This is a genomic window from Mesomycoplasma sp. (assembly GCF_056854695.1).
This window is the reverse complement of the sequence record NZ_JBXGGF010000007.1, coordinates 1-57,671: the sequence shown is the minus strand read 5'-3', so window position 1 is coordinate 57,671 and position 57,671 is coordinate 1. Positions and strand designations below refer to the sequence as shown.

The 57,671-nt window shown below is 28.0% G+C and carries 34 protein-coding genes (1 of these 34 running past the window's edge); 15 read left to right on the top strand and 19 right to left on the bottom strand.

Annotated elements, in window-relative coordinates:
* From ACJHWB_RS01835 to lpdA, 10 genes are all read left to right on the top strand, one after another.
* Positions 1–4,141, top strand: the 3' portion of a protein-coding gene (locus ACJHWB_RS01835) for an MGA_1079 family surface serine endopeptidase (RefSeq protein ID WP_483132807.1). The gene continues 1,328 nt to the left of window position 1, outside the view; 4,141 of the gene's 5,469 nt are visible here — the last part of the coding sequence; the start codon falls outside the window, past its left edge; it ends in the stop codon at positions 4,139–4,141.
* Between the two features lie 521 nt (positions 4,142–4,662).
* Positions 4,663–10,314, top strand: coding sequence for an SGNH/GDSL hydrolase family protein (locus tag ACJHWB_RS01830; protein WP_483132806.1), 5,652 nt, complete (start codon positions 4,663–4,665; stop codon positions 10,312–10,314).
* Positions 10,315–10,755: 441 nt separating this feature from the next.
* Complete coding sequence (locus tag ACJHWB_RS01825; RefSeq protein ID WP_483132805.1) at positions 10,756–16,431, top strand: SGNH/GDSL hydrolase family protein; 5,676 nt, start codon at positions 10,756–10,758, stop codon at positions 16,429–16,431.
* A 103-nt stretch (positions 16,432–16,534) separates the two neighbouring features.
* Positions 16,535–19,255, top strand: a complete 2,721-nt coding sequence (secA, locus tag ACJHWB_RS01820; protein WP_483132804.1) for a preprotein translocase subunit SecA — start codon at positions 16,535–16,537, stop codon at positions 19,253–19,255.
* A gap of 570 nt (positions 19,256–19,825) precedes the next feature.
* Entirely contained in the window at positions 19,826–21,058 is a 1,233-nt protein-coding gene (locus ACJHWB_RS01815; RefSeq protein WP_483132803.1) for a hypothetical protein, read from the top strand.
* 207 nt (positions 21,059–21,265) lie between these two features.
* A complete protein-coding gene (locus ACJHWB_RS01810; RefSeq protein ID WP_483132802.1) occupies positions 21,266–23,164 on the top strand; it encodes a hypothetical protein in 1,899 nt (632 codons plus the stop codon).
* Positions 23,165–23,408: 244 nt separating this feature from the next.
* On the top strand, positions 23,409–24,536 hold the full coding sequence (gene pdhA, locus ACJHWB_RS01805) for a pyruvate dehydrogenase (acetyl-transferring) E1 component subunit alpha (RefSeq protein WP_483132801.1): 1,128 nt from the start codon (positions 23,409–23,411) through the stop codon (positions 24,534–24,536).
* Entirely contained in the window at positions 24,536–25,525 is a 990-nt protein-coding gene (locus tag ACJHWB_RS01800) for an alpha-ketoacid dehydrogenase subunit beta (RefSeq protein ID WP_483132800.1), read from the top strand. The genes pdhA and ACJHWB_RS01800 overlap by 1 nt, the downstream gene beginning before the upstream one ends.
* A 24-nt stretch (positions 25,526–25,549) precedes the next feature.
* Entirely contained in the window at positions 25,550–26,458 is a 909-nt protein-coding gene (locus ACJHWB_RS01795) for a 2-oxo acid dehydrogenase subunit E2 (protein ID WP_483132799.1), read from the top strand.
* On the top strand, positions 26,458–28,311 hold the full coding sequence (gene lpdA, locus ACJHWB_RS01790; protein ID WP_483132798.1) for a dihydrolipoyl dehydrogenase: 1,854 nt from the start codon (positions 26,458–26,460) through the stop codon (positions 28,309–28,311). Before ACJHWB_RS01795 ends, lpdA begins: the two co-directional genes overlap by 1 nt.
* Before the next feature lie 1,370 nt (positions 28,312–29,681).
* Here lpdA and ACJHWB_RS01785 read toward each other — a convergent pair.
* The 3 genes from ACJHWB_RS01785 to pepF all read right to left on the bottom strand — a co-directional run bounded on the left by ACJHWB_RS01785 (position 29,682) and on the right by pepF (position 33,717).
* Positions 29,682–31,052 carry a hypothetical protein gene (locus ACJHWB_RS01785; protein WP_483132797.1) on the bottom strand — a complete coding sequence of 457 codons (1,371 nt, stop codon included), beginning with the start codon at positions 31,050–31,052 and terminating at the stop codon, positions 29,682–29,684.
* Between the two features lie 453 nt (positions 31,053–31,505).
* Entirely contained in the window at positions 31,506–31,646 is a 141-nt protein-coding gene (locus ACJHWB_RS01780) for a hypothetical protein (protein ID WP_483132796.1), read from the bottom strand.
* 238 nt (positions 31,647–31,884) lie between these two features.
* Complete coding sequence (gene pepF, locus ACJHWB_RS01775) at positions 31,885–33,717, bottom strand: oligoendopeptidase F (RefSeq protein ID WP_483132795.1); 1,833 nt, start codon at positions 33,715–33,717, stop codon at positions 31,885–31,887.
* Between the two features lie 177 nt (positions 33,718–33,894).
* Here pepF and ACJHWB_RS01770 point away from each other — a divergent pair, with 177 nt between their 5' ends.
* Complete coding sequence (locus ACJHWB_RS01770; RefSeq protein ID WP_483132794.1) at positions 33,895–35,190, top strand: thymidine phosphorylase; 1,296 nt, start codon at positions 33,895–33,897, stop codon at positions 35,188–35,190.
* 67 nt (positions 35,191–35,257) lie between these two features.
* On the opposite strand, the gene ACJHWB_RS01765 is transcribed toward ACJHWB_RS01770, so the two are convergent.
* Positions 35,258–36,133 carry an ECF transporter S component gene (locus ACJHWB_RS01765; RefSeq protein ID WP_483132793.1) on the bottom strand — a complete coding sequence of 292 codons (876 nt, stop codon included), beginning with the start codon at positions 36,131–36,133 and terminating at the stop codon, positions 35,258–35,260.
* Positions 36,134–36,182: 49 nt separating this feature from the next.
* Here ACJHWB_RS01765 and ACJHWB_RS01760 point away from each other — a divergent pair, with 49 nt between their 5' ends.
* Positions 36,183–36,752 carry a DUF402 domain-containing protein gene (locus ACJHWB_RS01760; RefSeq protein WP_483132792.1) on the top strand — a complete coding sequence of 190 codons (570 nt, stop codon included), beginning with the start codon at positions 36,183–36,185 and terminating at the stop codon, positions 36,750–36,752.
* Here the strand turns inward: ACJHWB_RS01760 and rnc are convergent.
* From rnc to ACJHWB_RS01715, 9 genes are all read right to left on the bottom strand, one after another.
* Entirely contained in the window at positions 36,749–37,429 is a 681-nt protein-coding gene (gene rnc / locus ACJHWB_RS01755; RefSeq protein WP_483132791.1) for a ribonuclease III, read from the bottom strand. The genes ACJHWB_RS01760 and rnc overlap by 4 nt on opposite strands.
* Positions 37,416–38,417: a phosphate acyltransferase PlsX gene (plsX, locus tag ACJHWB_RS01750; RefSeq protein WP_483132790.1), complete on the bottom strand. Its 1,002-nt coding sequence runs from the start codon at positions 38,415–38,417 to the stop codon at positions 37,416–37,418. Before plsX ends, rnc begins: the two co-directional genes overlap by 14 nt.
* Positions 38,410–40,029: a DAK2 domain-containing protein gene (locus tag ACJHWB_RS01745; protein ID WP_483132789.1), complete on the bottom strand. Its 1,620-nt coding sequence runs from the start codon at positions 40,027–40,029 to the stop codon at positions 38,410–38,412. Before ACJHWB_RS01745 ends, plsX begins: the two co-directional genes overlap by 8 nt.
* Before the next feature lie 61 nt (positions 40,030–40,090).
* Positions 40,091–40,606 carry a hypothetical protein gene (locus tag ACJHWB_RS01740; RefSeq protein WP_483132788.1) on the bottom strand — a complete coding sequence of 172 codons (516 nt, stop codon included), beginning with the start codon at positions 40,604–40,606 and terminating at the stop codon, positions 40,091–40,093.
* A gap of 19 nt (positions 40,607–40,625) precedes the next feature.
* Positions 40,626–43,460: a P110/LppT family adhesin N-terminal domain gene (locus ACJHWB_RS01735; RefSeq protein WP_483132787.1), complete on the bottom strand. Its 2,835-nt coding sequence runs from the start codon at positions 43,458–43,460 to the stop codon at positions 40,626–40,628.
* A complete protein-coding gene (locus ACJHWB_RS01730) occupies positions 43,435–46,071 on the bottom strand; it encodes a hypothetical protein (protein WP_483132786.1) in 2,637 nt (878 codons plus the stop codon). Before ACJHWB_RS01730 ends, ACJHWB_RS01735 begins: the two co-directional genes overlap by 26 nt.
* A gap of 39 nt (positions 46,072–46,110) precedes the next feature.
* Positions 46,111–47,640, bottom strand: coding sequence for a methionine--tRNA ligase (gene metG, locus ACJHWB_RS01725; protein ID WP_483132785.1), 1,530 nt, complete (start codon positions 47,638–47,640; stop codon positions 46,111–46,113).
* Positions 47,633–48,397: a tRNA1(Val) (adenine(37)-N6)-methyltransferase gene (locus ACJHWB_RS01720; RefSeq protein ID WP_483132784.1), complete on the bottom strand. Its 765-nt coding sequence runs from the start codon at positions 48,395–48,397 to the stop codon at positions 47,633–47,635. Before ACJHWB_RS01720 ends, metG begins: the two co-directional genes overlap by 8 nt.
* Complete coding sequence (locus ACJHWB_RS01715; protein ID WP_483132783.1) at positions 48,378–49,394, bottom strand: nicotinate phosphoribosyltransferase; 1,017 nt, start codon at positions 49,392–49,394, stop codon at positions 48,378–48,380. Before ACJHWB_RS01715 ends, ACJHWB_RS01720 begins: the two co-directional genes overlap by 20 nt.
* Positions 49,395–49,750: 356 nt before the next feature.
* Between ACJHWB_RS01715 and ACJHWB_RS01710 the strand changes: the two genes are divergently transcribed.
* Genes ACJHWB_RS01710 through ACJHWB_RS01700 form a run of 3 tightly spaced genes read left to right on the top strand, consistent with a single transcriptional unit; the run spans position 49,751 to position 52,113 of the window.
* Entirely contained in the window at positions 49,751–50,191 is a 441-nt protein-coding gene (locus tag ACJHWB_RS01710) for a division/cell wall cluster transcriptional repressor MraZ (protein ID WP_483132782.1), read from the top strand.
* A 1-nt stretch (position 50,192) separates the two neighbouring features.
* On the top strand, positions 50,193–51,104 hold the full coding sequence (gene rsmH, locus ACJHWB_RS01705; protein WP_483132781.1) for a 16S rRNA (cytosine(1402)-N(4))-methyltransferase RsmH: 912 nt from the start codon (positions 50,193–50,195) through the stop codon (positions 51,102–51,104).
* Positions 51,088–52,113: an FtsZ/tubulin family protein gene (locus tag ACJHWB_RS01700; RefSeq protein ID WP_483132780.1), complete on the top strand. Its 1,026-nt coding sequence runs from the start codon at positions 51,088–51,090 to the stop codon at positions 52,111–52,113. The genes rsmH and ACJHWB_RS01700 overlap by 17 nt, the downstream gene beginning before the upstream one ends.
* A 98-nt stretch (positions 52,114–52,211) precedes the next feature.
* Here the strand turns inward: ACJHWB_RS01700 and ACJHWB_RS01695 are convergent, their stop codons facing one another.
* The 6 genes from ACJHWB_RS01695 to ACJHWB_RS01670 are packed head-to-tail and all read right to left on the bottom strand — an operon-like array spanning position 52,212 to position 57,467.
* Positions 52,212–53,408, bottom strand: coding sequence for an oxidoreductase (locus tag ACJHWB_RS01695; RefSeq protein WP_483132779.1), 1,197 nt, complete (start codon positions 53,406–53,408; stop codon positions 52,212–52,214).
* Between the two features lie 6 nt (positions 53,409–53,414).
* Positions 53,415–54,446, bottom strand: a complete 1,032-nt coding sequence (lplA, locus tag ACJHWB_RS01690; RefSeq protein WP_483132778.1) for a lipoate--protein ligase — start codon at positions 54,444–54,446, stop codon at positions 53,415–53,417.
* A gap of 1 nt (position 54,447) precedes the next feature.
* Positions 54,448–55,323, bottom strand: a complete 876-nt coding sequence (locus ACJHWB_RS01685) for an SIR2 family NAD-dependent protein deacylase (protein WP_483132816.1) — start codon at positions 55,321–55,323, stop codon at positions 54,448–54,450.
* A complete protein-coding gene (locus ACJHWB_RS01680; protein WP_483132777.1) occupies positions 55,295–55,627 on the bottom strand; it encodes a glycine cleavage system H family protein in 333 nt (110 codons plus the stop codon). Before ACJHWB_RS01680 ends, ACJHWB_RS01685 begins: the two co-directional genes overlap by 29 nt.
* Before the next feature lie 14 nt (positions 55,628–55,641).
* Positions 55,642–56,628, bottom strand: coding sequence for an MsnO8 family LLM class oxidoreductase (locus ACJHWB_RS01675; RefSeq protein WP_483132776.1), 987 nt, complete (start codon positions 56,626–56,628; stop codon positions 55,642–55,644).
* Between the two features lie 56 nt (positions 56,629–56,684).
* On the bottom strand, positions 56,685–57,467 hold the full coding sequence (locus ACJHWB_RS01670; protein ID WP_483132775.1) for an alpha/beta fold hydrolase: 783 nt from the start codon (positions 57,465–57,467) through the stop codon (positions 56,685–56,687).
* Between the last annotated feature and the right edge of the window lie 204 nt (positions 57,468–57,671).

The window sequence follows — 57,671 nt, the reverse complement described above, 5'->3', positions numbered from 1 at the left end:
CAGTGCCAATGTCGATACTGAAACAAAACCATTTTTGCTTACAGAAAATGATATCGATGGTGTTAAATTAGTATTTTTAAATTCTAAATTAGATGATAACAATATTAATCAAATACATTTGATTTATCAAGCTACTAAAATTTCAAATCCCAAAATTACTGCTCAAATTGATAAAACAATGACTTTTGATAATGACTTTAACGATGTTATAGCAAAAATTCAATTTAGTACTCTAGACAAACTATTTGAAATCGACTATGATAGACTAGCTAGTTATAGCTCATCTCAATTCGAACTTAAAAAAGCAGAAATCGAATCATCATTTGTTAATAAATTAAATAATGTAGATGGTTTTTTTACTTATAAAATTAAAAAAGGTTCTCTAACTAAAACTAATGACAAAAAAATTAGTTTATCAGTTGATTTTTTTGTCAACCAAAAACAGGTTAAAGAATTAACATTAGAAAGTGCTAAAAGTATTAGTTTTAAAACAAGCGAACCAGAAGCAGATTATTTTCGTGTTTCAATTGAACCAAGCGAACAATTTAAAAACTCGTTATATTACAAAGAACCAGATAAGTGACTTAGAGAGAATCGCAATTCATTTAGTAATCAAAGTCAAAAAAATTTATTTGATAAATGATTTGTTGCAACTATTTTTAAACCATTAGAAAATCTTGTAAAATCTAATAAATTTGGAAACAAAACTTTAGCTAGTTCTATTTCAAGTTTTTACTCAAATAAAAATGCTAAAAATCTAACTATTAATGAAGTTAAAGATGTTTTTAATCAATTATTAAATGACAATGCTAAAGATATAATTAAAAATTTGTTTGATATTGAAAAACCAGAAGATGTTCAACTTAGTTTTAAAAATTGAAGTCAACAAAATGATAACTCAATTCAATTTTACAATGTAGATTCAAAAGTACCTACTGATGCTCAATTTAAGTTTGAAGTTCAAAAAAATGGACAAACTAAAGAAATGGTTGTTAAAATCCCAACTTGAGCAAATGACAAGCGTGACTTAGATTATGATTTAGCCAAAGCCCTTAGTTACATCGAACATAAAAACACAAACCCTGATCTTGATGCAGAGTTAATTTGAGATCATACAACTTTTAAAGATGGTGCAACTAAATCACATAGTGATTACAAAGCTTCTGATGCTATTGAGGCCCTAACCGATTCTTATAATTTTCCTAAAATTGGAGATTATCAAATTTATCCTAAATCATTAATTTGATATAGAAATTTTGTAAATTCAAATACAGGTGCTTTAGCAAACGTGTTTTTTTGAATTAAAAAAGATGGACAAGACGTTAAGTTTGAAGATATCAAGAGTAATTTAGAAAACTTTGAAGAATATCAAAATAAATTTGCCAAAAAAATAAATTATTTCGAACCTCAGTACTATACAGACATCAAAACTCAAAATCGAAACAAATGATTTGAAGTAGCAGATTTTAGCTCTAACCAAGATCATAAAGATATTGACAATGCAGACAAAGCGATTATTGATAAAATCAATAGCACTAATTTTGAACTTCGCAAGGCAGATGGTGCAATTATAAATAAAAAAGCTACAAAATATTCTTTACTAGATCCAAAAGACATTGTAGACCAACATGCTTTTGCAGCTTTGAATTATTTACTAAAACTCAAATCAAATACTTTAACAAAAAATAGTCCTGATGTAAAATCTAGTGAAGAACAACAAGCTCAAAAAGCAGCTGAAGCTAATCATGATAATGCTGAATTCAAAGACAAAGATCAAGTAAAAGATGGTTTAAAAGATTCCAAAGGTAATATTATTGAACAAAATAGCAATCTTGTTGCAAATAATAATGATTTCTATAAATCTACAGGCAATATTTCTGTAAATGGTGATGTTTCTAATAATATAGATGTAAGTCGAATAACAAAAAAATATTTTATTTATTTTTATGACGTGCAGTTAGTTAACAATAAACCAGATTCTATTTCATTTAAATTAGGATTTATTGACAAAAATAATACTAACAAAAGATATACAAATGCAAGTAAAACAATCACTTTAACTAACTTAAGAAATGATTTTAAATACAACTTATATCCACAAATCATTTTAAATCAAATCAAACTTAGTGATTTTACAATCAATAATCCAACTAATTTGACAACAGCTCAACAAATTCAAAATCAAATTCATTGACTCAAAACAACAATTAATTACAATAATTTTGATTTTTATACAAACAAAATTCAAGTTGCAGATGTTGTTGTTCAAAATAACGAACAAAGACAAGGTCTATATATTAAATTCAAATATACTGATCCAACAACTCACAAAACTGTTATTGGAAATAATTGATATAAAATAGCAGATGCGAGTTCAAATACCTTTTTTAAAAAAGAATTTAGTTTTGAAAACCCAAATCTTCAAACTATTTTCAACTCTAGAGATTCAATTGAAAGAACTAGAAAACTAGAATTTTATTTTAAAGATCAAAGTTGAAGTTACAATTCAAGTGATCAAAGTGCCCATTGAGTTTTAAAAGAAAAATATCTAGATAAAACATTTTTAAAAAATAATTCTGTCAAACGTAAAATTAAGTTAACAATTTTAGGTGATACTTTAATTCAAGATGATTTTAGGCTATCTAGATTTATCAATAGACAAGCAATCATTGGTGATTATTCAAAACCTTATACAGTTGAAATCGATTTTGATAAACTAATGAGTCAAAAAAGTCAAACCGTGAGTTTCACAACACATCCATACTCAATCAACACCAAAAAACAAGCACCAGCACTCAAACTTGATTTAATCGCAACATTATCGGCTCAAAATGATATTGATTTTACACTTAGATTAGAAGAGTCATCTAATAAATTAATAGTTGGTAATCCTTATTTTTATACACTAGCTACTCCAGTAATTTATGCCAACAACTCTGCGCGTTATGGCGAATTTGATAAAAATAAGGCTTTTATACTTAACTACTATGGAGCAAGTGTTGAAATTAGCTATACAAATTCTCTTGAGCATGAAGAGTTTAATACAGGTGCTTTAGAAACTAATCAATTTAACTACAATGAACTTGATTTTAGTCAAGAAAATCAACCAATAAGCTTTTATACTCCAGAATCAATACTCAACTCTGATGAGTATAATCCAAATCAAAATGTTAATTACGAACTTCACAATGGTTACTTAATGGACCAACAATATATTCACAAAGGTTGAAAAACTAATGAATTAGTTCGTGAGGCCAGAGCTAGAGAATTTGCTTTTAGCTTCGGTTCAGGAACAGAACTTGCTAAAGTAAGTAACGATCCAAAAGATTTACGTTTTTATGCCATTTCAAATAGACATATTGTCAAAGTTGATAATTGAAATGATCTAAGAACTCAAGTTGGTTATCAAGGTCGAAATTACTTTACCAAACCTTCAAGCCGATTCCAAAATGATGTGGAAGCTGGATTTTCATATTGAGGCGGAGCAGAAGTTGGCAATAATATGAAGTTACAAGTTATTTGAACCGGTATTAATCAAACTAATAAAGATGGTAAAACTAGTGAAGCTGGCAGAGAAAATATTGATGCAACAGTATTTTCTTTTGATGCCAACATCATGATTGATCAAGCTCGTAAATTAGGAAAAATGGGACTTATTAAGTGGTTTGAAGACTTGGCCAAATTGCCAGATGTAAAATTTAATACTAGTTGAGAAAAGCAAGGCATTAGTCTTAACTCAGATGTGCGCAAATATGCTATTATTGGTTTCCCATATGGTAAACAAGCTGGATATTATCTTAATAGGATTAAAAATGCTCAAGCCACAACTAGTTTATCCCATATTAACAATTATGTGCAAACTTTTTATAATGCAGGTAACTCTGGAACAGGTATACTAGGTGATGGTCATGAGTATATAGCAACTATTAACTCAGGTATACCACTAACTGGTTTGCAAGGTTGAAAATACGATACTCCAGAATATAATTATTTTGGAGTTAACTTCAATGGTCAACACCCACTTGATTTGAAAAACACTTATTCCTTGTCAGCTGAAATCCTTAGACGTCATTTAGAACATCCACTGGATTATAAATTACCGTGATTTTTAAATAATTTTAAAGGTTACACAAAAAAATAAAAAAAATGAAACCTAAGTTATTTTTAGGTTTTGTTTTTTATTTATTAATTGGATTTACGACTAATAAAATTAAAAAATGCAATTATTGTAATTTTTTGGTATAATTTCTTAAAAGTACGTTATGAAGACAAATATTGTGAAAGTTTGAAATGCTTTAAAAACATTTATGCGCCGCATAAGTGATCAAAGCAAACAATTGTATTTTGATGCAATTGAATCTTTCAAAAATGTCTTCGAACCAAAAGTATCTAAGATTTTCAAATATCAGATTAATAAATTTTGTCTTTTTTTAAATTTAAAAATAAAAGAAACTAAACAAGCTTTAGTCTTTTATTTTTTTATTTTTAACAAACATTTTTATTTTCAATTCCGTCACAGTATAACTAAATAATTGTTTAAAAGCAATTATATATAAAATAGACTTTTCAACTCAATTGTTTACAATTAGTTGAGTTTTTACTTATTTGTAGATATTAGTTTAATTATTCAAATAATATGTAGTTATACACAAGGAGCTAATTATGAAAAAAAGCTTTATTTTAAATAAATCAATTAAGAGTTTAGTTGGAACAGCAGCGATATTGGGAACATCAGTTTTTGTCATAACTGCTTGTCAAATTAATCAAAATAATAGAGAACATTTCTCTAGTCAACTTAATTCAACTCGTGAATTACAAAAAAAATTACTTAATAAAGTAAATTATTTAGCAATTGGAGATTCTGTAACTGCTGGTTTTAACTTAGATAGTAGAATTGACTCACGAGGTAATTTAGAAGATGGTCAAGTTAGTGGGTTATCATATCCAGCTTTTTTTGCAAGATTTTTGCAACAAATTAAACCAGATTCTCTAGTTAGTTTTGATAATTTAGCTCTTTCTGGAACCACAGTTAAAAACTGATTGTATTTACTTGAACCTACAAATAAAGAATATGCAAATTATGATAAAACATTTTTAAAATATGCTCACAACATTGATGCTAAGGTAAATTCTCCTTATGGTCAACAAATTAGTGATGTTTTTGGTAACTTTAGTGCAAATGAGTATCCTAAATTTATCAAAAAAATTCAAGATGCTAATTTGTTAACTTTTACTTTAGGTGCTAACGACTTATTTCAATCTTTAAATTTTTCATACTTAACTAGTTTATCAGACAATAATTTAGCTTCTAAAACAGTTATAGCTGAGCAAGTTCAACGTGATGTAGCTAATGCACTCGAACAAATTAAAACTAATTTAACTAAATTAGTTGAAAAAATAAAGAAAATAAACCCTAAACTTAGAATCAATATTTTAGGTTATCAAGATTTAAATAGCAGTGCAATTAAATTTGTTGGTTATTTACTCAAAAATGAATTAGGTTTTTCTTTAGATTTTGGAAATAGTGTTATTACTAAATTAAACAGTTATATTAAACAAGTGGCTTTACAAGAAGAAATTAACTATATAGATCCTTATGATCAAACTGATTGAAAAAATAACAAAATTTTTAGTGTAGACTTTGATATCCACCCTTCTGCCAAAGGATATAAAAAAATGGCACAAGCTTTACTTTATAAGTTGGCTTTGGATCAAAGTGACATTTTTAATTTAAAAGGTGTAGATGTTGATTTTTTACAAAAAAATAAAAATGATTACACTCGTGTTTTAGATATAGCTTCAAATCAAGACATTATCAAAGAAGTTAATGATAAAACTGTACTTGAAACATCAGATTACGAAGCTCAAAATCAACAAAAATTAGCATCTTATCAAGCTAGTGCACAAAATATGTTTGTAGCTTTTTTAGATACAGATAGTGTTATTGAGAAATGAATTGTTAACTTATTGTCTAAAAGTGGTGATTTTCAATCAATTGCTAAAGTATTTTTAAAACAAAATACAACAGATGCTTGAAATAAAACTAAGGAATTTCTAAAAGAATTAGCTCAAAGTCCAATTTTAAATCAAATTCTTCAAGCTTTACAATCTTATATCAAAGAAGTTCAAGATAGTAATACTTGAGATAAAATTACTTTTGAATCTGTTATTGATGGTATTAGTCGTAAATTTTTATTAGAAGGTGGATTACCAGCTCTTATTAATTTTGTACTCAACAATGATATCGTTTCTCAACAACCAGAAGCATTAAAGCAAGCATTATTTAAAACTGTGTTTAGCAGTGCATCTATTCAAAATCGTATTTTATCACTTTTTAGTGATGAAAATTCTGATAATTCTGATTGAAGAGTTATTTTTGAATTTGACTCTACTAGACTTTTGTTTACCAAAGTTTTAAACGAGTTGTTAGACAATGGCAAAAATTATAAATCTTCAACTAATTTTGCTGATTTGGTTACAAACTTTGTTAAAAATGATGCTAACCAAAGTTCGATTATTAGTTTTGTTCAAAACTTTACTACTGATGCACTTAAACAACATGTATTTACTACTTTATTAGTTAATTTAATAGATAGAAAAGCGCACTTAGACTTGAGTGAACAAGACAAAGATGGCATTAGTTTAGCTATGCTTGGTTTAGCAGAGAATATTACTTCTACTAAAACTTTTAAAAATTTAGCAAAATCTATAGCTATTAGTTTAACAAATAGTTTAAAAACAATTAATTCCAAATTTAATAAGGAAAAATTAAGTCAATTATTTATTTCAACTTTAGCAACAAGTTTTAAAAATTTCTTTAGCAACAAAGAAAATCTACTTGTATTAGTTCAAGACTTGCTACAAAGTCAATTAAATGAGAATCAAGTAGAGATTTTATCTAAACTTTTACAACGTTTAACTTCTGTTATTTCAAGTTTAGATTTATCTACCTTTTATAGTTCTGAAGCTAAAAACTATAGTGTTGTAAAAGTTCTTTTTGATAGTGCCAAAGAATTTTTGCAACAAAATAGCTTTGCACAAATTAATGAGTTATTTACTACTGCTTTAAAAGATTTTTTCATTACTCACCGCGACAAATATAGCAGTTCTATCGACTTTGATAGTTTTGTATTCCAATTGGTTGCTAACAATTCCGATAAAATCAAAGACATTATTTATAAATTCTTGATCAGTCAGGGTGAAAAAGATGACTTTAATAATGCAATCTCAACTCTTTTAGCTGGCTTTTTAGACAAATATAATTATTCACAAAACACCAAAAACACTATTTCTAAAATTATTACAGCCATTTTAGAAGATTTTGCAAAACACAGTTCAAGCAATAATAGTCAAGATAACATTATCACTTTATTATTAGATCAATTCACTTTACAAATGAAAGACTATGTTGCTACAAATTACAACAAACAAGATCAAGCAAAAGATGATTATAAAAAAACTGATAATCAACAAGAACAAACTAAATATGCAGATGAATATTTAACTTTACGTAGTAAGTTGAATTTTGATGATTTTTTAGCTAAATTTGCTCAAACAACTATAAAAAATTCAAATTTTTTATATAGCGCACTAAAATCATTTGCTCGTATTTTTGAAAATAATACTAATATTAAAGAGCAAATTACTACAAATGAATTAGCAGATGCTATTTTTGATATTTTAAAATCACAACCAGTATTAGAGTTTTTTAAAAATAGTATTCCAGCAGGTAGTGATTCAACCTTAAGAGAAGAACTTTCAAGTATTATTAGTAAATTCTTGAGCTCTGAACAGTTGCATGAACTTTTAAAAAGCGGTATGGAGTTTATATTTAAAACTTCAAATCTTAATCAATACCAATCCCTATCACAATTGTTACTTGGATTTTTAAAAGAAAAACGTGATTTAGTTGATAAAGCTATTGCTATCTTTATTGGTACTGATGAAGCTTCCGGTGATCTTAATAATATTTTAGATAAATTACTTAAGGCTAATTGAATTACATTAAGCTCAACTGATTTATCAACATTACAACAAATAATCAAAGATTTTGCTCATAAAACACGCCAAGCTATTGAGACCAAAACTGTAGGCGTTTACAAACCATTAACAATTAATGCTGTAATTAATTTTGTGATTACAAATTTATTTAGTGATAATCCACAAGATTTTAATAATGGATTAATTGATTTAGTTTCTAATGTTGTTTATGATATTAGTCATATTTATTTTAAAGATTCACAAACCTCAGATTCTTCAGTTCCAGCAGAATCTAATAAGGTTGATGGACAAAAACTATTATCTTTATTAAAAGGATTTTTAAATAGTGATTTTGCAACTAGAACATTTAATGAAAAGTTTGGTGAAGATCAAGGTAAAAAAATTAAAGATTTAATTACATTTTTCCTTAGTACAAATGGCACAGAGAAATTTGTAACTGACATTTTTAAATTAATTGCAAAACAAGATGTTACTGAAAGCAAATCAGTATTTAATATTTTAAAAGATGTTGTAAATGATTCAGAATTCCCAAATATTCTCGTTACTTTTATTAAATCTATTCCATTAAACGAACTTTCAAGCAAACTAAAACCTATTTTTAGTAAAATATTGGGTGTTGAACTAAGTGATGCTCAAATTAATTCATTTTTAAAATGAGCTAAATTGATTTTGACAGACAATATTGACGGTAAAGTTCACAACTATACTGATACCAATGATTTAATTAAAACATTTGTACAGATCTTTAAAACATTATTTGAACAAAGAGCACAAAATAAAAATTTTGATTTTACAGAATTAAAAAGACATTTTGTTGATGAATCATTTATAGTAAACTTTATAAAACAATTAGCTGCTACTTTTAAAAATGGTGAAGGTGAGGATAGAATTAATGAAGAAGATAAAAGAAATATTGGGAAATTAGTTGTATCTGTTCTAAATTCTTCTTTTATTAAAAACACTATTGATAGTATTGATTTATCTAGCCTTCAGATATATTTGGGAAATGAATTTGAATCAGATTCCCAGCAAATAAAAGAATTTATTAAGACTCTTATTTCTCAACCAGGGAATGCAGATTTTATTGTAAGTGTTTTAAATGAAGTGGGAATAAATATTGATTCTTACAAAGATGTCACAAGTGTTATTGATCTTTTAAAGAAAATTATTTATAAAAATAAGGATGTTATTACAAAGTACTTGTGGCAGATTATTGATTATGCAGTCAATAATAATGATATGAGTAAAATTTTTTCCAAAATTATTGCAAGTCAACTAAAATTAACAAATATGACAGAAGATGATTACAATAAAATTGGTAATTTCTTAAAAGCTTTAGTTGATCGTGGTAATAAATCAGAAATTGTTTTAAAAATTTTAAATTTATTTGTAGATAAACTTGGACAAACTCAGGCACAACAATTTGATGCGAACTTTTTCTCTACAACCTTTAATTCTATTTCAAGTTCTCAGGTTTTTGACTTCGACTTTGTTGTTAAAATAGATAATGATTTAAAAAATAGCACTTCGCAAAGAGAATGACAAAAAATAGACAACAAACAAGAAAATACCTTATTAACTGCCAATATTTTTGCTGAATTTTTTGATATTATTTTAACAAAAGCACCAAGATGAAATTCTAATAAACAGAATGAAGGTTCTATAATATTACGAGGACTGAATAATATAACATATACAGGAATTGATTATGCTGCATTAATTATAGGTGGAGAAGGTGCTAAATCTCAACAAACACAATTGTCATCGATAGCTAACATATTTTGAAGAGTTTATTCAAGTTTAGGTCATGAAAAAATTACATATGATAATTTCAAAAACACTCCAGCAGGAAGAACATTATATCGTTTAATGTTTTTAACATTATTTTATGCTTGGGAATCACAATTTAAAGGCGCTTGATCTATAACTAAAAATTCAGGGTTTTATGGTAGTTTGTTAAATTCGTCTACGGCGAGTGGTAAAATTTTTGCAGCATTAAAAAACGCAATTCCTAAAGGTTCAACTAATAAGTCTGAATATGATAATTTTGTAGACCAATTGCATGGTGAAGCATGAAACAAAGAAGCTACAAAAGGTTGAGGGTGATTTAAAACTAAAGGTGATTGATACAATCAAAATAATGTTAAACCTAGTGATATGTTAACTATGATTTTTTACAATGAAAGTCCTAACCCTTTTACAAACACAACTACACACAAACCAGCTAAAGAAGAAGAACCAACACTCAAAGATCAAATTTTAGAGCAAATTCGTAAAGGTTCTTTTGAAGGTTGAGAAAACAAGAATTCATAATTTCCAAACTAATAATAAAGTTAAATTTATTATTAGTTTTTTTTAAAGATAAATACAAAATAACTCCAAGAGAAATAAAACGAATAATAAGCAAGTTTTAAAGGAAAAATATGAAAATTTTTAATACTTTAAAATTACTAATAAATTATATTAAAATGCAAAGCGCACAATTATATACAAAAACAATTGAATTTTTTAATTCGCTATTTAAAGTCAAAAAGAATATCCAACTAAAATTGTGTAAGTGCAAATTTTTTCTGATATTAACTATAATTGCTTCGAAAGCAAAAATAGTGAAAGTATTTTCAATTTTTGAACTACAACAAAATGTTTACTTTCAACTCAACCCTATAGGTTAAATGAATTGTTTATTACATTAATTACAAATATTTAATATAAAAACATTTTTAAATAAAAAATTTAACTTAAATAGGAAAATTTATGAAAAAGAAAAAAGAGAAAAAATTTATTTTAAACAAATCTGTTAAAATGTTAATTGGAGCCACCATTATTGGTGCAGCCACATGTGCAGCAGTTGGTACTGCTTATACTATTCGTAAAAATGATAATAATCTTACAGTCAAAGAATTAGAATCAGTTAAATATGAAGACACACTAGTAAAAGAAATAAAATATTTGGCAATTGGTGATTCTTTAACTGCAGGTTTTAATTTAGATAGTGGTGTAGATTTGCGAGGTAACTTAGCAAATCAAAAAGTTAATGGATTGTCATACCCAGCTTTTTTTGCACAATTTTTACAACAAATCAATCCTAACTCTTTGGTTACTTTTGATAATTTAGCTCTTTCTGGTACAACTGTTAAAAATTGACTTTATTTATTAGAACCAGAAAATAGTACTTATAGCCAATATGATAAAACATTTTTAAAATATGCTAATAATATCGATAAATTAACCAATTCTCCCTATGGTAAACAAATTATTGATATTTTTGGTGATTTTGACTTAGCATCTTATCCTGCTTTTATAAATAAAATTAAAGAAGCTAATATTTTAAGTTTTACATTAGGTGCTAATGATTTAATTCAATCATTTAATTTTAACTATTTAGCCTCAGTTGAACAAAGTCCAACATCAAAAGCCTTGATAGGTAAAAAAATTCAATCAGATCTTAAAGAACAATTAATTCAAATTAAATCTAATTTGATTAAATTAATTAGCAAAATTAAACAAATTAATCCAAATCTAAAAATTAATTTGTTAGGTTATTATAAATTTAATAACATTATTATTAAATTTTTTGAACACTTGTTACAAAATGAATTAGGAATTCCTTTAGATTTTACTTCTAAAATAATTGTTGAACTTAATGAAGTAATTAAGGAAGCTGCTTCGATAGAAGATGTTAATTACATCGACACTTATAATTTGATTGACTGAGATGAAAATAAAGATTATGGATTAGATTTTGATATCCACCCTTCAGCTAAAGGTTATAAAAAAATTGCTCAGCAATTAATTTATAAATTAGCCCTTGATCCCAACAATGAAATTGAATTACCAAAAGCAGAAATTAATTTTTTACAACAAGACAAAAATTATTATTCTCGAATTTTAGATTTGGGTTCTAATCAAGAAATCACTTCAAAAATTAATGATGAAATAGTTGACAAAACTAGTGAATATGAAAATAATAACAAACAGGATTTGGCTAAATATAAGGGAAGTGCTTCAAATATTTTGCTTGCCTTCTTAAATTCGGGTGGTATTGCTGAACGTTGAGTTGTTGACTTTTTATCTCAAAGCACTGATTTTCAACCAATTGCCAAATTATTTTCTAGTTCAGACATAGAGGATTCAAAAGAATTTACAAAAAATTTTCTAACACAATTGATTCAAAGTCCTGTGCTTGATAAAATTTTAAGTGCATTTAAAAACTATATCGAAGATGTAAGTGCAAAAAATAATTGAAATACACTTGATTTTAGTTCAATAATCAATGGTATCACTCATAACTTTTTATTAGAAGGCGGTATACCAACTTTTATTAATTTTGCACTAAGCAATAAACAAATTTTTGAAAACAAAAAAGAGTTACAAGCTACACTTTTTCAAACAGTGTTTAGTAGTTCTTCAATTCAAGATCGAATTTTAGCTCTTTTTAGCAATGATGAGTCTAAATATGATGATTGAAGAGTTGTTTTTGATTTTGATTCAGTTAAAATCTTATTTAACAAAGCTATTGATGAGTTATTAGAAAGTGCTAATGAGTATAAAGATTTAACTAGTTTTTCTGACTTAATTACTACATTTTCAAAAAAACAAACTAATAAAAACATAATTGTTGAATTTGCTAAAAGTTTTATTCACGATGCTTTAAAACAAGAAATTTTTACAACATTACTAGTTAATTTAGTTGATAAAAATTTGAATTTAAACTTTACAGAGCAAGATAAAAATAATATTGCAATCGCGCTGCTTGGTCTTGCTGACAACATTGTTGCTACAAAAACTTTTTCTAATCTTGTAAGCACAATTACTATTGGTTTGATGGATGGATTAAAAGAAATTCACTCACCACTAAACAAAGAAGAATTAAGTAATGTATTTGTTGCCACTTTTGCTCAAAAACTTCAGAAGTTTTTTAGCAATAAAAACAACTTATTTACATTAGTTCAAGACTTATTGACTAGTGAATTGAGTGAAAATCAAGTTGAACTTCTAGCAAAGTTAGCACAAAAAGTTAGTCCTTTGATTTCTAGTTTGCAATTATCTAGTTTTTACAATGTAAATTCTTCTAATTTTGAAGTTGCCAAAATTATTTTTGATAGTGCCAAAGAGTTTTTGCAACAAAATAATTTTGATCAATTTAATCAATTATTTAAAAAAGCATTAAAAGACTTTTTCATTACAAACCGGACACACTACCAAAATGCCACTGATTTTGATAGTTTTATTTTTCAATTAGCAGCTAATAATGCAGATGAAATTAAAACTATTATTTATAATTTTATTGCTCAACAAGCGCGAGTTGAAAAATTCAACACTGCCTTAACCCAGCTTTTATCTAGTTTTCTAGACCACTTTGGATATTCGGATAAAACTAAATCCACAGTATCCAAAATTACCACTAGATTACTAACTGATTTTGCAAAACAATGAAGTCAAGCGGATGGAAATATTAGTCAACTAGATGATAATATTATTGTATTTTTGGTAGAACAATTTGCGACTCAAATGAAGCGATATGTGACTTCTAATCAAGAAAAACAAGCAAGTTATAGTGAGTTTGCAAGCACAACTGTCACAAATTCATCAACAAATAGCGAACAAAGTGAATATTTAAAACTTAAAGGAAAATTGAATTTTGATGACTTTTTAAAAAGTTTTGCTGCTAATATTTTTGCAAATCAAGATGTTTTTTATAAGTTTTTAAAATCATTTGCCAAGATTTTTGATTCAAATAATAACAATTCAACAAGCATCACTACCTCTGAACTAGCTGAGACTATTTTTGAAATTTTAAACTCTAGACCAATTGTAGAATATTTTAAAAATACTATAAAATTTAGTGATTCTCATCCAACTCTTAATAAAAAAATAAGTGATTTACTTGAAAAATTCATTAAATCCGAACAATTGCGCAATTTATTAAATGCTGGTGTTAATTTTGTTCTTAACAAAGATCATTTAAATAGATATAAAACTTTAGCATCTCTTTTACTAGCTTTTGTAGAAGAAAATCGCGAACTTGTTAATGATGCAGTTGCCTTTTTCGTTGGAGATCCTGAAATTGCTGGGGATTTAGATAGAATTGTTGACGAACTTTTGAGAATTAACTCTATTAATTTAAAATCTGAAAACCTAGATACTTTAAAAACAATATTTAAAGATTTTATTGAACAAACTAAGCGTTCAATTCAATTTAAAAATGAAGAAAAAGCAAAATCACAAGCATCTAATGGAGATAGGGCAGCTGTTGAACCAACCCAGTATGTATACAATCCATTTACAGTAGGCACAATTATTTCATTAGTAACCTCTTCATTTTTTGAACAAGATAAACAAAATTTAAATGATAATATTAACTTATTATTAACTAATTTAATTTATGATATTAGTAATATTTATTTTGAAAAACCAGAACAGCACAAAATTCAAATTAAAAATCTTTTAGACTTATTAAAAGATTTTGCAAGCACTGATTTTTTTAAAAACATTTTAAACAAAAAAATGGGTGAACAAAAAGGGCAAAATTTAAGTCAATTAATCAAGGAAATATTATCTAGTCCATCAACTCAAACTTTTGCTCAAAAGTTTTTTGAGTTAGTTGCTAAACACACTAAAGAAGTAATTGGCAATCAAAGAAAAAATTCATTTGAAATTTTTGCTTTAGTTTTTAAAGATAAAGAATTTCCAAAAATTTTAGCTGACTTTGTAAATGGATTTAATGAAAACAATATTGCACCTTTAATCAAGGATTCAATTAATAATTTGTTGAGTGTTTCCTTGAAAGAAACACAAATAGTTTCATTAATAAAATGACTAAAACTAATATTAAATAACAACACTGATGGTAATGTTCACTATTACGAGGATAGTCAGCATTCATTAATTAGCAAAATAAGTTTAATTTTTAGCAAGTTTTTTGAACAAATTGGCGAAGATAAGCATTTAGATGTATCAATTTTAAAAAACGAGTTTAGTTCTGAAGAATTTATAGTTAATTTAATTAAACAAATTGCATCTTCAATTAAATTAACCACATCACAAGAAGATAAGGAAAATATCGGCCAACTGATTATTGCTATTTTAAATTCAAGCATAATTCAAAATAGCATTGATGAGTTAGATTTATCAAGTGTTACCAACTTTGCCCACGTAAGCAACGCGCAGATAGCTATAAAATCATTTATAAAAAAGGCTATTGTGCAACCAGGTAATGCAACATTTATTGCGAACATAATTGACACTATTTCTAAAAATCTTAGCAAATACAACAGTGTCAACACTATTGCTGAGTTAATTAAACAACTTATCAGAGATAATAAATCTATAATAAAAGAATATCTATGACAATTAGTGGATTTTGCAATCAATGATGATGCAATGGCAAAAGTTTTTGCAGAAGTTATTGCTAGTCAATTAAAATTAACTCAATACTCAATGACAGATGAGGATTATAAAAAAATTAGTAATTTTCTAAGAGCTTTTATTGATAAAGGAGATTCATCGCAAATTATTAATAAGCTTTTAGATGTTGTAGTTGATAAACTTGGAGAAATAAACAGTTTTGATGCTAACTTTTTTACAACACTATTTAGTTCCATTTCAAGCAAGTCAATATTTGATAATTTTGATTTTGTGGTTAAGATTTCTGATGAGTTTGAAAATGAAAAGCATAGATCCTGAAAACAATTGGATGGTAAACAAGGATCAGCATTATTTAATGGTAAGGTTTTTGCAGATTTTTTTGACACTATTTTAACTAAAGCACCAGAGTGAAATAGTAAAAACAAGGATGCTAACTCGCCAATTTTAGATGCTTTAAATAAAATTCCATATGTAGGATTGAACTTAAGCAAAATAATATTTGGTGGAGGGGTTGATAAAGCTCAGGAGTCACAATTATCAGCTATTGCTAACATTTTTGCGCAAATTTATTTTGGGGATTCAAATGCTAATATAACTTACAGCAATTTTAGTCAATCCACTCAAGGGAGAACACTTTATCGATTTTTACTAATTATCTTGCTTTATGTTTATGACAATCAAATCAAAAAGCACTGAACTCGTGAAACAGCTTTTTATAACGATGGTGGAGTTTTCAAACCAGAATCAGCAAGTGCTAAAATTTTCAAAGCACTTAAAGCAGCACTACCAAAAGGCAAAGAAAACTTTAAAGCACAGTACGAAAAATTTATAAATGATTTGCCAGGCACACCAATTCAACATTCATCATGATGGAAAACCACTTGATATGACAATTCAAATGTTAAATTAAGTGATATGCTAACTATGATTTATTATGAAGATGAGAAAAATCGCTTTGAAGGTGTTACCAGACAAGAAAGATTAAAAGACCAGGTTTTACAACAAATCAGAGATGGATTTTTCAATACTCTAGCCGAAGAGGAATTAAAAGGAATTAAATAACTAAAAAAATAAATTATAAAAAGTTATAATTTAAATAAAAACAATTAAGATTTATTGAATCTTAGTGTTTTTATTTAATTGGTCTATAATATAAGGCGAAAATATGAAAACAAATTTTTTTAAAACCTCTTCAGAGATGCGTTTAGCATACCGTCTTTTAAAACAAATTAATGCTAAGCGTTCTGTTTATGCAGCGATGACTGACTCTGAACTTTCAGGACAAACCTACCAGTTTAGATTAAAATTAGCTCAAGGAGCAACCCTTGAAGACATCAGGGTTGATGCTTTTGCAGTTGCTCGTGAAGCAACTAAAAGGGTTTTGGATAAAAATCCTTATGATGTTCAAATTTTAGGTGGACTAATTTTGGACATGGGTTCAGTTGCGGAAATGAAAACAGGTGAAGGTAAGACCATTGCTTCAATTGCACCAATTTATTTAAACGCGCTTAAAGGTGAAGGTGTTATTGTTTCAACTGTTAATGAATATTTGTCTGAACGTGATGGGCTTGATAATGGAAAAGTCTTTAATTTTTTAGGTCTTAGTGTCGGAATTAACAAAGCTGGACTTGACAACAACACAAAACGACTTATGTATGCCGCCGATATTACCTATTCAATCCACTCTGAACTTGGTTTCGATTACTTGCGTGATAATATGGTTTTTAGCAAAGCTGAAAAAGTTCAACGTTCACTCAATTTCTGTCTAATTGACGAAATTGACTCAATTTTAATTGATGAGGCAAAAACCCCACTTATTATTTCAGGGGGAAAAAATTTGAATCCTGGAGATTACATTTCAGCTAATAATTTCGTAAAAACTTTGGTAAACGAAGACTTTTACATTGATGAAGAAACCAAAGGAATCAAACTTAATGATCAAGGGATTGACAAGGCTAATCAATTTTTCCATACTCGTAATCTCTATGAAATTAGCAATTCTGAACTTGTACACAGAATTCAAAACGCTTTGCGTGCCAACAAAGTTATGAAAAAAGATGTTGAATACATTGTTAGGGATGGTAAAATCGAATTAGTTGATCAATTTACTGGCCGGATTATGGCTGGTCGTTCATATTCTGAGGGTCTTCAACAAGCTTTACAAGCCAAAGAAGAAATCGAAATTGAACCAGAAACCAAAACACTAGCAACCATCACTTATCAAAACTTTTTCCGTTTATTTAAAAAACTTTGTGGAATGACAGGAACTGCCAAAACTGAAGAACAAGAATTTATTGATGTTTACAACATGCGTGTTAACCCAATCCCACCTAACAAACCTGTTATTAGAAAAGATGATAAAGACTTGATTTTTGGTTCTATGCATGCCAAAAATCAAGCAATTATTGCCGAAGTTGAAAAAATTCATGCCACTGGTCAACCAATTTTAATTGGGACAGCCCAAGTTGCCGAATCTGAAACCTTATCTGAAATGCTTGGACGCAAAGGACTTGTGCACACTGTTTTAAATGCAAAGCAAAATGAATCAGAAGCTGAAATTATTGCTCTTGCAGGACAAAAAAATGCCATCACTATTGCTACCAATATGGCTGGTCGCGGAACCGACATTAAATTAGGAGCTGGTGCTTTAGAACTTGGAGGACTCTATATTTTAGGAACCGACAAGGCTGAATCACGTCGTATTGACAACCAGTTGCGAGGGCGTGCTGGTCGTCAAGGTGATGTTGGTTATTCGAAGTTTTTTATTTCAATTGAAGACCAATTGCTTCGTCGTTTTTCAAACTTTGAAGCAATTTATCAAGCTTATCATAATGATTCGCTTGAACCAATTAAAGGTAAATATATTCACTCAGCACTACTTAGTGCGCAAAAGAAAATCGAAGGATTTAACTTTGATATGCGTAAAAGTGTGCTTAGTTATGATGATGTTATTCGTCAGCAAAGGGATTTAATTTATACTCAACGTAATATTTTGCTTGAAATTAACAACTTTGACCACTTTATTAAACGAATGATAGTGCGAGCTGTTGATATTATTTTGGGTTATGACTTTATTTTACTTGCTAACAATGAAATTCATTATCCAAATTTAATTACCTATTTAAATGATAATTTAAGTCGAATTAGTCATTACGACTTTAGTGAACTAAACTTGCAAAAATATCCTTATGGTGAAATTCAAAAAGTTTTAGTTGCTCAAATTGAAAAACTCTATTTTGAGCAACTTCAAGTTGAACTTAAACAAAATTTAGGGGAAACCTACTATGAAAATGAACGCTACATTATTTTAAGTTCACTTGATAACCATTGACAAAATCACATTGATACTATTGATAAATTGCGTTCATCTGCAAATTTAGTGCAGTATTCACAAAAAAATCCTTACCAGATTTTTACTGAAGAATCAACTAAAAAGTTCAATATTTTAATTGCTGAAAGTGCTTATCAAGCAGTTGTTTCACTTTTTAATAACACCAATGCTCGCAAAATCGTTTATAACGAATATGTGCTCTCAAATGGTGAAGTTGTTTCTTTTGCAGATGATACTCCAGCTGAAGTGATTGAACAAATGATTCAAGACTATGAAGCTCAAATTGAAAATCAGCGTCAAATTAATTTATACAATTCTGAAGACTTTATTAATCAGCAACTTGAACAACTACAAATCAAACTTATTCAAGATGATCCAAATTCAGATTATCAAATTTGAGAGTTAAATTCTGGTCGTCAGGTACAAATTAAAAAAGAATTTAGTTTACAAGACAAACGTAGTATTTTAGTTTCAATTCATGAAGAAGAGTTAGCTAAATTAGAAGCCGCTAAACTAGAAGAGTCAAATAGTGATTCAATTTCAGATCAAGCCTAAATATTTGTTTATTCTCACAGCTTTACTTTTTTTAGTTGCCATCGTTGAATCTTGTTTGTACTTTTATTATTTTAAGCAAACTACTTTACCAACTTTTATTAGTCAAATTAGCACAAATTTGTTGGTTTTATTCACAATTATAATTGTGCCACTTGTGCCTAAATTTGCTAAGTTGTGATATCAAAATAGTTTTTGAACAGATTGGAAGTTTACTCGCGATATTTGTGCTGTTAAAACTAAAATTAACAAAGTTAATTTAATAATTGCTTTATTGCTTTATTTGTTGATTTTAACTTTTAGTGTTTATTTCATTTTTATTTTAAAACATCATTTTCTTCTATTTAGTCAGATACTTGCCTTTGGCTTGCTTGTAACCAGCCTTTATTACAAGTGGACTTATGTTTGTGCGAAAATCAAAAGATAAAAAAACAAACATTATTTATATAAAAAAATGTTTTTATGAATTTTTAAAAACATTTTTTGTCTTTAAAAATCCAAAAAAATCAAGATTTTATAGTATAATTAATTATTCGTGATTCGTAACAAAATGTTAATTCAAAAGGAGATGATATGACAAAAAGGAAAATGTTACTTTTAATTATTGGCTCACTAATCACTGTTTCAACAGCAATGGGAGTTGGTATTAATTATGCAATTGGTAATGGTTCTCAGGAATCCTCGACTTTTGATGGAATTGATACTACATCTCCGAATATAGCTAGAGATGATGAAGAAATTAATGTTATTGACAAAGATGCAAATCAAAAACCTTCAACTGCACCAGCCAAAGTTGAAATTAATGATAATCGAACAACTCAAAGTAAAAACAAAATAGATAATAAAGAGAAAAAGGATTTAGCCAAACCTAATAATAGTGCTCAAGTTGTTGTTCGAAAAAAAGACGGAACTGAGAATAATCAAAACACAGGTTCTCAATTGATAATAGGCGATACTTCTAAATTAGATTCATCTAAAAAAGATCAAGCAAAACCTAATGATAATGAATCTAAAACTGCTGTTGTGATAATTCCAAAAACTTATGATAACAATTTAAATAAACAACAAGACTCTACTCCTGCTCAATCGGAACCACAAGTTGTTGCAAAGATTGGTGTGAAAAATGAATCACAAGAGCAAAAAGAAGAACAACCAGTTGAAAATTCTGGTGCAACTACCAATCCATCACAACAAACCAATTCTGAAGATGAAAAAAATACAATAGTTTCAACTCCTTCACAAGAAAATAACGATGAGTCCAATTCTCAAGATTTAACTAGTGTTGATCCAAACAATAGTCAAGAAGCACAAGATAGTGATGGTGAAACTGAAACAATAGATTTAATAGATAATTCTTCAGAACAAGATTCAAATGATACACAACCAACTTTTACACAATCACAAATCACTGTTTTAAATGCTATTAATGATTTTAAAAATGTACAAAATTATACTGACCTTGAAGAATTTACAAAAACGCACACTATTAGACCCGATGAAGCAAGTTTATTTTTTGCAAATATTCCAAAAGAATGAATTCGAAATGCTCAAAAGCAAAATTTATTGAGAAGTTTTTGAAGAGATAATGTATATAAAATAAGTAATGATGAGGCGAGAAGAGCACTTTCAACTCCAGCTTATAGACAAGGTGAACAATACACCGAAAATCCAGATAATTGATTTAATAGAGAATTGCATTTAGCGGATACAGAGCAACTTAATGGCCAAATCATTAGTGGTGCCGACAGTTTTTTAGTAAAAGGAGTTCCTCCTAAACTTAAAGAAATAAATGATGGTACTCCATAATATTAATTAATCATTAATATTCATTAATTTATAAAACAAACAAAAAACATTAAAAATTTAATTAATTTTTAAACCAAATAAAAAAATCATTTTTTTGCTTTTTAATTTCATAAAAAAAATATAATTAACTTACTAGTGGCGTTAAAACAATGTCTCTAGTATTTTTTTAAATAAAAAAAAGATTTTATAAATTCAAGGGGCATATTAATGAAAACGAAACATATATTACTTTTAGGATTAGGCTCACTTACAGCCACAGCTGCTATCGCTACTCCAATAGCCTTAGTTAACTCTGATTTAAAAGGGAATAATCAAACCAAGATTATTGTAGGAACATCTGAAAGTGATTCTGTTACTCTAGAGGTTCCTTTTTCAGAAAAAATAAACTCAACTAAGGCATTTTTGACTTTAGTGCACGAAGGTCAAGAAGAACAAAGGGATGCAGACATCATTGCTGAAGATAAATTGGTTAAAGTAGTCTTGAAAAACCTCAAACCAAATACAAAGTATCAAATTAAACAAATCAAATTAGATGATAAAGTTATTAATCTTGAAAATCAAAATTTTTCAACTAAGGATAACACTTTAAATAAAGGTGTTATTATAAAGACTGAAGTAGATGATTCTAAAAAAACAGCTGAGACAACTAATGAAAATAAAGAGTCAAAAAATGCTGAAAATAATGAAAAACAAGAAAAAACAAACAAGCAAACAAATAATACTATAATCTCAGACAACAAAGAACAAAACAAAACACCTAATGTTGAATTATCACAACAAGGTGAAAAAAATGCTGAAGATAATAGTGCAAATAAACCAGAAGAACCAAAGGACCAATCAAATATTAGTGGTCCTTCATTTAGTAACTATGAAGAAAATAAAGTTAAATCTGACAGCCAAGACGCAAAAAAATCAGAAGAAAAAAATGGAGTTGAACTATCAAATACCGAACCATCACCAGTATTACCTAAAGAACCACAAAAAATTGAACAAAGTCCAAGTGATAAAGAAAATGAACAAATTCAAATAAGTGGCGATGGCACTTCTAACTCAGATGAACAACAATCTAAAACTAGCAAGGCAATTGAACCTACAACAGTTGATTCAAATCCAAGCAATACAAGCCAATCTCAAAACACTATACAAACAGAAACTCAACCCGATACTTCCGCTCCAACTAGTCAAGATAATGTTAGTTCATCTACTCAAGTAAGTAATCCAGATCAGGCGATAACATCAAATCAAGAAGCTCAGGTTGAACCTAATCAACAAACCGATAACAGTGTAACAATTAAAGTTGGTTATTGAAGAGTATATCAATATTCAACCAAGAAAAAACAACAAAAAAGAACAGAATCAATTGCAAAAGTAATTAAAGATTTGCAGTTGAATTTGATTGCAATTTCAGGCATTAGCCCAGGTAAGGATAATAATGGGCAAAAAATCGTTGATGAATTAAATAAAGGTGAGACTACAAATACATGATCTCAAATCACCAATGATTCAAAGTCAAAAACTCAAAAATCTAAAATAGCTTTTATTTATAATACTAATTTTTTAAAAATAAATCCTGAGACTGAAAAAATTAAAACAAGTAACATAGATGATTCTAAGTACATCCTCAAACCCGTTTCATTAAAATTTGAAACAAATAATCACAAAACATTTAGTTTAGTAAGTTCAATTTTTCTTCCATCTAAGTCTAAATCAAGCAATGATGTAGAATTTGAAACAACAAGATTAGAACAAAAGGTTAAAACTAAAAACAAAGACCAACAAGTAGAAGAATTAGAAAATTTGATTTCTGAATTAACAGAAACTGAAAAAAATGTAATTTTTATAGGTGATACAAATGTTTTTTCCGAAAGCTCAGAAGAAAACTTACCTCTTAACAATTTTGAATCTTGATTTAAAGAACCAACTTTAATAGATACTAATAAATCGATTTATACTAAAAAAGATGTTACTATTTTTACTAAAAAAAATGCAGATTTTATTGTTGAAAATCCAAAACGTTTTGATTTTATTAAATTTTTAAAAGATAATAATTTAACAGATAAACAAACAAAACAAGCTCCCGTCTACATTGATTTAAAATTCAATTAAACTACTATTTTTTTAATAAAAACTATAAATAAAAAGGTTGTAAAATTTTAAAATTAATTTACAACCTTTTTTCATTTTCTAAAAAAGAAAAATGTCTTTCAAAAAACAAGTAAACAAATAATTTTGTGCTATACTTTTAATTATAATTAATAGTAACAGGGGTGCACTTAGCTGAGAAATACTCTTATTAGTTGAACTAGATAATACTAGCGTAACGAGTTTGCTAACAATTCAAAGGAGACCCATGACTAAATTAAGATTTATAAAACCTGATACTCTAATGACAAATCCAAACGAAATGATTCGTTTTTTAGATGTAAATGGTGATTTACTTAAAACAACAGTTGTAGGTAAACTTGACGAGAAAAAAGACATAACCTTAACAAAAGAACAAATTAAAAAAGGTTATGAGTTTATGGTTCTTTCACGTCAACAAGATACTTACATGACTCAATTACAACGTCAAGGAAGAATGCTAACTTTTGCACCTAACTTTGGTGAAGAAGCTCTTCAAGTTGGTGCTGCAATGGCAATGACTAAAGAAGACTGATTTGTACCAGCGTTTCGTTCAAATGCAGCAATGCTTTATCTTGGTGTGCCAATTTTAAACCAATTAGTTTACTGAAATGGTAGTGAACGTGGAAATGTGATGCCAGAAGGTGTTAATGTTTTACCTATTAACATTCCAATTGCAACACAAATTTCACATGCAGCAGGAATTGCTTATGCTCAAAAATTAACAGGTAAAAAAGCGATTGCTGTTACTTTCATCGGAAATGGTGGAACAGCTGAAGGTGAATTCTATGAAGCAATGAACTTTGCAGCAATTTGAAAATGACCAGTTGTTATTTGTGTTAACAACAACCAATGAGCTATTTCAACTCGTAATGAGCAAGAAAATGCTGCTCCAACAATTGCAGCTAAAGCACTTGCAGCTGGAATTCCAGGAATTCGTGTTGATGGAAATGACTTATTAGCTTCTTATGAGGCTATGAAAGAAGCTGCTGAATATGCTCGTAGTGGTAATGGACCAATTTTAGTAGAATTTGTGACTTGACGTCAAGGTGTTCACACTTCATCTGACAACCCAAGAGTTTACCGTACAGAAGAAGAAGAAAAAGAGCATGAAAAATGAGAACCAATGCACCGGATTGAAAAATACATGCTTGACCGTAAAATTATTACTGAAAAAGAAAAAGAAAAACTTTGAGAAGATTCACTTGAAACTGTTAAAAAAGCTTATGAACAATCACTTGTGGGAATTGAGTCAACAATTGATGAGGTCTTCGACCACACCTATGCTGAACTAACTCCTGAGTTAGTTGAACAAAAAGCAGAAGCTATCAAATTCTTTGGAAAGGGGAATAAATAATGGCAGACGACAAAAAAATCGCTCTTAACAATATTGGAGCTGTAACAAACGCACTTGAATTAATGATGGCAAAAGATAGTCGTGTTGTGCTATGAGGTGAAGATGCCGGATTTGAAGGTGGAGTTTTTAGAGCAACCGAAGGTTTACAGAAAAAATTTGGAGTAGAACGTGTTTTCGATGCTCCTATTGCTGAAGCTTCTATTGCTGGAGTAGCGATTGGAGCAGCTATTGCTGGGCTTCGTCCAGTTGTTGAAATGCAATTCCAAGGATTCTCATATCCAGCATTCCAACAAATGTTTACTCATGCTGCGCGTTACCGTAACCGTTCACGTTCAAGATTTACTGTGCCAATGGTTATGAGAATGCCAATGGCTGGTGGAGTTCGTGCTCTAGAGCACCACTCCGAAGCAATTGAAGCACTTTTTGCTCACATTCCAGGACTAAAAGTGGTTATGCCATCAACTCCTTATGACACTAAAGGACTTTTGATTGCTGCAATTAATGACCCAGATCCAGTTATTTTCTTAGAACCTAAAAAAATCTACCGTGCTTTCAAACAAGAAGTGCCAGAAGGTATCTACGAAGTTCCAATTGGTAAAGCAGCAGTTGTTAAACCAGGTAAAGACCTTACCATTGTAACTTATGGAGCACAAGTTCACGAAAGTATTGCAGCTATCAAAGATGAAGCACTTGCTAAATACGACATTGAACTAATTGATTTGCGTACTATAAAACCTCTTGATGCTGAAACAATCATTGAATCTGTTAAAAAAACAGGAAAAATCTTAGTTATTCACGAAGCTGTTAAATCATTTTCAGTTTCAGCTGAAATCATTACTTTAGTAAATGAAAAAGCTTTTGATTACTTAGATGCCCCTCCTGCTCGTTTAACTGGATATGACATCACTGTACCACTTGCAAAAGGTGAAAATTTCCATGCTATTAGCAAAGAAAAAATTGTTGCTAAAGTTAAAGAGATTTTAGGTTAATAATAATTAAAGATAGGATTATATATGGCTAAAATTTTTGCATCACCAAAAGCCAAAGCAATGGCTAAAGCACATAATTTAGAACTAGCTAGCATTCCTTTTAGTGGTATTAGAATGACTAGTGTTGATGTTCAAAACTTCTTAAATTCAGGAGCAAAACCAGCACCTGCTGCGCAACCTCAAGTTGCTGCTCCAGCTGCAGCACAAGCTGCTGCAACTCCAAAACCAGTTTTATTTGGAACTCGTGAAAAAGTTGCACCTATTCGTAAAGCAATTGCAAAAGCAATGCGTAATTCATGAGACTCTGTTGCTTATGTTAACTTAGTAAATGAAATTGATGTTACTGCTTTATGAAAACTTCGTTCAACTATTGTTGAAGATGTAGCAAAAGCTAGTGGAGTTAAAATTACCTTCTTAGCATTTATTGCAAAAGCAATTACTATTGCACTTCATGAGTATCCAATTATTGCAGCTAAATATGACGATGCAACTCAAGAAATCGTTTATCCAACTGGAATCAATTTAGGATTTGCTGTTGACACTGAAGCTGGACTTATGGTTCCAGTTATCAAAAATGCTGACAAACTTTCAATTGTAGAATTAGCTAGTGAAATTTTAAGACTTGCTAAAGCAGCTCGTGACCGTAAAATTAAACCAGCTGAAATGCAAGGTGCTGACTTTACTATTACAAACTATGGTTCAGTTGGTTCTCTTTATGGAGTTCCAGTTATCAACTATCCAGAATTAGCAATTGCTGGAGTTGGAGCAATCGTTGATCGTGCTTTAATTCAAAATGGTCAAGTTGTTGCTGGTAAAGCAATGCACTTAACAGTTGCTGCTGACCACCGTTGAATCGATGGAGCAACTATTGGACGTTTTGCAGGACGTGTTAAAGAATTACTTGAAAAACCTCAAATTTTAGGAGTTCTCTAATGTATAAGTTTAAGTTTGCTGATATTGGAGAAGGACTCCACGAAGGAGTTGTTGGAGAAATCTATCACAAAGAAGGTGATATGGTTAAAGAAGGTGATTCACTTTTCTCAGTTGAAACTGATAAAATCACTACAGACATCCCTTCCCCTAAAACAGGTAAAATTGTTAAAATTTTAATGGCTGCTGGAGATACTATCCATGTTGGTCAAGAAATTTACCACATCGATGACGGTAGTGGCGACTCAGCTGAAGCTGAATCTGCTCCATCACCTACAGCTACTCAGGCAAAAGCTGAAGCACCTGCTGAAGCTGGAGCTAGTGTTGTTGGTGAAGTTAAAGTAAGTAATGACTTACTTGACTTTAGTAATTGAGCAACTACTCCATCAACACCTAAAGCTGAAGCGGCACCTGCTCCTAAAGCAGAAGTTGCTGCGCCAACTAATCAAATTCAAGATAGTTATAGTGGGAAAGTTGATGAAGAATTTGATGCTATTGTTATTGGGTCAGGGCCAGGTGGTTATCTAGCAGCTTCTGAAATCGGTGCTCAAGGTCTTAAAGTTCTTATTGTTGAAAAAGAATACTGAGGTGGAGTTTGTTTAAATGTTGGCTGCATTCCAACCAAAGCTCTTTTAAAAACTAGTGAAGTTGCTCACTATGTAGCACACGCTGAAGAATATGGGCTTGAAGGTAAATCTTCACTAAAACCTAATTGAAAAAAAATGCATGAGCGTAAAGCTCAAGTTGTTGGCAAACTTGTTGAAGGTGTTAAAGCCATCGTTCGTGGAGCCAAAGCTAAATCTATTGAAGGAACAGCTAAATTCTTAAGTGCTAAAACTATTGAAGTTGCTGGTAAAGTTTACCGTGGTAAATATATGGTCTTAGCAAATGGTTCAACTGACCGTAAATTAGATCTGCCAGGATTTGCAGATGGATATGCATCTGGTGCTGTGCTTACTTCAAAAGAAGCTATTAACTTAGCCGATAAACCTAAATCACTTGTGATTGTCGGTGGTGGAGTTATTGGAGTTGAATTTGCGCAAGTTTTTGCAAGTGCAGGAGTACAAGTTACTATTTTACAAAACCTTGACCGAGTACTTGCTAACTTAGATGCTGATATTTCTAAAGAAATTACTGCTAAATTAAAAGAGTTAGGTGTTGAAATCATCACTAACTCACAAGTTGTTGCTTATGAAAAAGGTCAAGTTGTTTACCAAGTTGGTTCAGAACAACATAAAATTAAAGCCGAAAAAACTTTAGTAAGTGTTGGACGTATTCCAAATTCACAAGGACTTGCCGAAGTCGGTCTTAAACTAGGACAACGCCAAGAAGTTGTTGTTAATGAGTATTGCCAAACAAATGTTGAAGGTGTCTACGCTATTGGTGACATCGTTGGTCAAGCAATGTTAGCTCACGTGGCATATCGTCATGCAGTAATCACTGCAAGTCATATTGCAGGTAAAGCAGAAAAATACATTGACAAAACTGTACCATCATGTATTTACACTAGTCCAGAAATTGCCTCAGTTGGTTTAACTGAAGCACAAGCTAAAGAAAAAGGCTTTGACTTTGTAGTTGGTAAAATGGCTTTTGCCCACATTGGAAAAGCAATTGCTGGTGGAAACACAACTGGGTTTGCTAAACTAATTGTTGACAAACAATATGGTGAAATCATTGGAGCTCACATTGTTGGTGCAAATGCAACCGATATGATTAGTGAAATTATCGTAGCTATGGATGTTGAGACCACTGTTTACGAAATTGCCGCTGCAATTCACCCACACCCAACTTATAGTGAAATTATTTGAGAAGCAGCACGTAATGCTGTTGCTAAATTAGAAAAGATTAAAAAATAATCAAAAACTAAACAATATAACAAAAAATCCACTTATTTTACAAGTGGATTTTTTGTTATATTAAGTTTATTTTGTTAAAATAAAATAATTTAAAGGTTAGTAAAGTTTAGTTAGCAATTCTATTTATAAGATAAATGGAGATTCAAGTGTGAATTAATCTTTTCAGGGTCACAATTTCAACCACATGAAGATATAGCAAATTATCTAGATAAATTAAGAAAGATCCCTTCTCTAGATGATATTATAGCCAATTAATCTCACACTGTCTTAAGAGATCAAATTGTTCTTAAAAATTTACTATAATTCAAACTTATTGTGCTATAATAATAACATATACGCTCGGATGAGTTTCTCTTATATGTTGTCTTAGTCTGATAGGCAAATTAGTTTAGTGATACAAGTTATCAAAAACTCATTTGTATAAACCACTCTATATTTGTAGAGTGGTTTTTTTATACTAACTTTTATAATGTTTCAGTAAAATTTAGTTACAAAATTTAATTACCTTTTAAATTTTATTTAGTAAAATCAATGCATATATACAAAAAACAAATAAAAAATTAGATTTTAAGGATAATAAATTAAAAGATTCGGATTTAACCTGTGAAAGTAATGATTTAAATTATGCACATGATAAATTTTATCAACTTTATGAATTAGGTTTAGGATTTGAAAAATTCAAATCATTGCATACAACTTCAGACGGCAAGCCTTTGTTTGATTTTAATTGATTAGAACAAAATTTGAATCATTTGTGCAGAAACTAAAGAGCAAGAAGAAAGATATAACAAACGCTTAGAAAAATTGAAAGCAGAATCCAAAGCAAGAAAAATGAAAATGTAATTAAAATTACAAGATAGTTTATTAATGCAGTTTTTACTATATTTGTCACCACTTTAGCTATTAGTTCTATTTTCCTCACTTTGTACTTAACGATATAAATTAACAAAAGAGAATAATTGTATTAACAAATAATTAGTTCATTACAGTTCAAAAACATTTAAAGTACTATTTATCTAAACTATTCTAATCCTATTTCTTGATTGCAAAAAGATTTCATAAACTTATTCTGCTAAAAAGTTTAAATTGTTATTTTTAAAAATTGTAAATTAATCAAGAAAAGAAAATACTCTTACCATATGTAAGATAACCTACATATTTGTAAGAGTATTTTCTTTCAAGTAAAAATGTTTTCAATGGTTAATTTATAAAATATAAATAGTCCATCCATAAACAAATTTACCCCCACTAATAACATAATTTCTTATATTATTAGTAAGAACTCATCCGAGCATTGTCAATTTGCTTATATTGTAACACATTTTTTTAAAAAAAATATTTTTTTCACTTTTTTTTTTTTTTTTTTTTATTTAACCAAATATTTCTTGTATATTTTTTATTTTTTTAATTTCTTTAAAGTAATTGCTAATGTTCTGTTCTGGCTCTAATATTATTTTACTAACTTTTATTATTTTATTACCTTTTATTATTTTTTTACCTTTTAATTTTTTTAATGTTATTTTAAAAGTGAAACATGGCAATTCAATATTGTTTATTTCAATATACCAGCTATTATCAGGTTTATTACCATATGAATCTAAATAAATCATTATTTTTTGCTTATTTTTTCGATATTCTGAAATAATTTTATCAATTACCAATTCATCTCTATGTTTAAAAAGAAAAAATAAAATAGAGTGATTGTGTGCAATAGAATTTCTTAACTTAACTATAAAGTTTAGAAATCCTTCCAAACTTTTAGCTTTTTGCTTAATTTCAAATTTTGTTGCTTTAGGAGATTTTAAGTATTCAAAAAAATCATTGAAATATGATATTTCTAATAAATCTTTGAATATTTCTCTTAGATTATTGGATTTATAAAAATTTAAAATTATAAAGAAAAATAGTGGTTTGATTTTTCCAAAACTCAAATTATTAATGTCTATTCAAATATAGTGACTCATATTGTTGTAGGTTTTAAGATTAAGATCATTTTGTATATTTTCTTGAATCTCTTCAATTGGAATAGAACCTGACTTCATGTTTTGTAAATTTTCTTTACCAAAAATTTGTCCTAAATATGATTCTGATAATTTTTGTATTGATGTAACTTTTGAATTATTTGGATCTATTATTGTATTTTTATTTCATCATTGTTCATTTTTGATGGATTTGAATAAAAAGAATAATCAATCAGTATCATTAGTATGATTTTCTATAAACATCTCTTTGCTAATAATACTTGCTAATGTTGTTTTCAAAAATCTTTCAATAAAATATAATTTTGAAAACAATAGTTGACTAATTTGAATATCTTTTTTTATAAGATCATTAATGCTTTTTAAATCTCTATTTAAATTTAAGATTTTTATTTTTTTCTTATTTAAATAATAATCCTGCTTGGACATTTCTTTTCATAATTTACCATATTCTATTGAAAAATTTTTAGTTACATTTTGATCATTGTTCACTTGGGGAGAATGTGGTTGATTTTTCACTTGAGAAGAATATGGTTGAAGGTTTGTCTTTAAATATTTAAAAATTTCTTTGGTTAAATTATAAGCTACATTTTTCTTATTATAATTTATAAACAGAGCTTTAATAGGGACTATATAATTAGAGTATCCGAGAATACGCAAATTCACTTTTAATAATTTTAAATCTTCTTCTTTGTTATTTATGAAAAATTTTTCTGAAATTTTTTCTATTTGTTGATCTAAATTTAAATGCTTATTTGACATTTTTTTCCTTATTTTTTAAATGTTTTGAATTTTTTTAGAATATTGCTTCACATAATTTGGCAACATTGAAATGAAATTTGACATAAACAAAGAAAAATAGATACTATCTCCATTTTTCTTTGTGGACCATGCATTAATCCCAATGGAAATGCAAGTATAGCATTTTCATATTCATTATTTGTCTTTCAATTTAAACCCAATCTATCTCTTAAAAATAAAATTTGGTGAAGTTAGTTTTGGAATAATATATAAGCATTTATTCAAACTGATTTCAATTAATTATTTTATTTCATAATCAATATTTTTGTTCAATAACATTCAACATTTCCAATAAATTCTCTTTATTTATCTTAGAAATTTTAATTTTAGTTAGTACAAAACTATATGGATTTAAAACATTTCCTATAAAATTTCTTTTTAAAAATCTTGAACATATAGCAGTTGTGCCTCTTCCTAAAAAAAATTATCTATTACCAAATCATTTTCATTAGAATATTTAGTTATTAGATCGATAGGCACTTCAATAGGAAACATCACTAAATACAATGAAATAGAGCTTATTTTTTTAATATTTGTTATATCTTTAGTTTCCATAAAATTATAAAACCATAAATTTTTTATTTACTGATTTTTCGTGCAAAAGCAAAATTTTTATACTTTATATAAAATAATATAACAAATGAATAGTTTATAGACTAAAAATTTTTTTATTATTTACCTAGTAACTGATAAGCAGATTTCATATAGAGGCTGAGTAAAACAAATAAAAAACACAATTTGTGAAAAATTGTGTTTTTTATAAATTTATGTAAAATAGCCAGTAAATTATTGCTTATTTCTTTTTGAAAATTTTATTTCCAACTTCGATGTATTGTTTGATGTATGAGTCTAAGTTGTCAAAAGCTTGTTTGTAAATCGCTGGATCTCCAAGGTCGATTCCCGCATCTTTTAAAATCTCAACTGGTCATTTTGAGCATCCTTTTGATAAAAAGTTTTTAATGTAGTTATCAAGTGCAGATTTACCTTCTTTTTTGTATTTTTGGAAAAATACATTGGCAACAATGTAACCAATAGCATATTTGTAAACATAATAACCATAGTAATAATGGGGAACAATTACACTAAAAATATTAGATAATTTTTGGTCACGAACATTTTTTGGTTTTGTATTTGTGCGATAACGGGCACTAACTTTTTCATAAATTTCTTCAAAACCTTTATAAGAGGCAATTGGTTGCCCAGCATCAATAGTATTATAAACATCATGCTCATACTCAGCTCAAAGAGTTTGACGATGAACAGTTCCTTGGAAAGTATTGATCATTTCAGTTAAAATTTGGAATTTAAATTTATCGTCTTTGCTAGTTGAGAGTAAATAATCATTTAGCATTAACTCGTTAAAAATAGAAGCTATTTCAGCTAAAAAGATAGGATATTGTGAGTTAAAAACATCTTGGTGTTTGTCAGAATAATATGAATGCATTGAGTGACCAAGTTCGTGAGCTAAAGTATCAACAGCATTAATTGTATAATCAAAGTTCATTAAGATGTATTTACGTTCAATTCCATATGAGTTACCAATTGAATAAGCTCCAGAGCGTTTGTTTGGAACATTGTGATAGTCTACTCAACGATTAGCGAAAGCTTTTTTAATCTCACTAACATACTCATTACCCAGTGGTTTGATAGCTTCTAGAACAAGTTTTTGAGCCTCTTCTATAGTATAACGATTTTTAACTTGCACAAGTGGTAAGGATTTGTCTCAAACTTTAGGAGCATAACCTTGACTAATTTCAAAAAACTTAGCATGTGCATTTTTATATTTAGTTATTAAAGGCGCACTCTCCTGTACGGATTTAAATAAATTTTGAAGCATTTCTTTTGGAAAGCGGTCAGGGAATAGACAAGCTTCAATAAGGGAATTATAACCTCTAACTCTTGCTTGAGTTGAGTTATAACGAACATGTTGATATCATAAATTAGCAAAAGTTTCTTTGTGCCTTAAATATCCATCATAATAATTTAAATACGCATTTTTACGAAGTGTTGAATCTTGACTTTTTAACAACAAACGATATGAAGTGTCATTAACTTGGTGTTTAAGACCTTTTGAGTCTTCTGCATCTTCAAATTTTGTTTCAGAGTCACTCAAAATTGCAAAACTTTGATCTAAGCTTATAGAACCATAACTTGCACTAATTAAGTATTCTTCTACTTTATCATGCAATTTATATTTCTTAGATTCAATTTGGTCTTCAATTTCTTTTGAAAAACCTGCAACACTTGGATCATCTTTTCATTTTTTGATTGTTGCCAATTTATCATAAAACAAGTTTTGAACTGGTCCAAGTTGTTCATAAAATTGACTAATTTGAAATTCAAATTTTTGCTCTAAAGCTTTATTTTTTTCATCAACCAAGTTGGTACTTGATCTATTATAAATGTAATTTTGCACTAAATTGAACTCAATCATAAATTTTTCTTCATGTTTTTTGTAGTTCAAAAAATTAGTAGCACTATCAAATTGCTCATCACGCAATTCAATAAGTTTATTACCTAGTTTTTTTAGTTTATCTAGATGATCTTCAATAGTTTTCCCGCCCAACATTGCTTCAAGGTCAAAACGATATTGTTCTGGAATTTCTTCATATTTTTTATAAGCCATGTTTATCCTTTCGTTTTTTTTAAAAAATAAAATAAATTTTAGCACAAAAAAAATGATGCAATTACATATATGATTAAAAATATGTAGAATATCATAGACATTTGAAAAAAACTTTTTGTAAATTATTTTTTTTGCTTACAATATAAAAATTATTTTGAAACAAATGAAAGGAAACTTATGAACATTATTGATTTAATCGAAAAAAAAGTTGCAAAAAAAGAACTTAGCAAAGAAGAAATTTATTTTGTAGTAAATGGCTTTGTATCTGGAAAAATAAAAGACTATCAAATGGCTTCTTTTTTAATGGCTACAAGAATTCAAGACTTTAGTGATCAAGAAACTTTTTATTTAACAGAAGCTTTTATTAATTCTGGGTTAACTATTAATTTGGATAACATTAACAAAATTAAATTGGACAAGCATTCGACTGGTGGGGTTGGAGATAAAATTTCAATGATCATTTTACCAATTTTGTCTGCTCTTGATATAGTTATCACTAAAATTTCAGGTAGAGGTCTACAACACACTGGGGGAACTGTTGATAAATTGGAATCTATACCAAATTTAAATTGTGAAATTGATGAAAATGCCTTTAAAAAACAGGTAGAAGAAACAGGAATTGCGATTATTGCCCAAAGTAACAAAATTGTACCAGCTGATCAAAAAATTTATGCTCTTCGTGATGTTACAGCTACTGTAAATTCTATTCCATTGATTGCCGCATCGGTTATGTCCAAAAAATTAGTAACTGGAGCTAACTATATTTTAATAGATGTTAAGTGTGGAAATGGCGCTTTTATGCAAAATTTGGAACAAGCCAAAGTACTTGCCAAAAAATTAGTGGCCATTGGGAATCATTTTGGTAAAAAAACTTTTGCTCAAATCACAAATATGTCTAGTCCGCTTGGAAAAATGATAGGAAATAAAAACGAGGTTTTAGAAAGTATTGATATTTTATCTGGCAAAGGTCCTAAATTACTAACTCAGTTCGCTTTTGATCTAGTAGCCTTAGTTTTAAAGATGACAAAGGGGATAGATAAAGATCAAGCACTTAAAATGATTTTAGAAGTAATTGAATCTAAACAAGCACTTAATAAATTTTATAAACTCCTTAAAGATCAAGGTGGTGATATTTCTTTTATTGAAAGTTTTAATTTATGAAATCCTAAGTATAAATATGAACATAAAGCAGAAAAAGATGGATTTATTAAATGAACATCAGCAATTAATTTAGGTAAGATAAGTGTGTTTTTGGGAGCTGGTCGTCTTACAAAAGAAGATAAAATTGACCCAGAAGCTGGAATAGAATTGAAATTCGAAAACTCTGAAGCAGTTGAAAATGGACAAACTATTTTAACTCTTTACTCATCTAACCCAATTGATGTTAGCAAATTTGCAGACTTAATCAATAACTCTTATAGTATAGAAGACAAACCTTTTGAACACCAAATGTTTTTAGATTTAATTAACTAATAAAAATATATTTATATATAAAAAACAACACAATAAGTGTTGTTTTTTCATTAAAAATTTATATAATCTAATATCCTAACCTAGATTGATAATTATGCCTATAATTTAAATGATTAATCATTGGTACTGTAAAAACTAAACAAAAAGTATAAATTGGAAGAGAAAATGCTGATTTTAAAATAATAGGACTTAAATAATAAAAGAAAAAATTATTAATTAATCTATCATTACCACTGCGATTAATGTAGCGATTATAATATTTAATAAAAGCAATTGGGTGTCAAAATCAACGAAATATTACAAATAAAATGGCCAAAATAATCAGAGATAAAAAAGCTATTTTTCACTTGTATTCTTTAGTTTTATAATATAAAATAAAAAGAATAATTGCCGCAATCAAAATAAAAAGACTTATCGATCCTATTAAGGATAAAATGGTGATTTTATCGAAAGTTGAACGCCAAGCTATAGGTACTTTGCTAATTTGCTGAGAATTTAGGCTAAAATAATAGAAAAAAATGAAAATTATTGCTAAAATAAAGATAACAGTTGGAATTAGTAATCATATGTCTTTCTGATGAGCTAATTTGAATAACAAAGCGGCTAAAATGGCGATTGCAGGGGGCACTAACCCATATTCAGGGGTTCAAATAAATATGTTACTAGTGAGTGCTGTTTTAGTGATATCAAAAATCAAAGCAACAAAAGCTCCTTTAAATCAATTTAGGGTAATTCCCAAAAATATATAAAAAGGAAGTTCAAAAGCAATATTAAACCTTGCAGGTAAAGCTGTTTTTACAAGGTATGCTATTATTAAAAAAAGCCCCAAATAAATTCCTGAAATTACAATATCAAAAATTGAAAAAGCAAAAATATTAGACAAAATTTTTTTATTTTGTATTTGTTTTTTAATTGTATAAACTTTATCGAACAAATAAAACATTTAATACATTATATAAAAAAAATAATAAAATAATGTTAAAGGGTTTAAAATGAATATTAATTCAACTAAACAATCGCATAAATTACAAAAAAAAATAAATATCCAAGCCTATAAAGCTTCAGGTAAGTTATATCGACAATGAAACGAAGCATCGATTATTAATTATTTTGACAATTATTTAGTAATATCACTTAAAGGTGCCAAAGTTAAAAAAGAAAATGAAAAACCTTGAAATGTTCGTGAAAATTCTATTTGAATTTTTCACAAAAAAGCATTTTACAATGCTATTTTAACACTTCGTGGGCATCAAGTTCATTATTATATTAATTTAGCTTCAGATTTTGTATATGAAGATAATACTATCAAATTTATTGATTATGACTTGGATTTAAAATTAATTACACCAAGCAAGAAGATTGAAATTGTAGATATAGATGAATTTCAAAACAATATTAACAAAAAACTTTATACACCAGATATGCAGTTAGATAAAATAATGTCTAAACAAATTCAAATACTTTTTTATAATTTTTTGAATAAAAAAGGTGTATTTAGTTCCAGTTTTTGGTCATTTTTTAAACCTAGTTTTAAACCAAAAGCAATCAAAACAAATAATTAATCTGTTTTTATTAGTAGGTCTAAAGCTTGTTGGGCAGCTGCGAACTCTGCTTCTTTAATGCTTTTGCCTTTACCGGTTCCATATTTTTTGTTTTCTCAATATAAATGAACTAAAAAACTTCCGTCTTTTAGTTGGAATTTACGATATTCGATTTCAGATGTTGAAGAATAAAACTGAATTTTTTCTTGAAATTCAGTTTTAGGATCTTTAGCATTAGATTTAGCAATTTGAATAACAATTGGCATTAATTTTTTCTCTAAAAATTTATCTAAAAAATCACTACCTAAGTCCAAATAAATAGCAGCACAAAAAGATTCAAAAATATCGGCTTTAAATTTCTGATTGTCGATGATTTCCTTTGCCCCTTTACCTACTCGAACAAACTTATTTAGTCCGATTTCATCACATAATTTAGCAAATGTTGATGCAGAAACTGATTTTGCTTTAACAATTGAAGCTATACCTTCTTTACTTAAACTAATTTTTTTATAAATAAATTCACTAACCTTAAAATTCAATATAGCATCACCTAAAAACTCAAGCATTTCATAATGACTTTGGCTAGGATTTTCATGATGAAAAGATTTATGAGTAAGTGCTTGCATAAAAACTGCAATTGATTTTGGTTTTATTCCTATGCTAGCTAATCAATTTAAAAACTGTTTACGGTGCTGCATCTGATAATAATTTTTCCTTAATTTTAACCAAAACTTGACTTTCTAAAGCTATTTTAACTTGATTTAAAGCGCCTAAAAAAGCTTGTTCATCGCTAGAACTATGTGTTTTTAAAGCAATTCCATCAAGACCAATGATTCAAGCAGCTCCTACATTACGATAATCAAATTTTTCTTTAATTTTATACAAACTAGGTTTTGCGAGTAAGCCAGCAATTTTCCCTCTAGTTGAAGAAATTAATGTTTGCTTTAAAAGTTTAAAAACTGCTAACATTGCACCTTCTAGTGTTTTTAAAATTAAATTTCCGGCATAACCGTCACAAACAAAAACTTGAATTTCAGCTTCTAATAGATGTTTGGGTTCAATAAAGCCTACAAAATTTAAATCTGAATTTTGAGATAATAAATTATGGGCTTCACTATGAAATTCAAGACCTTTATTTTCTTCTACACCAATATTAACAATAGCAACTTTTGGGTTTGCAAAATTATATAAATTTTGAAAAAATAACGATGCTATTTGTGCTCATTGCGCCAAATATTGGGGTTTGACAACAACATTCGCACCTACATCCACCATTAAAAAAGGTAAATCAGAAATAGTTGGTATCATTGGCATAAAGGCAGGTCGTTCAACATTTGGTAATTTTGGTAACTTAAAAAAACTACTTGCCAAAATTAAAGATGATTCAGCTGGGCTAAGTAGTGCATCAACTTGCTTGCTAGCTAATAGATCTATTGCAATGTTCATAGAATTCTGTTCTTTATGAGCATGACGAATAGATTTACCATCTTTAGTAGCGATATTTGTTTCATCAACAACACTAATATTATCTAATTGTTTTAAATAAGTTTTGATTTTAGTTTCATCTCCCACTAAAATCAAATGGTAGTTTGGATTATTTTGAGCAAATTTATTAGCAGCTTTGACAGCAAATTCCAAACTATTTTCATTATTTTGCACATCAAAAGCAATTTTAAATTTATTCATTGATAATCCCAATTAAAAGTGAATAAATTTCTTGATCACTTTTATTAAAAACAAAGTCTATATTATCGTAATTAGCAGCAATTTGTTCAATTTCAACAATTTGCTCCTTAGTCACATTTATACCATAATTGATGTATACGCTAATAGTTTCTTTACTTGTGTGATTAGATAATACAGATTTAACGAGATTTAAAGCTTCATCATCAAGAAGTGAGACTTTTCCTTCTTTTAGTGCTACAAATTGATTTTTTTTGATTTCAAAACCATCTAATTTAGCATCTTTAGCTGCTTGAAAAATTGAAAACACTCTTATATTTTCATTTGCTTGTAACATTAATGATTTATTGTCTTTTCAAGCTGTGTCAGGATGGAAATTTTCTGCTAAAAATTGGCCTTGGAGTTGATTGGTAGTTGGAATTACTATAATTTTTTTAGTTTTATCTTTTTTAAATCAATTTTGAACTTGCTCTGCAACTAAAATAAAATTTTTGTCGTTAGGCAAAATAAAAAATGCTTTTGCACTAATTTGCTCAATAGCATTTACAAGATCTGAAAAAGAAGGTTTGTTAGATTGGTCGAAAACCACAACCTTACTAGTGTTACGTTCCTTCATTAAATCAACAAAACCTTGACCATTATTGCAACTAATTAGTGCTGACATTTTAGGAGGAATAGTTTTTTTAACAATATGTTTGCTTGCTTGTTGATCCATACTTTCAATTTTAATCTTGTCAAATTCGCCGTAACGCTGCAAATAATTAAGCAAATTTCCCGGCTTCAAGCAGTGACCATGGATTTTTAATAAACCATCTTGCTCAACTACAACTAATGACTCAATTCTTTTGGCTAGTTTTGACTCTAATTTTTTGCGATTAAAATCAGTTAAAGATTCTATGTTCACAATAGCTTCAGTACAATATCCAAAATCACTATGATCTTCTTGTTCACTAAAATGAAAATTAATTTCTTGTGGTGAATCAGTGTAGTTAACTGGATTACCATTTAAAAAGTGATAAATTCCTTCTAAAATAATAAGCATTCCTTCTGAACCTGAATCTGTCACACCTGCATTTTCAAGTTGTTTCAATTCTTTTGTAGTTTCATCACAAATGCGGCGACCTTCTTGAACCATTAATTGAAATAAATCTAAAAAAGATAATTTATTAATTCGTGCATTTTTAATGACATCACTAATTTTACGAATAAAAGTTAGAATTGTTCCTTCAACAGGTTTAACAACAGAATCATAAGCACGTCTGACAGCATTTTCAAAACCACTAACAACATCTGCAATAGTTAGTTTGTTTTTGTTTTGTCAACTATCTTTGAATCCACGAATAATTTGAGACAAAATAACACCAGAATTACCTCGCGCTCCAAACAAGGAACCACGTGCAAATGAAGTTATTATTGTACCACTATCGACATTTTCTAATGTTTTTATAGCTTCAAAACCAGAATTAAAGGTTGCAAACATGTTGCTACCAGTGTCGCCATCAGGAACTGGAAAAACATTAAGTGAATTAATTCACTCCATTTTATTTTGTAAGTGATTTTTAGCAGATTCTAGAGCAAGACGCAATTCTTGTCCTGTCAAATTTTTGTTTATCATTTTTCCCTTTTAATTTCAAGCTTAACTATGAAATTATAGCAAAAAAGTGTACAAAATATAGTTATTTTTCAAATTTAATACTAAAATCTTGACTCCCAGCTTCGTGTTTTTGAGCGCCATGAAAATGTCCAAATTGCAATTTGCCTGATAAAACTTTTTTTGTATCATCCCAATTCAAAATTCAATCAAAATAAGTATTATTTTCATTTTCTCATGGAATTGGCAACCCTTTTTTACTAATGAATTCAAGAGTTTTGTTGTTAATTAACTGCAAAATAACCAAATGGTTAATGCGATTTTCATCTAAACATTTTGAAATCGCGCCTTGTTCACAAGCATTTGGATAATCCCTACTATTTTCATTTTTTTTATCATTATAAAACTCATAGAACCTATTTTTAAATTGCTCATAAGACATATTTTTACTCTTGGGTGTTAATCGCAAGGCATAGTCATTTTCTGACTTGTGAGCAACATCATTGAATTTGCCATAAAATGTTAAATTAGAACCACAACTAACAAATAGAATAGTGGAACTAGCTAATAAAAGCAATGCTGATTTAAATCTCAATTTCATACTAATTAATTATATACTTTTAATCAAAATATTGATTAATAAACCCTTGAATTACTTTTAATCTATTGGCTAGATTTTCAAAATTGTTTTGTTGAGAATTGTTGTTAAAAATGGCCAAACCTTTCAAACTAATAAATGATTTCATTCTTTCTAAAGATTGAGATTTATAAGCAATTGTGCTAATGTCAACACCATAGTTTGGTATTAATTTTTGATTTGATTGGCTTTTAGGTATTATCTTTTCTTTTAAATCCTTATTTGAATCTATAGGTAAATTTCAATTAATTTTGCTAGAAATGTAATTGTTTAAAAAATCTTTTGAATCAGATGTTCACAAATTAACTCTCATATCATTTTTGAACAAAAGTATTTCAAGCAACAATGTTGCATCAGGATTTTTAAAATAATCTGTTAAAGATTCAGTTCCTTTATAGTTGTATTCAAGACTAGAATCTGGTAAATTAAGATCGCTATTTTTTTTGTTTAAAACTACATTTGGCATACTATAAAGTGCTTTAATAACTTTTTTAGATGAAGAATTTTCTTTTTTATCCAAATACTCCAATCCTATATAATAACTATCTTCCAAACTTACTTTTTGACCAATATCTTGACTATTTGCTGGTATTTTTTGAATAAAAACATTAATAGAATTATCTTTTACATTATCACCCGATCCTAATAAATAAAGCCTTTCATCTGGATTTGTTGGCAAACTGCTAGGTTTAAAAGCTAAATAAATTGCTCCATTATGAATAATTTGATTTTCTTGTTCTACCTTAAGGTTGTCTGATTTGATAGTTAGTTCTGATGTAAGATTAATACCATTTGCGGTTTTAGTAATTTTGTCATTTAATTTATTACTAAAATAAGCTGGTTGTAAACTTGCTAAATTATCAAAAGAAACAACTTTATTATCAATAACATTAATTGAGTTTTGATCTATAAAAACATCTGGTGCTAAGCTTATGGCTGCATCAAAAGCTTGATTTGTGGGTAATACATCATTAATTTCTAATTCAATTGTGTCAATCAATTGTCCTGCATTACTAATTTGTAAATTAATTTGATATTTTTTTGCAAATATATTTTGTATTTTTATTTTAACCTTCCTTGTGATCAAATTAGTTATTTTACTAAAAATATTTTTTAAATAATCCCCTGCTAATTGATTAGAAATTTTTGATTTTCGACTTGCTTGATTTAATAAAAAAGTTAATGGCAACATTAAATTATCTATATTTTTTGAAGTAAGTTGTGTTTTTATTAGTTTGAAGGCATCATCGATTTGATTCGCAAAAACACGAGAATTTGTGTCTAAAAAAATTGGTTTAATTTCTTTTTTAATTTCTTGAATTTCACTTATTAATTCAACATCTTTTTCATCTAGAGTTGTAGTTAATGAACCCTTGTAATTAGAGAAGTTAAAATTAGCTATAGCTTGCGATGTGATTGTTTCACTAGAACCTACATCGAAGGAAATTCCTTCAGGAATTTTTATATTTTTACCTTCTACACTAAAATCAAAGACAGCATTTAATAAAATATTATTTTTTAAAATTCCAACAGGATTTGTAAAAAAATAACTAATTTTTAAAGGATTTTGTGTTTTTTGTGAATCATTGGTTCGATTATTTTTAAATCAAAAATTAAATGATTTAATCTCATTTATATTTTTGTTTTCGAAAAAAGGTTTTTCCATCAATGATTTAGAAATAACATTTGCATTAATTATTTCTGATAAATTATTAAAACCTAAATCTTGAACTGTTTTAACCAATTGAGTATTGATTTTATAATCTTTCAAATTAGCACGAATTATCTGTAAATTATTTGCAACAAGAGATTGAGAGAATATTAATGGTAAGTCCAATTCAAAAAGAAGTTGGTTAGTTTGTTTGCCAATAATCTGGCTTGCAAGTGCAATTTTATCATCTTTTAACGCTTTAAAAATTAAGCGCCCTCCATCATCCAATTTAGGAATCATTAGTTTGTTTTTATCTAAATTAAACAAATTACCTTTTTCATCAAAAAGCATAATTGTGCCAATATCAGTAATTGCTTGCTTAAATGCCAATGCTTGATTTTCATTGTTTTTATTGACCACATTTAAGTTGCTATCATTAGATTCTAATGTTTGAGTAATATTGTTTTGAGATTGTTTTTTGCTATTTAATTTATTGTAAGAATCAAACAAATATTGCAAAGTAATTGCGGCAATTTTAGGATTTGGAAAAGCTAGTTTGGATTTCCCTGTTACATAAATTAAAGATTTTGCTTTACTAGGTGTTTTTGCAATATTTACATTTTCTAAAACTTTATCAGTAGAAAACCCTTTAACTTTTGTGGTTGTTTCTAAAATAATTTCGCCATTTATATTTGAAGCAATTAAAGACAAACCATTAATTTCATAACCAGTTTTAGATACAACTAATTCTTTATTAATTTTTAAATAAAAATAGTAATTTGGTCAACGTTTTTCAAAATTAGAAAAATCAACTAGTTCATTTAATAAATTCAATGCAGTTTCATTAGCGTGATATTCTAGAAGTTGATGTGCTGAAATAGAGTTTAAAAACATTGCTTTTAAATGTAAATTTTCTGCCAATTTTTCGAATTCAATTTTGTCTATGTTGTACTTTTCTTTTTGCACTTTCAAGTCATTTTGACTAATAAAATCTACTTTGGATTTTATATTTGATTCTTCTACCACGTTCTTTGAAGCTGTTATCGTAAAAGATAGAATAACACTAACAATACTAGCCGATACCAAACCTACAAACGATCAATGCTTATAATTTAATTTTTTAATTTTTTTAATAATCACTTTAATTCAACCCCAAATTATATACATAAATAACCAACGGAACAGAAGAAATGTCTTCGCCTCTCTCTAATCATAATTGTAAAAACTTAGTATTTTTTTGACTTAGTTTTGATGAGTGGTTCGTGTCATCAGAAAGGTCCAAGTCGTCCTGAGATAAAGGATTGGATGTCAATGAAATAGTTGGATCAATAGTCTTGTAATAATCTAATAAATTAGACAAACCTATTCGTTTTAACAATTGTTGCATTGATAATTTAGTGACCAAATCATCTAAATGATTAAAATCGCTGTTTGTAACACTTATCCTTTGAAAAGCACTAGGTGTTTCAAGAGCAATTTTGTTTAAATTCAAAATATTTTGTTGTTTTTCATCTGAAATATCTTTTATTTGATCATCATAAAACTTAATATTATTCAAAGGTCGAAATGCAGTTTTAAAAAGTTCATAAGATATTTTTCCATTTTTTAAAAAACCAAAATGATATTGATAGTATATTTCCGGTTTTTTTGATTCTAACTCGTTTTCAGTAGTCTTAACCTGACCTGAATCTATTGCTGAGCTTTTAAAAATAATTTGATAACCAAGATGGTTTCCAAGTTTTAATAGTGGAAAACCAAAGTTTGAATTTGCTAAAAATCTTAGTTTAGCATAAAATGCCAAAAGTAAATCTGCTAAATTTTGAATTGGAATTTGTTTGCTTTTATCTTTTTTATAATAAGGTTGAAGATTATAGTAAAAATCTGATTTATTGTCCGCATTTTCATTATTTGCCTCGAATGTTGCTATTTTGTACAAAATTTCATTAGACTCTTTTGTTGCAAAATCATTTTTAATTGCAGCTAAATCAAAAGGGATGTACAAAGTAGATAAATAAAAAATCCCATCATTCAAATTATTTTTGTTTAAATTAAAAGTTGTATCTAAATAATCATTGTTAAAACTAAATAAGTTGAACTCAGATTTACTAGTTGAATCGGCTTTTTTTGGATCTATAAAACTAATTTTGCTTAATTCTTCAAATATTTTTTTTGATTCATTATTAAAAAATGTTGTATCTTTGCTAATGAGCCCCGCTTCTTTTAAAATACTTAAAAAATAAATTGCCACATTGTAAATACCTTGATTTGCAAGGTTAAACAAAAAACGTGGTACATCTAAATTATTTTTAAATAATTTGGTTTCAATATTGATAACTTTATTTTCTTCACTATCCTTTTGATTTATCCTAGAATTAGCTAGAAATGTTTCAATTGGAATATTTCTAAAATCTCTTGAAATAGCTTGTAATTTTTGCTCATCATTAAGTCGAAGTCCATAAATATCTGGTTTTTTCAACATATCAATTACTTGGTTATATCTTTGTTTCTCTATCAAATTTTTTAAATTATTTATTCCAATAGAGTTTGATGATGTTGATTCAAAAGGTTCGATTTTATCTGAATCGTATCTATATTTAGATGATAATCAATAATAAATACCATTAGGTTCTGTGGACTCGCTATCTTGTGAACTTTTTGAAAAATTCATATTATTAATTTTTATTTCAATTTTTTTGATAGTTGAAACATCGATAAATTTAGTTTTAATTTCAACTAATCCATCCACTTTTAAGTAGGGTTTATTTTCATTAGCATCAAAATAAATTCTTAGTGTGTCTGAATCTAATTTGAAATTAATTTCAAAAAATTTATCCAAATTTTCTTTAGTAATGTCATTTAAATTCGCATTTATAAAATTAAGTTGCTTAATCAAAGGTTTTTTTAAACTATTAGAAATTATTGATAATAAATAGTCATCTTTGTCTTTTTTACTAACAAAAAAAGTACTTTTAAAAATATGCAAAAAATCAAAAGCTGATATCAATGATAGATCTAATTTAGAATTTTTTAAGCTATTAGATGTTGAACGTTTTTCTCACTGTTGTCACCATAGTCTTCTAATTGAATTAATATTTAATTTTTGTTGTGGCAATGAATCTTTAAAACCTTGCTTAAAAAAATCATTTTCTTTAAGATTTGAAAAACTAAAAGAGTTATCAAAATTAGTCTTACCAAATAAACCAACTATATTGAGTGGAACTGCGATTATTTCAGATTCACCACCTTTTCCATCTGTTGATTTAGATTGATTTTGAATAAAAAAATATAGATTATTATTGGTGTTGGTTATCCATTGATTTTGATTGTTAGGATTTCTAACTAATTTAAAATCACAATTTTCAGCTACTTTAGGACCAATTTTAGTATTGAGTTCAAATAATATTTCATTAAAATTTAAAAAATTTTCTAAATATTTCTTGGTTTCATTAGAAGTTATTTGTCTATTTACATTATTTAAAAAATCATTCAATGAAACAAATTGCAAGGCTGTTGAAACGACTGCCTTTTTTAAATTTTTATCCTGATTTTGAGTAACTTGATCGCTTTGTTGAAAGCTAAATAAAATACTTTTGTTAGGCTTGATTTTACTTGCTATGTTTTTAATTTGTTCATCTAATTGGCTAGGTTGGATAACCTTATCTTTTAAAGAACTAGAAATCCCTACAGAAGTAGAAATTACTATAGAACCTATAACTATACTAAAACAAATTAAGGCAAGTTTTTTTTTATTTTTTTTCTTAATTTTGTATATTTTCATATTTAAAAATACCTTTTATTTTACAAAAAAAAGAAAAAATTATAATGTAATTCTTGGAAAAATAACAGATGATTTTATTATTTTTTGATTTGCAAATTTATTAAAATCAAGAATAAAATTGAGATTTATATCTAAATTAGCTAAAGTTTCAGCTACTTTTTGACTAACTTTTGGCATTACAACGCTAAACATCACATTTGTTGCATAAATTCCATTTAAAAGGGCAACTAAAATAGTGTTAAGTCTCACTTTATCCTCACAAGCTCACGGCTTTGCTAAATCAATATAAAGATTTAAGGATTTACCTAGATTAATAGCTACTTTCAAAGCTTTGTCAACCTCTAAATTATCAAATAACTGACTATACTCTTTTTGTGATTTTTCAATTTCACTATAAATATTTTTATCTATTTGTTCTAAAACATTGCTATTAAAAACTAAATTGCATTCTTGATTTTTATCTACAAGAGCAACTGTTCTACTAATTAAATTTCCAAAATTATTAGCTAAAGTAGCATTGTAGAAAAGGGTTAGATTGGTTTCATCAAAAATACCATCTTGGCCTAAAGGTATTTGAGTTGCAAAAAATAGCTTAATCACTTCAGAATCATATCTAGATAAAATATCTAATGGATCTATTACATTGCCCTTAGATTTAGACATTTTCCCTTCACTCGTAACTAATCAACCATGAGTAATAATGTTAGTTGGTAATTTGAAATCAAGTGCTTTTAAAAAAATTGGTCAGTAAATGCAATGGAAACGAGTTATTTCTTTCCCCACAACATGAACAATTTGTTCGCTTTCAACTCAATAACTATTATTTGGATCATTTTCAACTATATTTAATGCACTTACATAATTAAATAAAGCATCTAATCAAACATAAACGACATGTCTAGGGTCGATATCAGTTACAATACCTCAACTTTGCCGAGTTCTAGTAACAGACAGATTTTCAAGACCTTTTTCAATAAAATTTTTAATTAATTCATTTTTAATTTTGTCTTCGCTAATAAAATTAGGGTGTTTGGTTCAAAAATCAACTAATCAATCTTGCATTTTTTGCATATCAAAAAAGTATGATTCTTCTTCAATCTCTTCGACTTTTGCACCACTAACTGGGTGATAATAAGAATCATCCTTAAAAATAGCTTGCTTTGAGGTTAAAAATTCCTCATCACTAACTGAATAAAGGCCACGATAAAAGTCTTTATAAATGTAACCTTTTTCAACTAATTTGTTAAAAATTTGCTTTACAAATTTTTTGTGAGGTTCATTAGTTGTGCGAATAAAAAAGTCATAATCAATATCAAATTTCTTTCACAAATCAACAAACTTTGCTGATGTTTGATCCACAAAAGTTTGTGGATCAAGACCTGCTTTAGCAGCACTTTGAGCAATTTTTTGCCCATGCTCATCAGAACCTGTAAGCATTTTAGCATCATAACCTTGCAAACGTTTATAATTCCTAATTACTCACGCAATGGTAGTTGTGTAGAGGTGTCCAATGTGAAGGTTACCAGAAGCATAATAAATTGGAGTAGTTATATAAAATTTTTTAGCCATTTTTTACCTTTTTACAAATATAAAGTTTTTGAATTTCTTTTCGATATATGTGTTTAGTTTTATTTTTGGGGTGCAAATATAAAGTGGGAAGATAATGACCGCCCCACGAACTTGCAAACTCAGCTTGAACTAACACAAATTTAGGCGCTTCACCAAGGCGAGGCGCAACAAATTGAGTTTTTTTAGGTTCAAACTTGTAAAGTCTAAGCAATTCTAACAAATCAACATAGCGTTCAATTGGTAATACTACAACAAATCTTCCTTTTTGCTCCAAAATTTTACTAGCACCAATGATGAGTTGTTCGAGTGTTAGGTCAACTTCATAAATCGCCCTTTTGAGTTCTTCACTAACATTTTTAATAATTTTTGTCCCCATTTTGTAATAAGGAGGATTAGCAAAAACTAAATGATATTTAGCACCAACATTAGAATTGTGTTGTTTTCAGAAATCTTTAAAATCAGCTTCGATAACATTTATTTGGTCTTGTTTGTTATTTAAAAAAACATTTTCTTTTATTAGATCAATAGCTCTTTTATTAATTTCAATAGCATCTATTTTTAAATTCGAGTCTCTATGAGCTACAAAAATAGATAAAGCACCATTGTTAGCACCAACTTCACAAGCGCGTTTAATTTTTTTACCTAGATCAATAAAATTACCAAGCAAAATAGTGTCAACTGAGTAGTTGAACATCGTTTTGTCTTGCCAAATTTTTAAATCAGGATTATAACCTAAATTATTTAATACTTTTGTCATTTTCTCAATTAATTAATCGTTTATTTTCCTGATAATAACGACCAAATTTTGCTATTTTAGTGCCATTTAGCATTGTTGCATCGGCACTAAAATTATAACTTATTTTAGTCATAAATTCACCAACACCATAACTATCAACGGGAGTTTGTTGAGATTCAAAATAAGCTATTTTTTCAGCATCAAAACCAGATGAAACAATAATTTTTACATGTGTGCCATTATTTTGATCCAATGCTAAACGTAAATTTTTAATCAAATTTACACTCACCCCAAAATCTTCTGCTTTGGGATTAGAAAATGATTTGTCAGCAATGTTTGTAGATGTGTCTACTCGCACACCATAAAGGTTATTACCAAATTCAGCTAAAACTTTGAGTGAATCAGTAATAACATCATTATTAAAATCAACAAGTGCTATTAATTGATCTTGGGGGTACATTTGATAATAAACTTTACATGTAGCAACTATATCACCAGAAAAATTTTGTATCAAAGCATGAGGCATTGAACCAAAATTAGACATTAATTCTTTGCCATTTTGAGCAATAGAACTAAAAACTTTAATCCCGCCTACACGAGCAGCCTTACCATCAATTTCTTGAAGTAAATAGTGGTCTGTTCTATCAGCCATATAAATAACTTCTTTATTTTTTGCAGCTTTAACACATTCGTAAGCATTAGTGGCAATAGAAGTAGAACGAGCTAGAATACCATCAATAATTCCTTCATAAATACCAAATTCATGTAATGGACCTTCTAATTGCAAAACAACTTCTTTACTAGATATAAAACTACCTTCAGGTAAAAACGAAATTTTATATTTGCTTGTGTCAGTATTGTTTTTTAAAAATTCTAAAGCCTCATTAATACCTGCTAAAACGGCAAATTCTTTTCTTTGAAAAAATTGCAACACAACAATGTTGTTTGGGTTGTTTTTTGCGACTATTTTTTCTGTTTTAAAAAAATAGTCTGCTACAAATCTATTAATTTTTGTCATTTCAAACTACTTATCAATTATTTTATAAGCCTTTTTTATATAAATATAAATTATAGTTTATTATCACAAAAACATTCTCAAATTATTCGACTTAATTGAATTTATATTTTGTAAATTTCAAGCCTGAATGATTATTTGCGCATTTTTAATCATTTAATTTATTTATTACAAAAATTTTCAAATTAATTAGTTAATTAATTTAACTACTTTATATAAATAAATCAAAAACATCTATGGCATTAAATTCTTTATTTATAAAACAAATAAGGTTTACAAAAAAAAAAAAAAAAAAACTTTTTTTGAGCACAAAAAATAAAAAAGTGTATAATTGTGGGTGATAGTGGTAAAGAGTGAATATGTTTGGTACTATTTTAAGAATTTTAGATGAAAAGAATAGAATTGTGTTACCACCTAATTTTCGTGAAAAAATTGGCGAACAATTTTATTTATCAATTAACTTAGAACAAATTCTTGAATTACGTAGTAAACCTAACTTTGATGCACTTGCTGAAAAATTGAATCAAAAAAATTTTTTAGAAAAAAGTTTTAGAGATTTTACAAGATATTTTTTCGGTAATACAGTTAAAGTTACTCTCGATAGTCAAGGTCGCTTTTTAATTCCTAAAAATCTTCTTGATCTAGCTGCTATCGAAAAACAGCTTTATTTAGTTGGTGTTGGTAAAAAAATCGAAATCTGACCCAAACATCGTTATGAAGCTTTTAATAGCTTTTTTACTGATAAAGAAAATGTTGCTAAATTAGAAGAGAAATTAATTGAATCAGGAGTGGAATTATAATATGCACATTCCAGTTTTACTTAATGAACTAATTGAACAGCTAGATATCAATCCAGATGGCATTTATGTCGATCTCACTCTCGGGCGAGGTGGACACTCAGCCGCCATTTTAAAAAAATTAACCTCTGGTAAATTAATTGTTTTTGACAAAGATCAACAAGCAATAGAAGCTAGCAAAAACAAGTTACTTGCAATTTCAAAAAATGTTATTTTTATTTGATCAGATTTTGCTAATTTTAAAAATCGCATGGATGAATTAGGAATTAGCAAAGTTGATGGTATTATTGCTGATTTAGGTGTTAGTTCACCACAAATCGACAATGCTGAACGAGGTTTTTCTTATCGTTTTGACTCTCGCATTGATATGCGAATGGATCAAAACCAATCACTTGATGCTCATCAAATTATCAACAGTTATAGTGAGCAGCAATTAGTTGAAATTTTAGTTAATTATGGCGAAATTCAACCAGCACGTAAAATCGCCAAAGCTATTATTTCCAATAGACCTATAAATACTACACTTGAAGTTGTAAAAATTGTGCGTAATTGTTTATCTCCAATGTTGTTAGCTCGCAAAAATTTAGTAAAAAATGTTTTTCAAGCATTGCGAATTGCGGTTAATGGCGAACTAGATGCTTTGCAATCGTTATTATTTTGTTTCCTTTCATTTTTAAAGCCGGGCGGAAAGTTTGCAGTAATTACATTTCATTCGCTTGAAGATAAACTTGTTAAGTTTAGTTTCAAAAAGTTACTTGATCAAAATAAAACACCTTTTTTTATCAAAGATGAACCTTATTGTTTAGTTAAAACTATTTGACCAACTTCTAAAGAAGTTGAATCAAACCCCAGATCTAAAAGTGCTAAATTACGAATTTTGACAAAATTAAAGGATGAAAATGAAAGAAAAATTTAGTGAAATTATGCTAATGGGATTAGGTAGTTTTGGAGTGCAAACTGTAAAAAGAATGCCTCAGAGTAATTTTTCAAAGTTTTACATTAATATCAAAAATGAGATGATAGAACAATTTCACTTTGATGAAAGTATCATTTTAGATAGTGAAGGTTTTGGATATGATAGCAATTTAGCATACCAAGTGGTTTTAGACCACAAGGATGAAATTAAATCTAAGCTCACAAATGTTAAGTTTTTATTTTTATTAAGTGGGCTTGGAGGAGCAACTGGTTCTGGAGCGGTTTGTGCTTTAGCAGAAATAGCGAAAGAATTAGGAATTATTGTTGTTGCAGTGATAACAACCCCATCTGATATCGAAGCAAAAATTAAACATGAAAATAGTAAAGCAGCTCTTGATTTTATAACCGAAAAAGTTGATTCTATAGTCACAATATCTTTTGAGGACATTTCAAAAATGTATCAAGAATTTCGTTTTGTTGATTTAAATAAATATGTAAACAACAAACTTCAAGATATTGTTGATGTAATAACTGATATAGTAATTTTACCCAACTGTGTCATTCCAATTAACCCTTCACTTATGAAATCTGTTCTTACAAGCGGCAAATTCTTATATATAAGTCAAGCACTAGCAACAGGTGATAGTAGTAAACATGGTCGCTCTAAAAGAGTAGTAAAAGACTTGTTTGAAAAGAAGACTAGTGCCTCTGAGTGAGAAGATTGTAATGAAATGCTTATTTTAATAAGTGCTTCTGAAGAAATCGCTCAATTTGAAATCAATGAAATTATAACTTCAATTAAGTCTAAATTTCATGATGACAAAAACATTAATTATTCATTTGGTTTGTTGAGACAAAACGAACTAGCTAATGATATAAAAGTTGGTTTAATAGCAAGTAAAAAACACTATAGCCAAGAAAAAAAAGTAGATTATAGTTTAGATACTTCAACTAAAATTGAAGAATTTGACTTTAAAGATATTGACGATTTTGATTTTGATATTGATTAAAACTAAAAAATAGTTATTCAAGGAATTACAAAGACTCGATGATGTTTCGAAATTTGGTGGTTGTTATTAATTGAATAAATTTTATAAAATAAAACCTCTTAATTGAGGTTTTTTTTATTTTCTTTTTCACTTTGAGCATTTTTAGCCAAAACTTCTTCAGCTTTATTAGGTAAGGACTTACCAAAAGTAAAATAACTGAAAATATTTTGAAAAGCCTGTGGTGGGATGCATAAATCTTTCAACTTATTTTCTGTAATGCTCAAATCAATATCTGTTTTACCTTTTTCTAAATTTCAAGCAAATTCTGGATTTGCTACAAAGGCTGAGGAAATACCAATTAAGTCAGCGTGCAAACTAGCTTGTTTAATTTTTTCAGCATTATTGATAGAACCGCTAATGATAAGTGGAATTCTACGGTCTAAATATTCATAAACAACTTTAGAAATTAGTTGATCGTAATAAATGCCTTTAGAACGTACTTTGTTTAAAAAAACACTTCTACCTCAACTAGCAATTGCCAAATAAGATAATTTTATTTTTTTAGCAAAAATTATTTCAAAAAGTTGAATAAAATCTTCAATAGTATAACCAAGATCATCACCTCGAGTTTCCTCAGGTGTGAAGCGAAAACCTAAAATAAAATCTGAAGTTGCAAATTCTTCAATTATTTTAGAAACTCCTTCTAATATTTCTAAAATAAATCGAGATCGATTTTCTATAGAACTACAATCGTATTCATCATTTCTTTTGTTATAAAAACAAGAAAAAAATTGTTGCGGCAACAGTTTTTGAGCACAAGAAATTTCCACACCATCAAAACCCGCTTTAATGGCTCGTTTAGTAGCGCTTTTGTAATCTTGAATAATTTGATAAATTTGTGGTTTAGTTAACTCTAAAACATTGTGGGGTTTTGGGAATTCCAGGGTATTTTCACTAACTCCATATGTATGTCCGAGTTCGTTTAATGTAGCTAGTGAATGAGAACCTGCGTGAATTAATTGTGCAACAGCAAGTTTTTTTTTATGTTTCATTGCGCTTGCTAATTTAGATAAACCATCTATAAATTTATCATCACTGATGGCAATTCCGTAATCAAAAAGTTTACCATTTTCACTAACATAAAGTCCACCTGTGATTGTTAGTGGTGCAGAATGAGCACGCCGAGTTGCAAAATTTATATCAGCTAAATTTACAAACCCTTTTTGACTTAAATTTAAATTAATTGGACATGCTACAAATCTATTTTCAAGAAAATGGTTACCTAAATAAAAAGGTTTAAAAGTTTTTTTATTCATAATTTATTAAGACAAAATTACATCAATAATTTGTTGTATTGTGATTTTAGTGAAAAATAAATTTTCCAAATTTATTTTTTCAAGCGCTTGTTGCAGTTCTTTTTGTTCTAATTTGCAGCCAATCAAAGTTTTCTCTAAATTTTCAAGTGATTCTTTAACAAAAAAATCACCACTAATTTTAACTTTTGAAATTTTAAAGTTTTCAATTTCAAAAGAAAAATTAATTGTTCCAATGTCTAAACGAGCATCCCGATTATAAGAATATGCTGGACTAGTGCCAAAAGTTCAATCTCAATTTTTATACTTGTCTTTAACCAATTCATCAATTTGATTTCAATCACGATCAGTTAATTTGTATTTTCTAAAACCTTTAGGAAGATTATTTTGTAAAAATTTTTTTAAAATTAAATCTTTAAATTCAAAAGCATTTAAATTAGCAAATTCTGGCTTGAAATAATCTTTTAACTTAGCAACCCGTTGGCGGACTGATGTAATACCTTTGGCTTCAATTTTTTTACGATTAGGTTTCAAAGATTTTTCCAAACTATCAAAATCAATATCATATAATAGTGAAAAACCTGCATAAATTCTATTACCTGTCAAAGACATAGCAGCACCAGAGACTTTTTTACCATCAATGACAAGATCGTTTTTACCGCTAAATCCGACATTTTTAGCACCTAAATCTTGCAAAATTTTTACAAAAGGAGCATATAATTCCTCATAGTTTGAAAGTAATGATGGTTGTTTTTGATAAGGTACTGAAAAACAAAAGTTGGCTGCCAAATCATCAATATAAATAGCTCCTCCCCCTGTATCACGGCGTACAATTTGAAGATTATTTGATTCTAAAAAATCAAAATTTACTTCTAATTCAGGATTTTGAAAATAACCTATTTGAACATGAGGATCACAAATATATGGAAAAACTATTGTCTCATCTAGATCAAGTTGCTTTATTGCTCAATATTGTATCGCAAGTAAATAAGCTCCATCTTTTATTCACTCACCATTTCTAATTGGTTCAATTAAAATCATTTTAACCTCTAAGCTTTCACATTTTTTCAATCAATTGTGCAATATCTTGATTAAATATTTTGCTTTGTTGTTTAATATTTTCTGATAAATGATAATTTTTTGAATTTAAAACTACATATTTAGCTTTAGGATTATCAACTGTCATTTGTCAAAAAGGTCATTTAATCAGTTGTGGTGTAGTATAACCTACTCCAATTTCTAAAAAAACAACTTTTTTATCTTTATTTTCTTGTAAAAATTTTTCATATTTTTCTTTTTGCAAGAAAAAATTTTCATCTTCCACCATACCCTTAAAAGCAATTCTTTTGTTAACTTCTAAAAAAGCATCACAATTTGGACACTTGGGAATCAAAGCAGAATCAACAAGCATATCCTTTTGATTTTCAACCATATCTTTAATTAAATCATTCTTTTGATACAATTTATTTAGGCACATTTGTGAACATTGCAGCAAATCATATTTCCCTTGAATATAAAAAATTTTATTTTCATCAAAATCGTTAACTTGTAAACTATTATCAGAATTTGTTGTAATGATAAAATAATTATGTTTGTCAAGAATTTCTTTTAAATTTAAAAACAGAGAACTTTTTGGTAAATCAAAACAATTTAATTTAATAAAACGGCTATGAAATGCTCAATAAGTTTGCCAATTAGGGTAGTCAAAAAGTGATGCTTGAAGCATATCTAGCAAATTATATTTTTTGATAAAATCAGCAAAATGTTGTTCAAATCTAGATCCAGAATAACCAATATTTGCTGCGCTAGTTAGTCCTGCCCCAATTCCAACAACTACTGCATCGGATTGATTTAACAAATCTAAAATTTCCTGAGCAGACTGATCTAAATTAGAAGTTGGGCAAGCTATTGAATTCATTTTCATCTACACTAGTTAATTTAATAATTCAATTTTTTCCAGAATCTGGAGAGTTAAGTAATTTTGGATTGGAAATTGCATCTCGATTGATTTCAACCACTTGTCCAGCTAAAGGTGTTTTAATAGATAGAACTGTTTTAGAAGCTTCTATTTTAAGTATCTCATCATTTTTTATCACATTTGATTTATTTGTAAAATGAACAAAACCTACAGTTCCTACATCATCTTGTAGTTCCGCACTCATTGAAATTGTAAAAATATTATCATGTTTTTCAATTATTAAAAAGTTAGCAATTTTTTTCATAGGTTATCCTTTTTTTATTTTTTTAATTTATAAATTTTAGCAATTTCTTCAAGAGTTGAGACTCGATTCGCATGAGTTTGACCAAAAGGTACAATCATCATCTCCTCTAATTTCAATTCATTACTAAAATAATCGATTTGTTCTTTAATTTTATCAGTATCACCAACTATAATTTTACTTCTATGAAAAGCAAAACTGGCAATTTCTTCCTTAGTAAATATTAAATTTTCAATTTGTTTAAAACTTGGTATAGTTTCAAATTCGTTGAAAAAGTTTCGACCCAAAAGATAGGTGTCCATAATCTGTAAGTATTGTTGGATTTGTTTAAAATCTGTTAGATAGTTTACGAAAATCGCAAAAGAAACTCGTCCAGTTGAGTTATGTAATTTTTTATAGGTTTTTCTATAAATTTCAATACATTTTTTAGCATTAGCAAAATCTGGGAATAAAAAATAACCATAAATTAAACCATATTTATGTTTTGCTGCATATTTAGCAGTTTTTTCCGAAGTTATTAACAAAAATAATTGATTTTCTTGAGTATTTTTAGGTATTAAATCCAAATTTTGACTTTTATTGTTTATTAATATCGATTTTATTTGAGAAATTTTAGAATAAAATGTTCTTTTACTGAAATTATTTATTTTAAACTCTTTTTGCCCAGGTGGAGTACCATGATTTGAAGCTAACCCATAATAGCAACGTTCTGGATAAAAGGTGTTAAAAGTTGAAATCGTTTCAGCTATAGCAAAAGGTTGGTTATAATGTACCAAAAATCCAGCAAAACCCACTTTAATTGTGTTAGTGTTTTCCAAAATTTTGGTAGCCAAAATTGTTGGTTGAGAAATACATAATGATTTAACACTATGATGTTGCGTAAGTCAAAAACTAGAAAAACCTAGTTTTTCAGAAATTTTTGCAAGTTTTACACTATTGAGATGACTTTGTTGAAAACTAGAGTCATAGTCTACAATACCATAATCTAAAATAGAAATTTTCATAACTAGTTTAAGTTTAGTTTGTTTTTTATTGATTAATTTTGTTTTTTAATAGTAAATTAACGAATAAATTTATCAAAAACTTTAACAAAATCCTCTTTATTTTCTGTATAAATTAAATGACCTGTTCTTGGGATGACCTCAATTTCAATATGAGGAATTACACTTTTATAATAAGCTATATTTTCTTCTTTTAAAACAATTCCATCATTTTCGCCTAGAATCAATAATGCTGGACAACTTACTTGTTTTAATCCTTCATCAATTTTATTCATAATATAATCTTGAGGTAATGTCATTCCTAAAGCAACAATGTTGTCATTATTGTGATATTCATAATCAAAAGTACTTGTTGCTCATTCAAGTCATTTTGGATCCTTGTATTTTTCTTTATCATATTCATAAATGGTCATAAAATCTAACATTTGTTGTGGTGTTTTTGGGAAAAATTTATCCTTAAACAACTGGGCCAAAGGCATATTCGCCTTGTTCATCGGTCCTATAAAGACAATTTTTTTAATTAGCTCAGGGATTAATTTATACACTAATGCAGCATTACCAGCTCCCATAGAATGACCAACTAAAATTACATCTTTAAGATCGAGTGCTTTAATAAAACGCACTAACTCATAAGCATAGTACTCCATATTTAATTGGTGTGGCATTGCGGGTGTTAAATTACATCCTGGTAAAGTAAATGAAAAATAATTAACATTTAAATCTAAGACAGCAGATCAAAAAACATTATGATTCGAATTAAAGCCATGACAAAACACAATGTTAATTTTATTATTTTTGTTAAAATTGATTACATAAGGGTAATCTCAAGTAAATTTATTCATATTTTTTTCCTTTTATTAATTTGTTTTTTATAAAATAAATCATGTTTATTAATTTAAATTATACTAATTTTAAAATAAAAAATAAAAGTATTTTTAGGTCTTTTCTTAAAAATATCATAAATTAATAAATTTAAATAATAAAATATTTGTATTCATTATTTCATTTTAAAAAAAGTTTTATAAAAAAAAAAAAAAAAAAAAAGA